The sequence below is a fragment of the Micromonospora sp. NPDC050795 genome, from assembly GCF_044456785.1.
GTDB lineage: Bacteria > Actinomycetota > Actinomycetes > Mycobacteriales > Micromonosporaceae > Micromonospora.
Genome location: NZ_JBITGE010000001.1, coordinates 161,405 through 201,903 on the forward strand (window position 1 = coordinate 161,405; position 40,499 = coordinate 201,903).

At 71.2% G+C, this 40,499-nt stretch carries 36 protein-coding genes and 2 pseudogenes (1 of these 38 cut by a window edge); 20 read left to right on the top strand and 18 right to left on the bottom strand.

The genetic code is table 11. The annotated features are described in order from the left end of the window. The 4 genes from ACIBEF_RS00935 to ACIBEF_RS00950 all read right to left on the bottom strand — a co-directional run. A protein-coding gene (locus ACIBEF_RS00935) for an RNA polymerase sigma factor RpoD/SigA (protein ID WP_091405669.1) crosses the window boundary here: on the bottom strand, positions 1 to 171 show its start. The gene continues 819 nt to the left of window position 1, outside the view; the window shows 171 of its 990 coding nt (coding positions 1-171); the start codon lies at positions 169 to 171; the stop codon falls past the left edge of the window. 377 nt (positions 172 to 548) lie between these two features. Continuing rightward, entirely contained in the window at positions 549 to 1,490 is a 942-nt protein-coding gene (murQ, locus tag ACIBEF_RS00940) for an N-acetylmuramic acid 6-phosphate etherase (RefSeq protein ID WP_396790036.1), read from the bottom strand. Beyond that, positions 1,487 to 2,401, bottom strand: coding sequence for a MurR/RpiR family transcriptional regulator (locus ACIBEF_RS00945; protein WP_355008959.1), 915 nt, complete (start codon positions 2,399 to 2,401; stop codon positions 1,487 to 1,489). The genes murQ and ACIBEF_RS00945 overlap by 4 nt, the downstream gene beginning before the upstream one ends. 75 nt (positions 2,402 to 2,476) lie before the next feature. Continuing rightward, the gene (locus tag ACIBEF_RS00950) at positions 2,477 to 3,493 is read right to left on the bottom strand and encodes an NAD-dependent epimerase/dehydratase family protein (RefSeq protein WP_396790039.1); all 1,017 of its coding nucleotides are present in this window, start codon (positions 3,491 to 3,493) and stop codon (positions 2,477 to 2,479) included. A gap of 158 nt (positions 3,494 to 3,651) precedes the next feature. Between ACIBEF_RS00950 and ACIBEF_RS00955 the strand changes: the two genes are divergently transcribed. Beyond that, positions 3,652 to 4,344: an SDR family NAD(P)-dependent oxidoreductase gene (locus ACIBEF_RS00955; RefSeq protein ID WP_396790040.1), complete on the top strand. Its 693-nt coding sequence runs from the start codon at positions 3,652 to 3,654 to the stop codon at positions 4,342 to 4,344. Here ACIBEF_RS00955 and ACIBEF_RS00960 read toward each other — a convergent pair. After that, entirely contained in the window at positions 4,329 to 4,997 is a 669-nt protein-coding gene (locus ACIBEF_RS00960; protein ID WP_396790420.1) for a dTMP kinase, read from the bottom strand. The genes ACIBEF_RS00955 and ACIBEF_RS00960 overlap by 16 nt on opposite strands. A gap of 182 nt (positions 4,998 to 5,179) precedes the next feature. On the opposite strand from ACIBEF_RS00960, the gene ACIBEF_RS00965 reads away from it, so the two are divergent. The 5 genes and pseudogenes from ACIBEF_RS00965 (at position 5,180) to ACIBEF_RS00985 (ending at position 7,649) form a co-directional block, all read left to right on the top strand. Next, positions 5,180 to 5,764: a nucleotidyltransferase gene (locus tag ACIBEF_RS00965; protein ID WP_396790042.1), complete on the top strand. Its 585-nt coding sequence runs from the start codon at positions 5,180 to 5,182 to the stop codon at positions 5,762 to 5,764. Next, the gene (locus ACIBEF_RS00970) at positions 5,761 to 6,036 is read left to right on the top strand and encodes a hypothetical protein (RefSeq protein ID WP_355008963.1); all 276 of its coding nucleotides are present in this window, start codon (positions 5,761 to 5,763) and stop codon (positions 6,034 to 6,036) included. Before ACIBEF_RS00965 ends, ACIBEF_RS00970 begins: the two co-directional genes overlap by 4 nt. 10 nt (positions 6,037 to 6,046) lie before the next feature. Then, positions 6,047 to 6,823 (top strand): metallophosphoesterase, encoded by a 777-nt coding sequence (locus ACIBEF_RS00975; protein ID WP_396790044.1) that lies wholly within the window; start codon positions 6,047 to 6,049, stop codon positions 6,821 to 6,823. Further along, positions 6,814 to 6,957 (top strand): GPGG-motif small membrane protein, encoded by a 144-nt coding sequence (locus ACIBEF_RS00980; protein ID WP_165947907.1) that lies wholly within the window; start codon positions 6,814 to 6,816, stop codon positions 6,955 to 6,957. The genes ACIBEF_RS00975 and ACIBEF_RS00980 overlap by 10 nt, the downstream gene beginning before the upstream one ends. Before the next feature lie 196 nt (positions 6,958 to 7,153). Then, positions 7,154 to 7,649 (top strand): annotated as a pseudogene (locus ACIBEF_RS00985) (TspO/MBR family protein). A 52-nt stretch (positions 7,650 to 7,701) separates the two neighbouring features. Here the strand turns inward: ACIBEF_RS00985 and ACIBEF_RS00990 are convergent. After that, positions 7,702 to 8,475: a peptidoglycan DD-metalloendopeptidase family protein gene (locus ACIBEF_RS00990; protein ID WP_357234316.1), complete on the bottom strand. Its 774-nt coding sequence runs from the start codon at positions 8,473 to 8,475 to the stop codon at positions 7,702 to 7,704. Between the two features lie 250 nt (positions 8,476 to 8,725). Between ACIBEF_RS00990 and ACIBEF_RS00995 the strand changes: the two genes are divergently transcribed. From ACIBEF_RS00995 to ACIBEF_RS01015, 5 genes are all read left to right on the top strand, one after another. Then, positions 8,726 to 10,072, top strand: coding sequence for an ABC transporter substrate-binding protein (locus ACIBEF_RS00995; protein ID WP_396790046.1), 1,347 nt, complete (start codon positions 8,726 to 8,728; stop codon positions 10,070 to 10,072). A 70-nt stretch (positions 10,073 to 10,142) separates the two neighbouring features. Further along, complete coding sequence (locus ACIBEF_RS01000) at positions 10,143 to 11,189, top strand: carbohydrate ABC transporter permease (protein WP_396790048.1); 1,047 nt, start codon at positions 10,143 to 10,145, stop codon at positions 11,187 to 11,189. 1 nt (position 11,190) lies between these two features. Further along, positions 11,191 to 12,159 (top strand): carbohydrate ABC transporter permease, encoded by a 969-nt coding sequence (locus ACIBEF_RS01005; protein WP_396790050.1) that lies wholly within the window; start codon positions 11,191 to 11,193, stop codon positions 12,157 to 12,159. A gap of 69 nt (positions 12,160 to 12,228) precedes the next feature. Next, positions 12,229 to 13,275 (top strand): LacI family DNA-binding transcriptional regulator, encoded by a 1,047-nt coding sequence (locus ACIBEF_RS01010; RefSeq protein WP_396790052.1) that lies wholly within the window; start codon positions 12,229 to 12,231, stop codon positions 13,273 to 13,275. Positions 13,276 to 13,305: 30 nt separating this feature from the next. Next, a complete protein-coding gene (locus tag ACIBEF_RS01015; protein ID WP_396790421.1) occupies positions 13,306 to 14,979 on the top strand; it encodes a glycoside hydrolase family 13 protein in 1,674 nt (557 codons plus the stop codon). 115 nt (positions 14,980 to 15,094) lie between these two features. Here ACIBEF_RS01015 and ACIBEF_RS01020 read toward each other — a convergent pair whose 3' ends face one another. The 3 genes from ACIBEF_RS01020 to xylA all read right to left on the bottom strand — a co-directional run bounded on the left by ACIBEF_RS01020 (position 15,095) and on the right by xylA (position 19,248). Next, on the bottom strand, positions 15,095 to 16,528 hold the full coding sequence (locus tag ACIBEF_RS01020; protein WP_396790053.1) for an MFS transporter: 1,434 nt from the start codon (positions 16,526 to 16,528) through the stop codon (positions 15,095 to 15,097). A gap of 95 nt (positions 16,529 to 16,623) precedes the next feature. Beyond that, positions 16,624 to 18,051, bottom strand: coding sequence for a xylulokinase (gene xylB, locus ACIBEF_RS01025; RefSeq protein WP_396790055.1), 1,428 nt, complete (start codon positions 18,049 to 18,051; stop codon positions 16,624 to 16,626). A gap of 9 nt (positions 18,052 to 18,060) precedes the next feature. Further along, a complete protein-coding gene (gene xylA / locus ACIBEF_RS01030; RefSeq protein ID WP_366608097.1) occupies positions 18,061 to 19,248 on the bottom strand; it encodes a xylose isomerase in 1,188 nt (395 codons plus the stop codon). A gap of 78 nt (positions 19,249 to 19,326) precedes the next feature. Between xylA and ACIBEF_RS01035 the strand changes: the two genes are divergently transcribed. Both ACIBEF_RS01035 and ACIBEF_RS01040 read left to right on the top strand, forming a co-directional pair. Further along, the gene (locus tag ACIBEF_RS01035) at positions 19,327 to 20,565 is read left to right on the top strand and encodes an ROK family protein (protein ID WP_396790058.1); all 1,239 of its coding nucleotides are present in this window, start codon (positions 19,327 to 19,329) and stop codon (positions 20,563 to 20,565) included. A gap of 126 nt (positions 20,566 to 20,691) precedes the next feature. Then, complete coding sequence (locus tag ACIBEF_RS01040) at positions 20,692 to 22,296, top strand: SpoIIE family protein phosphatase (protein WP_396790060.1); 1,605 nt, start codon at positions 20,692 to 20,694, stop codon at positions 22,294 to 22,296. Positions 22,297 to 22,324: 28 nt separating this feature from the next. On the opposite strand, the gene ACIBEF_RS01045 is transcribed toward ACIBEF_RS01040, so the two are convergent. Then, entirely contained in the window at positions 22,325 to 22,951 is a 627-nt protein-coding gene (locus ACIBEF_RS01045) for a MarR family winged helix-turn-helix transcriptional regulator (RefSeq protein ID WP_396790062.1), read from the bottom strand. Between the two features lie 97 nt (positions 22,952 to 23,048). Here ACIBEF_RS01045 and ACIBEF_RS01050 point away from each other — a divergent pair, with 97 nt between their 5' ends. Continuing rightward, positions 23,049 to 24,179, top strand: a complete 1,131-nt coding sequence (locus ACIBEF_RS01050) for a PP2C family protein-serine/threonine phosphatase (RefSeq protein ID WP_396790064.1) — start codon at positions 23,049 to 23,051, stop codon at positions 24,177 to 24,179. A gap of 7 nt (positions 24,180 to 24,186) precedes the next feature. Here ACIBEF_RS01050 and ACIBEF_RS01055 read toward each other — a convergent pair whose 3' ends face one another. The 7 genes from ACIBEF_RS01055 to ACIBEF_RS01085 form a co-directional block, all read right to left on the bottom strand. Beyond that, positions 24,187 to 25,668 carry a sugar transferase gene (locus tag ACIBEF_RS01055; RefSeq protein WP_396790066.1) on the bottom strand — a complete coding sequence of 494 codons (1,482 nt, stop codon included), beginning with the start codon at positions 25,666 to 25,668 and terminating at the stop codon, positions 24,187 to 24,189. Between the two features lie 216 nt (positions 25,669 to 25,884). Beyond that, a complete protein-coding gene (locus ACIBEF_RS01060; protein ID WP_396790068.1) occupies positions 25,885 to 27,642 on the bottom strand; it encodes a substrate-binding domain-containing protein in 1,758 nt (585 codons plus the stop codon). A 158-nt stretch (positions 27,643 to 27,800) separates the two neighbouring features. Continuing rightward, entirely contained in the window at positions 27,801 to 28,838 is a 1,038-nt protein-coding gene (locus tag ACIBEF_RS01065; protein ID WP_396790070.1) for a lactonase family protein, read from the bottom strand. Positions 28,839 to 28,925: 87 nt separating this feature from the next. Next, a complete protein-coding gene (locus ACIBEF_RS01070; protein WP_396790072.1) occupies positions 28,926 to 29,528 on the bottom strand; it encodes a GTP-binding protein in 603 nt (200 codons plus the stop codon). Further along, positions 29,509 to 29,898 (bottom strand): DUF742 domain-containing protein, encoded by a 390-nt coding sequence (locus ACIBEF_RS01075; RefSeq protein WP_396790074.1) that lies wholly within the window; start codon positions 29,896 to 29,898, stop codon positions 29,509 to 29,511. The genes ACIBEF_RS01070 and ACIBEF_RS01075 overlap by 20 nt, the downstream gene beginning before the upstream one ends. After that, entirely contained in the window at positions 29,888 to 30,310 is a 423-nt protein-coding gene (locus ACIBEF_RS01080; protein ID WP_396790076.1) for a roadblock/LC7 domain-containing protein, read from the bottom strand. The genes ACIBEF_RS01075 and ACIBEF_RS01080 overlap by 11 nt, the downstream gene beginning before the upstream one ends. Then, on the bottom strand, positions 30,310 to 32,685 hold the full coding sequence (locus ACIBEF_RS01085; RefSeq protein ID WP_396790078.1) for a nitrate- and nitrite sensing domain-containing protein: 2,376 nt from the start codon (positions 32,683 to 32,685) through the stop codon (positions 30,310 to 30,312). The genes ACIBEF_RS01080 and ACIBEF_RS01085 overlap by 1 nt, the downstream gene beginning before the upstream one ends. Positions 32,686 to 32,971: 286 nt before the next feature. Here ACIBEF_RS01085 and ACIBEF_RS01090 point away from each other — a divergent pair, with 286 nt between their 5' ends. The 5 genes from ACIBEF_RS01090 to ACIBEF_RS01110 all read left to right on the top strand — a co-directional run bounded on the left by ACIBEF_RS01090 (position 32,972) and on the right by ACIBEF_RS01110 (position 37,321). Then, positions 32,972 to 33,565, top strand: a complete 594-nt coding sequence (locus tag ACIBEF_RS01090) for a hypothetical protein (RefSeq protein ID WP_396790080.1) — start codon at positions 32,972 to 32,974, stop codon at positions 33,563 to 33,565. 11 nt (positions 33,566 to 33,576) lie between these two features. Next, positions 33,577 to 34,656 carry a hypothetical protein gene (locus ACIBEF_RS01095; RefSeq protein WP_396790082.1) on the top strand — a complete coding sequence of 360 codons (1,080 nt, stop codon included), beginning with the start codon at positions 33,577 to 33,579 and terminating at the stop codon, positions 34,654 to 34,656. Between the two features lie 188 nt (positions 34,657 to 34,844). Further along, entirely contained in the window at positions 34,845 to 36,503 is a 1,659-nt protein-coding gene (locus ACIBEF_RS01100) for a sodium:solute symporter family protein (protein WP_396790084.1), read from the top strand. Between the two features lie 16 nt (positions 36,504 to 36,519). Continuing rightward, a complete protein-coding gene (locus ACIBEF_RS01105; RefSeq protein ID WP_238670491.1) occupies positions 36,520 to 36,828 on the top strand; it encodes a hypothetical protein in 309 nt (102 codons plus the stop codon). Between the two features lie 106 nt (positions 36,829 to 36,934). Next, positions 36,935 to 37,321: a hypothetical protein gene (locus tag ACIBEF_RS01110; protein ID WP_396790086.1), complete on the top strand. Its 387-nt coding sequence runs from the start codon at positions 36,935 to 36,937 to the stop codon at positions 37,319 to 37,321. A gap of 123 nt (positions 37,322 to 37,444) precedes the next feature. On the opposite strand, the gene ACIBEF_RS01115 is transcribed toward ACIBEF_RS01110, so the two are convergent. Then, positions 37,445 to 39,235, bottom strand: a complete 1,791-nt coding sequence (locus ACIBEF_RS01115) for a glycoside hydrolase family 6 protein (RefSeq protein WP_396790088.1) — start codon at positions 39,233 to 39,235, stop codon at positions 37,445 to 37,447. 597 nt (positions 39,236 to 39,832) lie between these two features. Between ACIBEF_RS01115 and ACIBEF_RS01120 the strand changes: the two are divergent. Continuing rightward, a pseudogene (locus ACIBEF_RS01120) lies at positions 39,833 to 40,499 on the top strand (hypothetical protein); the annotation flags it as partial.

Sequence of the window (40,499 nt, forward strand, 5' to 3'; positions counted from 1 at the left end):
GGAGAGATCGACCTCCTTGGCGGCGTCCAGCAGTGGCGTCCGGGAGATCTCGTGCAGGTAGACGCCGACCAGGTCGCGCTCCTCGGCAACCTCGTCGGTTCGCATGCCGATGTTCTTGTCCACGTTGCCCACGGTCCCCTCGCTCGCGCCGGTTGCCCGGTTCCTTGCCATTCCCCACACCTGTCAGCCCCTGGTAACTTCTGCTGTGCCCATCGGTGCTGACACCTACACAACAGATGAGACGTGTCGGGGATTCCTGGTCGTGAGTCGAAAGTGTCACGAATGCCTGAGTAGTAGCTGAGAGCACGGTCCATGTTTGCTGTCAGCACCCGTCGGGTGGCTCGCCACTGGGCACCACGTACGGGTTACCGCACCATGGCAACACCGCCCGTCGCGGGGGCACAGCGACCCGGATCACCACCATGATGCGATCCTGGTCACTGCCAGATACGCGCCGGTGAGCCGGTCGGTTCATTCACGGGGGTGTTATTACCCCCCGGCCAGATGAACAATCCGAGGGCCGATTCGCTTCCCGGGGGACGGGGGCGCTACGAGGCGAGCAGGGCGAGGGCGCCGCGCACCTGATCGGCCGAGCGGGCCAGCGCGGCCCGGGCAGCGTCGATCTCGGCACCCGAGACAAGGGCGACGAGCGCCGTCTTCAGGTCCCCGTCGGCGTCGGTGAGGGCCTGCTGGGAAAGCTCCTCCGAGCAACCGGTGGCCTCGACCAGAATCGAGATCATTCGTCCGCGAAGTTTCGCGTTGGTGGCCACCATATCGATCATGAAGTTCGAGTAGACCCGGCCCAGACGCACCATGACGGCGGTCGAGAACGTGTTGAGCACCAGTTTCTGCGCTGTGCCCGCCTTCATCCGGGTCGACCCGGTGACCACCTCGGGTCCGGTGTCCACCCCGATGAACACGTCGACCGACCGGGCGGCCTCCGCCTCCGGATTGGCGCAGAGCAGCACCGTCGAGGCGCCCTTGGCGCGGGCCGCGGACAGCGCCCCGAGGACGTACGGGGTGCGTCCGCTGGCCGCCAGACCGACCACCAGGTCCCCGGCCCGTACACAACTGGCCGATTCGACCGCGCCGCCCCGGTCGTCGTCCTCGGCGTCCTCGACGGCCCGCCACATGGCGTCCGGGCCTCCCGCGAGGTGTGCGCAGAACCAGTGTCGGGGCGAGTTGAAGGTGGGGGCCAGTTCGGCCGCGTCGAGCACGCCCAGCCGGCCGGAGGTGCCGGCCCCGAAGTAGTGCACCCGGTGACCGCCGCGTAGCGCCGCGACAGCCAGGTCGACGGTGGTGGCGATCTCGTCGAGCACCGCGGCGACCGCCGCGGGTACCCGTCGGTCCGCCTCGTTGATCACGGTGAGCACGTCCCGGGTCGACATCAGGTCGAGGTCGACGCTGTGCGGGTTACGTCGTTCGGTGGGGGCACCCACCCGGACCGTGGGGCGAGCGGGCCGTGCGGGCATCTCCGCACCGGCCGTCATGCCCGCCTCCGGTTGGCACCCACCCGGTGCGACTGGACCGCCTCGGCGGTCGCCTCCAGGGCCTTGCGTGCCCGGGCGCGGTTGCGGGCCGCCACTCCGACGAAGAGGCAGTCGACCACTGTGAGCTGGGCCAGCCGGCTGGCCGTCGCGCCGGAGCGGTAGGTGGTCTCCCGGGCCGCCGTGGTCAACACGAAGTCCGCCACGTCGGTGATCGGCGAGCGCGGGAAGTTGGTCAGCGCCACGGTCACGGCACCGCGGGTACGGGCCTGCTCCAGCACCTCGATCACGTCGGAGGTGGTGCCGGTGTGCGAGATGCCGATCGCCACGTCTCCCCGGCCCAGGAGGGCGGCCGAGGTCAGCGCGGTGTGCACGTCCGGGAAGTAGAAGGCGATCCGGCCGATGCGGTGCAGCTTCTGCTGGAAGTCCGAGGCGACGAACCCGCTGGCGCCGGCCCCGTAGATGTCGATCCGAGCGGCACCGCTGATCGCCTCGACCACCTGCTCGCAGACGGCGGGGTCGAGTTGCTCGGCGGTCTCCTCGACGGCGCGGGCGTCGTTGAACGCGATGGTGGCGATGATCTGGGCGAGGTCGGCGCCGGGCGGGATGTCACCGCCGACGACGCGGGCGTCCGGTGGCTCGATCCGGCGGGCGGCCTCGGCGGCGAGGCGGATGCGCAGTTGGGGGTAACCGTCCATGCCCACCGAGCGGCAGAACCGGATGACCGTCGCCTCGGAAGTCTCGGCTGCGGTGGCGAGGTCGGTGATTGTCCGTCGGGCGGCGGCCGCCGGGTCGGAGACGACCAGCCGGGCGACCCGCTGCTCGGCGGGCGACAGCGATGGCAACAGCCCGCTGATGTGGACGATCAGCCCACCGGGCTCGTGACTCGCAGAAATCTTCGGACTCTTCGCCACGGGTGAAACTTACTTTCACCAAGCGTGAGCGTCAACTATGACTGTCCGACGTGGGGGAAACTTCGATCGCCGGGATCACCGGTCCCGCACAGCCTGCCACTTTCCCAGGATCGCCGCCTCATCCGCCGGGTCGAGTCCACCCTGCCGGACGGCCGCCGGGTGTGCGGCCATCCACGACGCCGTCGCCCGAACGGTATCGACCAGCGGACGGACGGTCAGACCGGCGTCCAGGGCCGGTCGGACGTCCCGGTCCATCAGGCCGGCGGTCTCCGGCAGTCGCACCCAGAGCGGCAGCGCCCGCTCCCCCGACCACTCGCGCACGTCGTGGGACAGCAGGAACTCCTGGTCGACCCAGGTGAGGGCCGGATCGGCGACGCCCAGCCCGGCGGCCACCCCGGCCAACAGGTCGGCCCGGGACATCGCCGGACCGGAGCCGTCGTACGTGCCGCCGAGGCCGGTGCCGGCGGCGTGCAGCAACCAACGCGCCAGATCGGCGACGTCCACGAACTGCACCCGATCGGTCGGGCGCCCGGGGGCCAGCACCTCGCCACCGGCCGACAGCCGCCGCACCCAGTACGGGAAACGGTCGCTCGGATCCTCCGCGCCGACGATCAGCCCCGCCCGGCAGATGAACGAGCGGTCCACGCCCACCCGCTCCCGGACCAGCTCCTCGATGCTCACCTTGCACTCGCCGTACCAGCGGTGGTCCGGGCCGACCGGACCGTCCACGTCCGGCGGGGCGGGCGCCAGGATCGGCGCGCCCGCAGCGGTCTGGCCCGGCGTGGTGTGATCCGCGTACACCGAGATCGTCGACACGAACGACCAGTGGTCGACGTGGTCGGCGAGCGCGGCGAGCGCGTGCCGGGCGTGGCTGATCTGGCGGGTCACGTCGACCACGACGTCGAAGCCCCCGGCGGCGAGCGGGACGAGCGACTCGGGATCATCCCGGTCGGCCGCCACGAACCGCGCCCCGGCCGGCACCGCGCCGGACACGCCCCGGGCCGCGCAGGTCACCTCGTGACCCTGTTCGACGGCGAGCTGCGCCGTGGCCCGACCGAGGAATTGGGTGCCACCGAGAATGAGGATCCGCATCCGCCGATCCTGCGCCCCCGAGGTCCGAACAACCCAACCAATCTGCCGACGGCAGACCGCGATCATGAAGTTGTCGCCCCTCGGATCGGCGTGTCACGGCAACAACTTCATGATCGACGGAGGCGCTCGAAGGGCGGGGGGGCACTAGCGTGGGGCTTATGGGAGAGCGCAGCGTGTTGGTGACCGGGGGTTCCGGCGGGCTCGGCGGGGCGGTCGTCACCGCGTTCGTCGAGGCGGGCTGGCGGGTGGTCGTACCCGAGCGGAAGGCCCGGCCCGGGTCGGAGCCGGCGGTGGCCGGGCTGGTCCGCGTGGTCGCGGACCTGGGCGAGCCGGCGGGCGCGGCGCAGGCGGTCGAGGCCGCGGCCGGCGACCCGGCGGCGCCGCTGCGCGCGGTGGTCAACCTCGTCGGTGGGTACGCCAGCGGCGGGTTGGTCCACGAGACCCCGGTCGAGGAGTTCGAGCGGATGCTCACCGTCAACCTGCGGCCGACCTATCTGGTCACCCAGGCCGCGCTCCCGCACCTGGTGGCGTCCGGCGGCGGCGCGGTGGTCTGCGTCTCGGCCCGCGCGGCGGTCACCCCGTTCCGGGGCGCGGCCGGCTACTCGACGGCCAAGGCGGCGGTGCTGGCCTTCGCCAACGCGGTAGCGGTGGAGTACCGCTCGCAGAACGTCCGTTGCAACACGCTGCTGCCCAGCGTCATCGACACCCCGGCGAACCGGGCCGCCCAGCCCGACGCCGACCATTCCCGCTGGGTCACCCCGGCCGAGATCGCGCCGGTGATCCGGTTCCTCGCGTCGGCGGACTCCGCCCCGACCAGCGGCGCCACGGTGCCGGTCTACGGGCGGGCCTGAGCCACCACCGGGCCGAGGTCCTCTCCGCCCCGGGCGGACGGCGGTAGCCAGGTCTCCAGGTGCGCCTGAATCTGCTCGGTCACCTCCTCGGCCGTGCGGCCCGCGTCCACCAGCACGAAGCTGGGGTACTCGGGCAGTGCCCGGTAGGCGGTGTCGGCGGCCGTCAACCACCCCATCGTCTCGTGGTCGGTGCCGCGTTCCTCGATACGCCGGTACGCCTCCGCCGGGTCGACGGCGAGCAGGAAGGTCACCTGCGGCGTCGGGAACAGCCGGTAGCCGGCCCGGGCGAGCCGCTCCCAGCGCTGCCCGCCGTGCGCCCGGATGCTCGCGTACTGGCAGGCCGAGTAGCGGTCCATCACCGCCGTCCGGCCGGTGAGCAGACAGCTGATCAGGGCGATGGCGATGGCCAGCCAGCGCAGTACCGACTCCACGGCCAGCACGCCGTCGCGACCGACGAGCCGCTGCGCGTCCGGCCGGCCGAGGCGTTGGGCGATCCGACCGAGCCAGCGGCGGCCACTGGCGTTGCGGCGGTAGGTGGCGGGGCGCCCGGCGGCGTTCAGCGCGTCGGCCAGCCGGTGTGCCTGCGTGGTCTTACCCGAACCGTCGATTCCGATCAGGGCGACGGTGCGCAATCGGGCCTTGCGTCGTCGCATCCCCGATGATCTGGCCACTCTCCACAGGTTATCCGACCCACGCACGTGGTCCGCGAGGTTTGTGGTGCTTCATCCCTGTTGACGCCCGACCGAGACACCAGCAGGTGTGGACGACCGGAGTGCCGGGTACCGGAGTTCGAAATCCAACCGCCGGTCCACCAACACGACGACGGAGGAACCAGATGGCTGAGCGCGGAGACGAGAGTCTGGTGCACACCCTCAAGAAGGTCGCCGCCGTGCTCAAGCAGTCCGAGATTCCGTTCGCCCTGGGCGGCAGCTTCGCGGTCTACGCCCACGGGGGGCACTCCAGCGATCACGACGTCGACTTCCTGATCCGGGAGGCCGACGTGGAAGAGGCACTGGAGGCCCTGGTGGCCGCCGGTTTCGTCGCGGAGCGTCCGCCGGAGGACTGGCTGGTGAAGGTCTTCGACGACGGCCGGATGGTGGACCTGATCCACCGGCCGATCGAGACTCCGGTCACCGAGGAGACGTTCGCCGACACCGTCGTCCGACCGGTGGACGCGATTCGCATGCCGGTGCTGTCCGCGACCCAGCTGATGGTGCACAAACTGCTCAGCTTCTCCCAGCACTACTGCGACTTCGCCCGCGGCCTGCCGCTGGCCCGCTCACTGCGGGAGCAGATCGACTGGGAACGGGTACGCAAGGAGACGCAGCACTCGCCGTACGCCGAGGCGTTCCTGGTGCTGCTGGACCGGCTGGAGGTGGTGTCGGTCGCCGGCACCCAACCAGGAGAGGGGACATCGTGACCCACCATCGCGACATCGACACCGGGCCACCCGACGAGTACGTCGAGGCGGAGATCCAACGGCTGCTCGTCGAGGACCCCGCCGTCGCCGAACAGGGGATCACAGTGGTTCGACGGGAACGCGCCCTCGTGCTCTACGGCGAGGTGGAGAGTCCGCACCGACGGGACGAGATCCTACGTCGGGTGTCCGAGCGCTTCCCGGACGTGCCGGTCACCAGCGACATCGGGGTGATCCGCGCCCAAGCGCCCACGGAGATCGAGCAACTGCCCTGAGGGAGGTTCCATGGTGATCCGGATTGCCGCTGTGGGCGACGTGCATCTGGACGAGGACGTGGTCGGCCGGTTCCGACCGGCGCTGGAGGAGCTGCCGGAGTGCGCTGATGTGCTGCTGTTGGCCGGGGACCTGACCCGGCACGGCACCGAGGCCGAGGCGCGCTGCGTGGCAGAGGAGTTCGGCGGCCTGGCCGTACCGGTGGTGACCGTGCTGGGCAACCACGACCACCAGTGTGACCAGGTGCCACAGGTGGTCAAGGTGCTGGAGGACGCGGGCATCACGGTGCTGGAGGGCAACGGCGTCGTGCTGGACTGCGCGGGTGGCCGGCTCGGCATCGCCGGCGTCAAGGGCTTCGGCGGCGGGTTCGCCGGGCGGTGCGCCAGTGACTTCGGCGAGCCGGAGATGAAGTCCTTCGTGCGGACCACCACCGAGAGCGCGGACCGTCTCGGTGCGGCGCTGCGCTCGCTGGACTGCGACATGCTGGTCGCGCTCACCCACTACTCGCCGGTGCCGGACACGCTGGCCGGCGAGCCGTTGGAGATCTACCCCTTCCTGGGGTCGTACCAGCTGGGACAGGCGATCGACTCGGCGCCCACGGCGCTGGCCGTGCACGGGCACGCGCACGCCGGCACCGAGCGCGGCACGACCCCCGGCGGGGTACGCGTCCGCAACGTCGCGCACCCGGTGATCAAGCAGGCGTACAGCGTCTTTCATGTCGGGGATCAACTCGACACCGACCAGGTTTCCCCGATCGGCCAGTCGGGTAGTCAGAGGTCATGGAGCTGATTCTCTGGATTCTCGCAGTCGTACTCGTGGTCGCCGGCATCCTCGCGCTGTTCCGCCGGCAGATCCTGTGGGGCGTCGTCCTCATCGTTGTCGGGCTGTTGGTCGGCCCGGGTGGTGTCAGCATCTTCAATTAGCGCTCATACCTTCGAACACCGGGACCCGTCGGGGTCGCCGCGACCGGAGCTTCGTCCTCCCGACAGAAGCACCGGCCGCGGCGATCCCGGCGCTTTTTTGTGGCTGCCGACCCGGTGAACCGCCCTTCGGCTCGCCGGTTTGCCGACCCCGAGGGCTCGGCGGTTTAAGCCGACCCCGGGGGGAAATATCTCGACCATGGAGATGTCTCAGGACGCGCCGGCGGCCTCCGGGCGGCGGGCCTGGTGGGCCCCTCGCCGGTTTCGCGGCGGCGGTCATCGTCGCGGCCGCGATCGGCGGCCTGGGCGTGCAGGGCACCACCGAGGAGTACGCGAACCTGCGGCAGCCCGGCTGGGCCCCGCCCTCGTGGCTCTTCGGCCCGGTCTGGTCACTGCTCTACGCGCTGATCGCGGTGGCCGGCTGGCTGGTGTGGCGCCGGGTCGGCTTCTCCCCCGCCCTCTGGGCGTGGACCGCCCAACTGGTGCTCAACGCGATCTGGACCCCGCTGTTCTTCGGCGCCGGGCGGTACGGTCTCGCGTTCGCCGAGATCGTGCTGATGTGGCTGGCGATCGGCCTGACCGTGGCGCTGTTCGCCCGGGTGTCCCGGGTGGCGACGGCGCTGCTGCTGCCGTACTGGGCCTGGGTCACCTTCGCCGCCGCGTTGAACCTGGCGATCTGGCAACTCAACAACTGACCGCACGGTCCCCGGCGGCGCGCGCCCGCCGGGGACCGTGACAGTCACCGGGTCAGCAGCGGGGCACGCCCGGGATGTAGCCGTCGGAGCCGGTGTACACGTACGCGTCGGCGATGTAGCGGCCGGAGCCGATCCGGTCCCAGATCGAGCTGGTGCCGTACGTGCCGGTGACCGTGGTGCCACTGGTCTGGCAGGCGATCGTCACCCGGGTGCCGTCGGCGACGGTGCCCACCGAGGCGTACCCGGTGCCGGGGCCGGAGCGGACGGTCAGTGGCGTGCCGCTGGTGTCGACGGTGCCGTTGCCGCTGCCCGAGGAGCACCCGTTGTTACTGGTGTAGCTCTTGGTGCCCCAGTACAGCGCGAGGGTGCCGTTGAAGCGGACCTGGATGTCGGCGCCGTTGAGGCGCTGCTCGTAGTGCAGGTGGGGGCCGGTCGATCCGCCGGTGCTGCCGACCCAGCCGAGCACCTTGCCGTACCCGACCGTCTGCCCGACGGAGACGTTGAAGCCGCTGAGGTGGGCGTAGTACGTGCTGTAACCGCCCCCGTGGTTGATTCGGACGTACTTGCCGTAGCTGGTGCCGCCGAGGTCGGTCACCCGGTCGACGGTGCCGGGGGCGCTCGCCACCACCGGGTCGCCCTGGTCGTCGGTGCGGTTGAAGTCGACGGCGTACGCCGGGCTGTGGTCCGACCGGGTCTGCCCGGACCAGGACTGCCCGCACGGGAACGGCACCCTGAAGGTCGGCGCGGCCAGGGCCGGGGTCGCCGGCACCAGCGCTCCCCCGACGAGGAGACCCGTCACCAACAGGCTGATCCACCGCTTTCGCATACAGCTCCTCCTATGTCGAAAACCTTCGATCCGGTCGGGCTAGCCTGACAGATATCGTCAATCTTCGAAAGAGTCCTCAGCCTGTCCCGGAAACGCGCCCACCAGGCAGCCCGCAGGTTTCCGGATTGTTACTCGCTCGTGTCTGACAGGGGGTGGACCGGGCCGGATGCAAGCGCTTACATGTGTGCACGCCCAATCGGACCGGCGACGGGTCACCAGCACGACCGCGCCGGCTAGGAAGGAGGACGGCATGGCGGTCTTTACCAGACCACGCCAGGCCTTCGTGATCGCCGGTGTAGTCGGGCTGGCGCTCAGCGCCACCGCCTGCGGTACCGGCGACGACAAGAAGAGCAGCAAAGCGGGTTCCGCGGAGTGCGCCGCATACGACAAGTACCAGGGTCACGACGGCAAGAAGGTCTCCATCTACGCGTCCATCCGTGACGCCGAGGCCGACCTGCTGGAGCGGTCGTGGTCGCAGTTCACCGAGTGCACCGGCATCGAGATCGACTACGAGGGCAGCGGCGAGTTCGAGGCGCAGCTCCCCGTCCGGGTCGACGGTGGCAACGCCCCCGACATCGCCTTCGTGCCGCAGCCGGGCCTGGTGAAGCGTTTCGCGGACGCCGGCAAGCTGAAGTCCCTCGGCGCCGACACCAAGGCCCTCGCCGAGCAGAACATGCCGGCCGACTGGCTGAAGTACGGCACCGTGAACGGGACGCTCTACGGCGTGCCGCTCGGCGCCAACGTGAAGTCCTTCGTCTGGTACTCGCCGAAGACGTTCAAGGAGAAGGGCTGGGAGGTTCCGACCACCTGGGACCAGCTCATCGCTCTGAGCGACAAGATCGCCGCCAGCGGCACCAAGCCGTGGTGTGCGGGCGTCGAGTCCGGTGACGCCACCGGCTGGCCGGCCACCGACTGGATCGAGGACGTGGTCCTGCGTACGCAGGGTCCCGAGGTCTACGACCAGTGGACCACCCACGCCATCCCGTTCAACGACCCGAAGATCGTCGACGCGGTCGACCGCGCCGGCAGCATCCTCAAGAACGAGAAGTACGTCAACGGTGGCTTCGGCGGCGTCAAGAGCATCACCACCACCGCCTTCCAGGAGGCGGGCCTGCCGGTGACCACCGGCAAGTGCGCGATGCACCGACAGGCGTCGTTCTACGCCAACCAGTTCCCCGAGGGCACCAAGGTGGCCGAGGACGGCGACGCGTTCGCCTTCTACTTCCCGGCCATCGACCCGGCCAAGGGCAAGCCGGTGCTGGGCGCGGGCGAGTTCGTCGTCGGCTACGCCGACCGTCCCGAGGTCCAGGCCGTGCAGACCTACCTCGTCTCGGCGGAGTACGTGAACAGCCGCGCGAAGCTCGGCAACTGGGTCACGGCGAACAACAAGCTGGACATCGCCAACGTCGCCAGCCCGATCGACAAGCTGTCCGTCCAGATCCTCCAGGACAAGACGGGCACCTTCCGCTTCGACGGATCCGACCTGATGCCGGCAGCAGTCGGCGCGGGAACGTTCTGGAAGGGCATGGTCGACTGGCTGAACGGCAAGGCGACCGCCCCGGTGCTCCAGGGCATCGAGAGCAGCTGGCCTAAGTGATCCCGGCGGTGGCCCGGTCCGCTGTCGCGGGCCGGGCCACCGGCCGAGGTGGACCCGGAAGGGAGGGTTGATGACGTTCGACTTCGCCGATCAGCAGCCGAAGTTCCTCATGCTGATGTACGGGCTGGTCGCCTTCGTGGTGGTCGTGGGCGGTCTACTCGTGTTGCTCGACGTGGTGCCGGCCTGGTTCGCCCGTCGGCGGGAGGCCCAGCTCGTCGCCGCCTCAGTGGGCGGGGGCCCGCTGCCCCGCCGACGCAAGCAGCGGGAAGGGCTCTTTGCCTTCTTCTTCCTGCTGCCGACTCTGCTGCTGCTCGTCGTCGGCCTGGTCGTGCCGGCCATTCGCACCACGCTGCTCTCCCTGATGGATGGAAGCAGCACCAACTGGGTGGGCCTGCGCAACTACGGCTGGATGTTCTCCGACGACTCGATCGTCCGGGTCCTGATCAACACTCTGGTCTGGGTGCTCCTGGTCCCGCTGGTGGCGACCGGCTTCGGCCTGATCTACGCCGTACTCGTGGACAAGGCCCGGTTCGAGGCGGTGGCGAAGTCGCTGATCTTCCTGCCGATGGCCATCTCCTTCGTCGGCGCCAGCATCATCTGGAAGTTCGTCTACGCCTACCGGGGTGAGGGCGACCAGATCGGTCTGCTCAACCAGATCGTGGTCAGCCTCGGCGGTGAACCGAAGCAGTGGCTCCTCGAATCACCCCTGAACACGCTGCTGCTGATCGTCATCATGGTCTGGATCCAGGCCGGTTTCGCCATGGTGGTGCTCTCCGCCGCGATCAAGGCGATCCCCGGCGACATCGTCGAGGCCGCCCGGCTCGACGGCGTCAGCCCGTGGCAGATGTTCTGGCAGATCACCATGCCGAGCATCCGGCCGGCGCTCATCGTCGTGGTGGTGACGCTCACCATCGCCACGCTCAAGGTCTTCGACATCGTCCGGACCTCGACCAACGGCAACTACGACACGAGCGTGATCGCCAGCGAGATGTACAACCAGGCGTTCCGGTACGGCCAGAACGGGCAGGGTTCCGCGCTCGCGGTCTTCCTCTTCATCCTGGTCATCCCGGTCGTGATCTACCAGATCCGCAACCTCCGTCAGCAGCGGGAGGGCTGAGATGACCACCGCAACGCCCACCGTCGCCGCCGGCGCCCAGAAGACCGACGACACCCCGAGCACCACGGCCGGCCGGGTTCGCAAGCGGCTGAACAGCCGTACCGCGACGCTCGTCTCGATCGCCATCGCGGTGGTCTGGACGATCCCGACCTTCGGCCTGCTCGTCTCCTCCCTCCGGCCGGAGGACGAGATCAAGACCACCGGCTGGTGGACGGCCTTCACCAACCCCCAGTTCACGTTCGAGAACTACGAGCAGGTTCTGTTCGGGCGGTCGGCGTCCTCGGGGCAGCTCGCCGGTTCCTTCATCAACTCGCTGGCGATCACCATCCCGTCGGTGCTCTTCCCGCTCGCCTTCGCCTGCCTCGCCGCGTACGCGCTGGCGTGGATCAACTTCCGCGGTCGGGACTGGGTCTACATCGCGATCTTCGCGTTGCAGATCGTGCCGCTGCAGATGGCCCTGGTGCCACTGCTGAAGTTCTTCTCCACCGGCGTCACCCTCGGCGGCGTCACGCTGATGCCGGCCTGGGACCTGGTCGACGAACAGAAGTTCGCCCAGGTGTGGTTCGCGCACACCTGCTTCGCGCTCCCGTTCGCCGTCTTCCTGCTGCACAACTTCATCTCGCAACTGCCGGGGGACCTGATGGAGGCGGCCCGCGTCGACGGCGCCACCCACCCGAAGATCTTCCGCACCATCGTGCTGCCACTGATCACCCCGGCGCTGGCGGCGTTCGGCATCTTCCAGTTCCTCTGGGTCTGGAACGACCTGCTGGTGGCACTGATCTTCGCCGGTGGCGGCAACGAGACCGCCCCGCTCACCGTCCGGCTCGCCGAGATGGCAGGCACCCGGGGCAACGAGTGGCAGCGCCTGACCGCCGGTGCGTTCGTCAGCATCGTCGTACCCCTCATCGTGTTCCTGTCCCTGCAGCGCTTCTTCGTGCGAGGTCTGCTCGCCGGCAGCGTCAAGGGCTGACCCGCGCGCCCGCCGCCGCCTGGCCCCTCGGGCGGCGGCGGGCGCTCCGGGCACCGAGCGGGGGAAACCGTGACGAGGATCGATGATGTGGCCCGGCTGGCCGGAGTCTCCACGGCCACCGTCTCGCGGGCGCTGCGCGGACTACCGACGGTCTCGGCCGCCACCCGGCGCCGGGTGCTCGCCGCCGCCGAGCAACTCGACTACGAGGTCTCGCCGAGCGCGTCCCGGCTCGCCGGGGGCCGGACCGGCACGGTGGCGGTGGTGGTCCCCCGGATCACCCGCTGGTTCTTCAGCACCGTCGTCGAGGCGGTCGAGGAGTACCTCCACCAGTCCGGCTACGACCTGCTGCTCTACAACCTGGGCGGCCGGGAGCAGGTGCGCCAGCGGGTCCTGCGGACGGCCAACCTGCACAAGCGGGTGGACGCCATGATGCTCGTCGCCACACCCCTGCGTCCGGCCGACCTGACCGCGCTGGCCACGCTGGAACTGCCCGGCGTCACCATCAGCTCGGGCAGCAGGGTGCCCAACTGGCCGTGCGTACGGATCGACGACGTGGCGGCCGCGCGGGTCGCGACCAAGCATCTGATCGACCTCGGCCATCACCGGATCGCCCACATCTCCGGCGACCCGGACGACGAGTTGGCCTTCACCACCCACCTCGACCGACGCCGGGGTTACCAGGCGGCGCTGCGCTGCGCCGGCCTGCGACCCGACCCCACCCTGGACATCGAGTCCACCTTCACCATCGACGGTGGCAACCGGGCCACCGCCGAGTTGCTGGCCCGCGGCGAGCCACCGACCGCGATCGTCGCCGCCTGCGACGAGATGGCGATGGGCGCGATGACCGCCCTGCGCGACGTCGGGCTGCGGGTGCCGCAGGACGTCAGCGTGGTCGGCATCGACGACCACGACCTGGCCGGTGTGCTCGGGCTCAGCACCGTCGCCCAGCCCGCCGCCGAGCAGGGCCGGCTGGCCGCCCAGATGCTGCTCGACCCGCTCGGGGCCCGGCCTCCGGGGCCCATCGTCAGTCAACGGGGTGCCGGTTGCGACACTCCGGTGGTCCTGCCCATCCGGTTGGTGGTCCGGGACTCGACAGCACCGCCCCGGGCACACTGAAGTCCACACACCGCAACACGGGAGACGACCCTGAACACCGACTCGACGCAGCAGACCCCCTCCGGTCCCCCGGCCACCGGCTGGTGGACCGAGGCCGCCATCTACCAGATCTACCCCCGCTCGTTCGCCGACTCGGACGGGGACGGCATCGGTGACCTGCCCGGCATCACCGCCCGCCTCGACCACCTGGTCGAGCTGGGCGTGGACGCGGTGTGGCTCTCCCCCTTCTACCCCTCGCCGCAGGCCGACGCCGGCTACGACGTGGCCGACTACCGCGACATCGACCCGCTGTTCGGCACCCTCGCCGACGCGGACAAGCTGATCGCCGAGGCCCAGGCCCGCAACCTGCGGGTGATCGTCGACCTGGTTCCGAACCACACCTCGTCGGCGCACCGCTGGTTCCAGGCCGCGCTGCCGGCCGCGCCCGGCAGCGCGGAACGGTCGCGGTACGTCTTCCGGGACGGCCGTGGTCCGGCCGGCGACCAGCCGCCGAACGACTGGCAGAGCGTCTTCGGTGGTCCGGCCTGGACCCGGACGGTCGACGCCGACGGACAGCCCGGCCAGTGGTACCTACACCTGTTCGACACCGGGCAGCCGGACCTCAACTGGGACAACCCGGAGGTGCACGCGGAGTTCCTGGACGTGCTGCGCTTCTGGTTGGACCGCGGGGTGGACGGCTTCCGGGTCGACGTGGCGCACGGCCTCATCAAGCAGGCCGACCTGGCCGACTGGCAGGAGCCGCAGGAGATCCTCTCCGGCAACGAGATCGACAAGCCTCGCCCGCCGATGTGGGACCAGGACGGCGTGCACGAGATCTACCGGCAGTGGCGGCAGGTGTTGGACAGCTACCCCGGCGAGCGGGTGCTGGTGGCCGAGGCCTGGGTGGAACCGGCCGAGCGGCTGGCCCGCTACGTCCGCCCGGACGAGATGCACCAGGCGTTCAACTTCGAGTACCTGCTCGCCGCGTGGAGCGCACCGGCCCAGTACGCGGTGATCACCCGTTCGTTGGAGGCGACCGACTCGGTCGGCGCACCGACCACCTGGGTGCTGTCCAACCACGACGTGGTGCGGCACGCCTCCCGGCTCGGCCTGCCGATCGGCACCGTACGCCCCAACGGCATCGGCATCGGCGACCCGCAGCCGGACGCCGCACTCGGTCTGCGCCGGGCCCGGGCGGCCACCCTGCTGATGCTGGCGCTGCCCGGCTCGGCGTACCTCTACCAGGGTGAGGAGCTGGGGCTGCCCGAGCACACCACCCTGCCCGACGAGGCCCGGCAGGACCCGACCTGGGCACGCAGCGGGCACACCCAGCGCGGCCGGGACGGCTGCCGGGTGCCGATCCCGTGGGAGGCAGACGCCCCGTCGTACGGCTTCGGGCCGACCGACGCGAGCTGGTTGCCGCAGCCCGCGCTCTGGGCGGAGTACGCGCTGGACCGCCAGCGCGACGTGCCCGGTTCGACGTACGAGCTGTACCGCACGGCGTTGCGGTTGCGCCGTGCCCACGGGCTGGGTCGCGGCACCCTGGAGTGGTTGTCCTCGGGCGACGAGGTGCTGAGCTTCCGCAACGGTGACCTGACCGTGCTGACCAACTTCGGTGCCGCCCCGGTGCCGGTGCCGGCCAACGCCGAGGTGCTCGCCGCCAGCGCGCCCCTGGACGACGACGGTGCGCTCCCGGCCGACGTCACCGTCTGGCTGCGGGCCTGATCCACACGCCGTGAGGGGCCAGGATCCGCGCACCATCAGGGATGTTGGCCCCTCACGCTCGCCCGAGGCAGTACCTTCCCTGATGGTGCGCGGATCAGGAAGAACAGGGCGGCGGTCAGAGGCGGTCGGCCCGGGCGTGCAGCAGGTCGTGCACGTTGTCGATGTCCGCCGGTGAGGTTCGCGAGGCGAGCCAGTACATGATCCCCGTCGGGATGAAGAAGAGCTGGAACGCGGCCAGCCCGACGGCGAAGTTCAGCGGTGGTGGGAACGCCACTCGCAGCGCCTGGAACGCCACCCCGACCAGCCCGTTCCCGGCGGCGCGACCGACCCCGTTCACCAGGTTGCCCAGGCTGTAGACAGTGCCCCGGTGCTCCGGTGGGTTGACGTCGGCGATCAACGCGAACCAGTTCGGCGAGTTGGCCGACGTCAACGCGAGCGCCACGACGGCGGTGAGCAGGCTCAGCCCGACCGACGGCTCGGTGAACACACTGGCCAGTACCGCACCCACCACCGCGCCGCCGCTCGCGCCGTCCGGCACGTCGATGGTCACCGGCACGAAGAACAACACCAGGTAGAACGGCAGCGCGGCGAGGATGCCGATCGAGGCGACGAGTGCCCGCCCTCGCGGGGTACGCCGTTGCACGGCGTCACCGATCAACCCGCCCACGATGGACAGCACCCCACCGAGCTGGAACAGGGTGGCGAAGACGCTGCCCACCACCACAGCTGTCGACGTGGAGTAGCCCTGGGCCTCGGCCCGTTCGGCGAACAGCACCGGCAGCCAGACCAACGAGCCGAAGGCGGCCTGCGCGGTCAGACCCTGCAGGATCAGCCACCGGTTGGTCCGCCGGGCCAGGATGCGCGGCACGTCGGCGCGGCTGATCCGGTAGTCGTACTCGGCGCCGGCGTCCAACCTGCCGGCCAGTTCCGGCTCGCTCTGGCCACGCCGGACGTCGTACGTGAACAGGTAGGCCACCGTGGCGACGAGGCCGACGCCGGTCAACAGCAGGAACGGCCGACGCCAGTCGGCAGCCCCGAGCAGCCCGCCGAGGAGAGTGCCCGCGAGGGTGCCGACCCCCTGGGAGAGACCCCAGAAGCTCATCACCAGCCCGCGTCGGGTCGGCGAGATCAGGTCGGTCACCACGGAGAAGCCCACCGACCCGACCGCGCCGAGACCGACCGCCGCGACCAGTTGCGCGGCCAGGAACGTCAGGTAGCCGCCGGCGAGGGCGCTGCCGCCGGTGCCCGCCGCCCAGAGCAGGGTGCCCACCATGAGCAGCGGTTTGCGGTTGGTGTGGTCACCGACGTACGCCCAGCCGACCGCCGCGACCGCGCTGACCAGGAAGCTGACCGCGGTGACCACGCCGAGCAGCCGACCGGACACGTCGAACGCGTCGGAGATCGGGCCGTACAGCGGGGATACCAGCCCGATCGCCACGTTGTCCAGCGAGGCGAGCAGCACGAACACCGCCACGCTGTACAACCGGTGCGCCCGCCCACCACCCCGACCGTGCGGGCGCAGGCCGGGCCCGCCACTGGTCACCGTCATGACCGGCAGCCAACCAGACCGCGTGCAGGAGGTCGTCACGCGGGTGGGTGCCGGTCGACGGTGACCGGCACCCACCCGCGCGTCGATCCCGACGGTCAGCGCCGGTCGAGCACCAACCCCCGCGCCGCGGCGTACTGGTCGCGCACCGCGGGGACGGCCGCCGCCGCGTACTCCTCGGTGCCCTCGACCGCCCAGACCGGCGGCTCGTCGCCGCCCAGGGCGACCCAGGCGGCCTGCCGGGCGGCACCGTCAGCGACGTACTCCCCGGCCGGTGGGACGACGACCGGGCAGCCGAAGACCTGTGGGGCGATCTGCCGCACCGCGGCCGACCGGGCACCGCCGCCGATCAGGATGACCCGGCGAGCGGTAGCGCCCTGCGCGGTCAGCGCGTCCAACCCGTCGGCGAGCGCGCAGAGCATGCCCTCCACGGCGGCCCGCGCCAGGTGCGCGGGGGTCGACGTACGCAGGGTCAGGCCGTGCACCGCACCGGTGGCGAGCGGTCGGTTCGGCGTCCGCTCACCCTCCAGGTACGGCACCATGACCAGCCCGTCCGCCCCGGCCGGCGCGGAGAGCGCCAGCTCGGCCAGCTCGTCCAGGTTGACGCCGAGCATCGCCGCGGCGGCGTCCAGCACCCGGGCCGCGTTGAGCGTGGCGACCAGCGGCAGGAAGCGACCGGACGCGTCGGCGAAGCCCGCCACCGCACCGCTCTCGTCAGCGGCGGGCACGTCGGCGACGCTGAACACGGTGCCGGAGGTGCCGATCGAGACGATCACGTCACCGGGCCCGGCGCCGACACCGAGCGCGGCGGCGGCGTTGTCCCCGGTGCCCGCACCGAGCAGGGCCCCGCCCGGCCCACCCAGTACGTCGGACAGCTTTCCCGCCGAATCCGCCGGACCGAGCACCTCGGGCAGCACCAACCGCCGGCCGAAGCCCCGCTCCAGCAGGTCCAGCCGGTACTGCCCGGTGGCCGGCGACCAGTAGCTGGTGCCGCTGGCATCACCCCGGTCGGTACGCAGCGCGTCCAGCCCCGGTGCTCCGGCCAGCCGCCAGGTCAGCCAGTCGTGCGGCAGGCAGACGGCCGCCACCCGGGCTGCCCGCTCCGGCTCGTGCGTGGCCAGCCAGCGCAGCTTGGTGAGGGTGAAGCTGGCCACCGGAACGCTGCCGGTGGCCTCGGCCCAGAACCGACTCCCGGCCGAGCCGCCGCCGGCCTCCTCGATGAGGTCGGCGGCGGCGTCGGCGGACCGGGTGTCGTTCCACAGCAGCGCCGGGCGGACCACCCGGCCGTCCTCGTCGAGACACACCATGCCGTGCTGCTGGCCGGCGACGGAGATCGCCGCCACGTCGGCCAACCCGCCGGCCTGGTCGGCGGCGCTACGCAGTGCCTGCCACCAGGCTTCCGGGTCGACCTCCGTGCCGTCCGGGTGCGGTGCCCGGCCCTGCCGGAGCAGGGCGCCGGTTTCCGCGTCCCGGATCACCACCTTGCAGGACTGGGTGGACGAGTCGACGCCCGCGACCAACGGCATGGCGGGGCCTCAGCGGGCGCCGAGCAGGTGCTCGACGGCGAGCTGGTTGAGCCGCACGAAGGCGAAGCCCCGAGCGGCCACCGCGTCGACGTCGACGTCCTCGAACGCGGACCGGTCGGCCAGGAACTCCTCGTAGCCCTCGCCGTCGCCGAGCGTCGGCGTGCTCAGCTCGCCGACCTTGCTGGCGGCGAGCGCCTCGACCACCTCGGGGTCGGCGCGGAACGCCGCCGCCCGCTCCTTGAGCAGCAGGTAGGTGCTCATGTTGGCCGCCGCGGAGGCCCACACGCCGTCCATGTCCTCGGTGCGGGACGGCTTGTAGTCGAAGTGCCGGGGGCCGTCGTAGGCCGGACCGCCGTTGGGGCCGCCGTTCTCCAGGAGGTCCACCAGGGCGAACGCGTTCATCAGGTCACCGTGGCCGAAGACCAGGTCCTGGTCGTACTTGATGCCGCGCTGGCCGTTGAGGTCCAGGTGGAACAGCTTGCCCTGCCAGAGCGCCTGGGCGATGCCGTGGGCGTAGTTGAGCCCGGCCATCTGCTCGTGCCCGACCTCCGGGTTGAGGCCGACCAGCTCGGGGTGCTCCAACTGCGAGATGAAGCCGAGCGCGTGCCCGATGGTCGGCAGCAGGATGTCGCCGCGCGGCTCGTTGGGCTTGGGCTCCAGGGCGAACCGCAGGTTGTAGCCCTTGTCGATGGAGTACTGGGTGAGCAGGTTGACGGCCTCGCGGTAGCGGTCCAGGGCGGCCTGGACGTCCTTGGCGAGGTCGTACTCGGAGCCCTCGCGGCCACCCCACATGACGAACGTGCTGGCACCCAGCTCGGCGGCCAGGTCGACCTGACGCAGCACCTTGCGCAGCGCGTACCGGCGGACGTCGCGGTCGTTGCTGGTGAAGCCGCCGTCCTTGAAGATCGGGTGGGTGAACAGGTTGGTGGTGACCATCGGCACCACCAGGCCGGTCTCGTCGAGGGCCTTGCGGAACCGGGCGATGTGCTGGTCCCGGGTGGCAGCGTCGACGCCGAACGGGATCAGGTCGTCGTCGTGGAAGGTGATGCCGTACGCGCCCAGCTCGGCGAGCCGGTGCACTGCCTCGACCGCGTCGAGTTCGGGACGGGTGGCGTCACCGAACGGGTCGCGGGCCTGCCAGCCCACGGTCCAGAGCCCGAAGGAGAACTTGTCGGCGGGGGTGGGACGGGGTGCCATGAGCAACCTCCGGGGTGGTGTTGTCCGCTATTTGTTCAGCGATTGAATTATTTGCCCACCCTATGGCACTGTCAAGGGGTGAGCCTCACCCACGCCCCGGCCGGCGCTGTCCGTCAGGGCAGCCTGCGCGAGCTCAACCTCGCCCTGGTCCTCGGCCGGATCGCCACGGCCGACCGACCTCCCTCCCGGGCCGACCTGGCGACCGCTACCGGCCTGACCAGAGCCACCGTGTCCGCGGTGGTCGAAGACCTGCTCGCCGGCCGGCTGGTCAGTGAGTCCGACCCCGCACCCCGCTCGGGAGCCGGCCGCCCGGCGCGCGGACTGGTCCTGGCCGATCAGGGGCCGGCCGGGCTCGGGCTGGAGGTCAACGTGGACTACCTGGCGGTCTGCGTGGTGGACCTCGCCGGCCAGGTCCGGCACCGCACCGTGCACCGGGCCGACCTGCGCCCGGTGGCCCCCGCCGACGCCCTGGCCCGCCTTGTCGAGATGGCCGGGGCAGCCCGCGAGGACGCCGCCCGGCGCGGCCTCACCCTGGTCGGGGCCGCCCTGGCGGTGCCCGGCCTGGTGGACGACGCCGGGCTCGTCCGGCTCGCGCCGAACCTCGGCTGGCATGACGTGCCGGTGCCGGCGCTCCTCGCCGAGCACCCTCCGCTGATCGAGCAGGTGCCCGGTATCCCCGCACTGGTGGTGGACAACGAGGCCAACCTCGCGGCGCTCGGCGAACTGCACTCGCAGCCCACCGGCACGTCCAGCTTCCTGCACATCTCCGGCGAGGTGGGCATCGGTGCCGGCATCGTGCTGGACGGCGCGCTGTTTCGCGGCGTACGCGGGTGGAGCGGCGAGATCGGGCACCTCCCCGTGCACCCCGAGGGCCGTCCGTGCCGCTGCGGCGGGCAGGGCTGCCTGGAGCAGTACGCCGGTCAGGAGGCGATCGTGACCGCCGCCGGGCTCGCCCGGGCGGAGCTTCCCGCAGACACCGCGACGGCCCGGTTGGCCGAGTTGGCCGAGGCCGGCGACGCCGACGCGCTGCGGGCGCTGCGCGACGCCGGAACGGCACTCGGCGTCGCGGTGGCCGGCGTCGTCAATCTGCTCGACCTGGACACCGTGGTGCTCGGTGGCGGTTACGCGGCGCTCGCGCCCTGGCTGTGCCCCCCGGTCCTCGCCGAGATCGGTGCCCGGGTGCTCACCGCGGCCTGGTCGCCGGTCACGGTCCGTCCGTCGACGCTCGGCGCGGAGGCCGCCGCGGTAGGCGCCGCCGGCTCGGTGGCCCGCCGGATCGTCGCCCAGCCCGCCGGCTGGTTGGCCCGCGCCGGCTGATCGCCACCCGCGCCGTGCATCGCTGTCGGGGGGAATCGGTACCCTTGCTGTCAGGCAAACGATCCCCGGTGAGGAGTCGAGAAGCAGCATGCGCACACGTCGTCAGACGCGAGCCGGCGTCCGGCGGTGACCACGACCCAGCGACCCGGCGGCACCCCGTTGCCGGCCGACGAGCGGTTGGCCCGGGAGTTGCTCGACGGGCTCGCCGAGGCCGTGCTGACGACGGACGAGGCCGGTCGGGTCACCCTGGTCAACGCCATGGCTGCCGAGTTGATCCCGGAGATCGACGCCGGCACCGAGCTGGCCGGGTGCTCGGTGGCGGCACTGGCCCGGGCTGTCGCCGGCGGCGCTGACCACTTCGACGCCGACCACCACGGCCGGCGACTGCGCGGCGTCCGACGGCAACTCGCCGGCTCCCGGTGGGCGTGGTACGTCCGCGACGTCACCGAGGAGCACGCCCGCGCCGACGCCCTGCTCACCGAACGATCCCGCACCGCGTTCCTCGCCCAGGCCGGCAGTCGGCTGGCGCTGGCCCTGCACCGCGACCAGGTCCTCCTGGCCACCACCACGCTCGCCGTTCCCTACCTCGCCGACGTCGCCGTCGCACTGCCCCGACCGACAGCGCCGGCCGAGCCGCACCCCCGATGGATCCGGTACGCCGACGGCGAGCCCGCCCCGATCACCGGGCTGGCCAGCCCCGCGCTGACCGGCTCCGTGCCCGGGCTGGCCGAAGTGCTGGCCGGCGACCGGGCCGAACCAGGCCCTTGGCCGGACGCCCCGATCACCGACCTGGCCGACCTGCTGCCGCCCGGGTTCGGCCCCCCGGGCATGGTGCTGGTCAGCCCGCTTCTCAGCGCCAGCGGGTCGGCTGGTGCGCTACTACTCATCCGCCGGACCGGGCGGCCCGACTTCGACCGGCGCGACGTGGAGCTGGCCCGGGAGTTCGCCACCCGCGCGGGTGCCGCGCTGGCCACCGCCGACCTGCACGGCGAGCAGGCTCACCTGGCCCGGGTGCTGCACACCAGTCTGCTCCCGCCCGAGCTGCCCGTCGTGCCCGGCGTGAGCCTGGCCGGCGGCTACCGGGCAGCGGGCGACACCCTCCGCATCGGCGGCGACTTCTACGAGGTGTTTCCGCACCCGCGCGGCGCCCTGTTCGCGCTCGGCGACGTGTGCGGCAAGGGTGTGGGCGCGGCGGTGCTGACCGGCCGGGTCCGCCAGTCGTTGCAGACGCTGAGGCTGGTGGAGCACCGCCCGCTGGAGCTGATCCACCTGCTCAACCAGGCGCTGTTCGACGCGCCGGACGCGGCACGACGCAACCAGTTCACCACCCTGTTGCTCGGTTCCCTGGACCGGGGGCCGACCGGGCTCGATCTTCGCGTCGCCGGCGGGGGTCACCCGGCGCCACTGCTGGTCACCGCCGACGGCACCGTCACCCCGGTCCCGGTCGGTGGCATGCCGGTGGGGGCGCTGACGGCCGCACGGTTCGCCGAGAGCCGGGTGCACCTCGATCCGGGCGATCTGCTGCTCGCGTACACCGATGGGGTGACCGAGGCGTGCAACCCGCGCGACGCGGCGATGTTCGGCGAGGCCCGGCTGCGGGCCGCGCTCGTGGCGGCGGCCGGGCAACCGCCGGCGGCGCTGATCGACCGGGTGCTCCGCGCTGTCGACGACTGGGCGGGCGGGCAGGCCCACGACGACATCGCGATGCTGGCCGTAGGCGTCCCAGCATGACCGACGGGTGGCCGCCCGGCCGGCTCGATCAGGCGGTACGCGCCACCGGCGGGCCGTCGGCCGGCCACTCCCTGGTGCTGCCGACCGATCGTTCCGGACCGCCCGACGAACCCGTCCACCCCGTTCGGGTCTGCCGACCCGAATCGCCCGACCAGTCCCCCGACCGCCCACCGGGCCGGTCCGGGCCGTCCGGCCAGTCCCCCTGGCCCGGCGGCTCATCCGACGCCGGCGCGTGCTGCGCCTGCTGGCGGCGGGCGGTCTCGTCGAACTCCCGCATTCCGCGCAGCAGCGCGTCGCGGCCCTCCCGGCTCATCCCGGCAAGCACGGCGGCGAGTTGGCCCTGGCGGTCGGCCCGCAGCTCGGCGAGCAGCCGACGAGCCTCCGGGGTGAGGTGCAGCGAGATCTCCCGTCGGTCGAAGCGGCCCGGCTCACGCTCCAGCATGCCGGCGGCGACCAGCCGGTCGCAGAGACGGCTGGCGGAGCTGAGCAGCATGTCGAGTCGGGTGGCGAGCCGACGCAGGTTGATACCGTCGTCCTGCTCCACCACCATCACCGCCCGCAACTGGGCGCCGGACACGCGGTTGGCGGTCCCCTCCCGGGCAGACTCCCAGATGCCCAGCAGGGCAGCGGCCGTCGCATCCAGCGCGGCAGCCATACTCGCCTCAGGGTCCGTCGGACGGTTCAGTTCTGCCATGGTGGCCCGAGAGTACTCCGAACCTCCTGGTGGTCGAGCTTTCAGTGAAGGACTGACGATGAACGAACCGGTCAACCGGGCACGACGTGCCCTGAACGAGACACCAGCTGACCGGCTCGTCGGTGGCATCGGGGACGTGCTCGCCCAGCCGTACGGGATCACCGACGTCGAGCTCTATCAGGTCGACTACCGACTCGCGGAGCTGCTGCCACTGACCGAGGGTGACTCGATCACGAGCCCCGGGCATCCGGCCTGGCGCGCCTTCGACCACCAGTCGCCGATAGTTTCCGACGGCACCGCCTGGTTCCCGGTCACCATGCGTGGCGAGCGTCGGGGGGTGCTGCGCCTGTCGCCCGTTCCGGACGACCGGGAGTTCTTCGCCGACCTGGCCGACATCGCCACCGCGCTCGCCCACGAGGTGGCGGCGGTCTCCGCCGGCACCGACGTCTATCGGGCGGCCCGGCGCACCCAACGCCTCACCCTGGCCGCCGAGATGCAGTGGGACCTGCTCCCCGGCCGCAGCCGCATCCGGCCCTCGTTCAGCCTGGCCGGGCAGTTGGAGCCGGCGTACGCGGTGCGCGGCGACAGCTTCGACTGGTCCGACGACGGGGAACGGGTCTGGTTGTCCACCATCAACGGCACCGGTGAAGGGGTGGCCGCGTCCCTGCTCACCTCGCTGGCCACCCACGCGTTGCGCAACGCGCGTCGGGCCGGGCTGAGCCTGGCCGACCAGGCCGCCCTCGCCGACCAGGCCATCTACGACCTGTACCGGGGCGAGCAGCACCTCTCCGCGTTGCTGATGGAGCTGGACCTAAGTTCCGGGATGATGACAGTGGTGGACGCCGGCTCACCCCGGCTGGTCCTGCTCCGCGACGGGGACGTCACCGAGCAGCCGCTGGAGGCGCAGTTCCCGCTGGGCATGTTCGAGGCGACCGACTACCACGAGCAGAAGTTCCCGCTGCAGCGCGGCGACCGGCTCTTCGTGGTCAGCGACGGGGTGGTGGAGGCCGCCGGTCAGCACATGCGCTACGGCGAGACGGCGCTGGACCGGTTCCTGCGGCGGACCGGGCCGATGGCCCCCCTGGACGCCGTCCGGTCGCTGATCGGTGATCTGCGCGCGTTCGTGTCGGGTGACCTGGTCGACGACGCGGTGGTCGTCTGCCTGGACTGGACCGGCCCGCAGCCGTGACCGGTGGTCAGTACGCGCCGCGGCCGTTCAGCACCGCGCCGAAGGTCTTCCAGAGGATGGTGAGGTCGGCGGCGAGGGACCAGTTCTCCACGTAGTAGAGGTCCAGCCGGATGCCGTCCTCCCAGCTCAGGTCGGAGCGGCCACTGACCTGCCACAGGCCCGTCATGCCGGGCTTGACCAGCAGCCGTCGGGCCACGTCACCGTCGTAACGGGCCACCTCCGAGGGCAGCGGCGGGCGCGGCCCGACCAGGCTCATCTGCCCCAGCAGCACGTTGACCAACTGCGGCAGCTCGTCCAGTGACCATTTGCGCAGCAGCCGGCCGACGCGGGTCACCCGGGGGTCCTGGCGCATCTTGAACATCAGGCCGTCGGTCTCGTTGCGCGCGGTCAGCTCCGCGAGCAGCGCGTCCGCGTTCACCACCATGGTGCGGAACTTGAAGACGCCGAACTCCTGCCCGCCGCGACCGACCCGGACCTGCCGGAACAGCACCGGGCCCCGGCTGTCCAGTTTGATGGCCAGCGCGATGAACGCGATCAGCGGCAGCAGCACCGCCAGCGCCAACGACGAGACGGACCGGTCGACGAAACCCTTCACCAGCTTGCGCACCCCGCGGAACTCGGGCGCCTCGACGTGGATCAGCGGCAGGCCGGCGACCGGGCGGGTGTGGATGCGCGGGCCGGCGACGTCGGTCAGCGCGGGTGCCACGACCAGGTCGACGCCGGTCCCCTCCAACTGCCAGCCGAGGCGGCGCAGCCGGGCCGCGGTCAGCTCACCGGAGGCGGTCACCGCGACCGTGTCCGCGCCGATCGCGGTGGCGGCCTCCGGGATGCCCCGGAAGGACCCCACCACCGGCACGTCACCCAGCCGCTGCGCCACCGGCGCGAGCAGCGCGTCCGGGATGCAGGCGCCCACCACCTGGTAGCCGGCGTACGGCTCGCGGCGCAGCGTGTGGACCAACTCCAACACGTGAGCGGTATCGCCGACCACCAGCACCTTGCGGGACCAGCCGGCACCCAGCGAGCGGGCCCGGTGCAGCCGCTTACGGGCGGCGAACCGCGCCACCTCCAGCCCGACGGTGCCCACCGCGAAGGAGATGCCCAGGAAACCCCGGGAGACGCCGACATCGGCGATGTAGCCGATGATGGCGATCGCCCCGGCCAGGCGCAGGCTGGCTGAGCTGACCCGCCGGTACTCGTCCGCCCCGTAGCCGATCACCCGGTCGTCGTAGCAGCCGAGCGCCTTGAGCGAGATCAGCCAGGCCAGCACCAACCCGGGGGCGACCAGCACGTACGGGATCTCCGAGCCGGTCGGCTCGTCGTCACCGAAACGGGCGACGTACCCGATCAGCAGCGCGATGATGAGGATGGTGGTGTCCAGCACCACCAGAACCCGGACGTAGGACCGTTCGTCAGCGCGCGCCACCGACCCGGCGCGTCGATCGTCCGGCTCCGCCGACGTGGCGGGGGTCAACAGTGTCGCCACGCTCACCGGCCCTCCCACTCTGTACAGGATGGCCCCGGCCGACGGGTCGGTCCGGAGGCGGACCGACTATGCCGGAACAGTCGACATCCTGCCTTGACAACTATGACTGCCGATTGCTTCCGACGTATTGCCGTCACTTTTCTTCAACAACCTGGTGACCGAAAAGGGGCCTGCCACACCGAATCGACGGTACGGCAGGCCCCTTGACGTCTGAGCGTCGGATCAGCGCGGCGCTGGCGGACGCCGTGCGATGGCGCTGAGGAAGATGCTGCCGATCTCGCTCGGGTCCTTCGTGACGAAGACGTCGCCACCGGTCACCTTGGTGATCGACTCCAGCTCCGCCTTGCTGACGCCCTCGCCGATACCGATCATGATGACCTGGACCGGCCGCTCCGGGTCGGCGATCTGCTTGAGCTTGCTGAGCAACTGCTGCTGGTTGAGGCCGTTGTCGTCCTCGTTCTTGCCGTCGGTGAACAGCACGATCGAATTGACCCGGCCCGGCTGCCAGTTCTCCTGCACCGCCTGGTACGCGGCCAGCATGGTGTCGTAGAGGCCGGTGTCACCGCTGGAAGGCTTGACGGTGGCGAGCGCGCCCTCCAACTGGGCCCGCTGACCGGAGAGCGGCCCGATCGGGACCAGCTCCCGGTAGTCCCGGTTGCCGACGAGCTTGGTGGAGAAGGTCCACAGGCCGATCGACCAGGAGTCGTCGAAGAGGCCGAGGCCGCGACGGGCCGCGTCGACGGTGACCTCTTCCCGGCTGCGGTTGTTGGCGCTGGGCACCGGGTCCTTCATCGAGCCGGACACGTCGATGACGGCGAGCATCCGACCGGACTGGGTGGCGATCGACCAGCTGGAGACGACCCGCTGGATGGCGGCCGGGTCGAGGCCACCCGCCGCGGTGCCGCCGTTCGCCGGTGCGGTCGGCGCGCCGCCGGACGGGCTCGGAGCACCCTGCGGCGCCTTGAAACCATCGCCCCAGTTGCCGTCCGGCGCGCGCAGCGACTGCGCGGCGAGCCGGTTACGGAAGGTCGGGCTGGTGAGCAGCTCGTACAGCACCTTGGCCGCCGACGCCTTGCTCGGCTCGATGCCGGGCAGCACCGCGTACGGGTAGTCCAGCGGCATCGGCGCCGGCTCCATGTAGAGCGCGGCCAGCGGCACCGGCGGCTTCTTGCTGTTGTACGCGATCACGTCTTCTTCGGACAGAGCCGCCGCGCCGAGACCGCTCGCGATGGACGTCGCGTCGTTGGCCGTGGGGAAGCGGGCCAGCAGGTCGTTGCGGAGCGAGGAACGCCCTGTGGCCAGTGCCCGCAGCGCCCCGACGGTGTTGCGCTGGGCGTCGCCGCCGGCGCCGTTCGCCGCAGCGGTCAGCGAGAGCAGACCGGACAGACCCGCGGCGTCGCGGGTCGGCTCGACGATCCCGGTCCGCAGCGGAGAGCTGCTGTTGTTGACCTGCTTGAGTAGGTCGGTCCAGTTGAACTTCTTGTCCGGCCAGCCCAGTCGGGTGGCGATCGGCTCGGGCATCGCGACGACGATCGGGCTGCGCGCGATGGACTGGCCGTTGGTCGGAGCGAACGCCGTCGCGTCCTTCTTCAGCCGCAGCAGCCAGGTCGAGGAGTCGGGCACCCAGACGTCCGGGCTGACGGCGGTGCCACTGGCCTGCCCCACACCGGCCAGCAGGGCCCCGTGCTTGGCCGCCACCACGGCCGCCACGTCGACCGGGTCGGACGCGGACACGTCGACGCGGATGCAGGTCGGGCCCACCGCCGCGCCGTCCTTGACCCACTGGGACGCGGCAGCGTCAACCGCTGGCGCGAGTTCGGAGGCGACCGCCACGGCTAGTCGGATCTCTCCCGAGCAGCTGGGCTGGATCAACTCCTGGTAGCCGAACCACGCGCCCGTCGTCACGACGAGCACCCCCGCCGTTGCGGCGGCGGCGGCTAGGTGGAGTTTCGAACGCATGCGATGGCGGCCTGCTGACACGGTGACCATCTTGCGTACTAGGTGCCGTCTCTGCCACATCCGTTCGGACTAAAGTTACGGAGGAGAAACAGTTAACCACTTTTTTGCAACACAGAGTGACGAGGCAGCCTCGCGGCGTTGCCAAACCAGTGCCAGCCTCACGTCTATTGAGCGAGCGTTCAGGCCAGAACGCAGGTCGGGCTCGGCACCGGCACCGGCTCGCCGGCCGCCTCCAGGACGCCGGTGTCGGCGTCGCGACGGAACACCCGCACCATGTCCGCCCGCTCGTCGGCGACGTAGAGGTGCTCCCCGATGAGGGCGAAGTGCCGGGGCCACTCACCGCCGGTGTCCACTTCGGCCACCAACTCGGGCAACTCCCCGGCCACCGCGAAGACCGCCAGCGTCCCCACCCCACGGTTAGCGACGTACAGGAACCGGCCGTCCGGGGCGACCGCGACCTCCGACGGCTGGACGTGACCCGCGCGCCCGCTCGCCTCGACCCGCCCGCGCTGGTGCAACGCGCCGTCGTCGGTCAGCTCATAGGCGGTGACCGAGGCGTCCAGCTCACCGACGACGTAGCAGCGTCGTCCGTCCGGGTGCCGGGCCAGGTGCCGGGGGCCGGTGCCGGGCTTCGTACGCACCCGGGGCGCACGCGGCACCAGTCGCCCGGTCGCCTCGTCCAGGTCGTACCGGTAGACCGAGTCGGTGCCGAGATCCACGCCGAAGATCGGCCCCTGGCCCGCACCGGGCGAGACCATGTGGGCGTGGGCGTGGTCCTGGCGCTCCGGGTCGGGGCCGTGCCCCTCGTGCACCACCAGGTCGGTGCGCTCGCCGGGCACGCCCTGCGGGTCGAGCGGGAAGACCGCGATGCTGCCGCTGCCGTAGTTGGCCGCCAGCAGGTGACCGCCACCGGGCAGCACCGCCAGGTGGCAGGGCTCCGCACCGCCGGTCGACCGACTGCCGAGCGGGTCCAACGCGCCGTCCGCACCGACCCGCCAGGCGCTGATCTCGCCGTCCGTCAGCTCGTTGACCGCGTAGAGCACCGGCTTGGTGGGGTGCCGCACCAGGAAGGAGGGGGACGGGGTGACCGCCACCGTGCCGAGCGGTGTCAGCGCCCCGGTGCTCGGGTCGCGACGCGCGGCGACGATGCCGCTGCCCCGCCCGCCGCTCTGCGCGGTGTAACCCCCGATGTGGACGACCTCACCCTGACTGCTCACGCCCAACTCCTCCGCCGGCAACCTTCGTTGATCCAACCAGAGGCTGCCCGCGTTGCCCGCCCGTTAACCGGCTTTTCGGCCCGGATCTCAGGCCGCCGGCACCGGCTCACCGCGCTGTCGGGCGACGTGCTCCACCAGAGAGATCAGAACCATCTTCCCGGACTGCCGGTCCCGGGCGTCGCAGAGCACCATCGGTACGTCCGGGTCCAGGTCGAGCGCCCGGCGTACGGTCTCCAGGTTGAACCGGCGGGAGTCGTCGAAACAGTTCACGCCCACAACGAACGGGATTCCCCGCTGCTCGAAGTAGTCGATGGAGGGGAAGCAGTCGGCCAACCGCCGGGTGTCGGCGAGCACCACGGCGCCGAGCGCGCCGAAGGCCAGCTCGTCCCAGAGGAACCAGAACCGGTCCTGGCCCGGCGTGCCGAACAGGTAGACCTGGAGGTCCTCGTTGATGGTGATGCGGCCGAAGTCCATCGCCACAGTGGTGGTGGACTTGCCCTCCACGCCGGAGAGGTCGTCGGTGCCGATCCCGGCACCGGTGAGCACCTCCTCGGTCTGCAACGGACGGACCTCGCTCAGGGCGCTCACCAAGGTCGTCTTGCCAGCTCCGAAGCCCCCCGCGATGAGGATCTTCAGTGCCAGCGGGATGGTGGTGCTGGTGCCCACCCGGTCATAGCGCACGGAGTCCACTGACCACCGCCTTGAGGATGTCGTCGTCGGGAAGGATGCCGGCGGCCGGCGGCTCGTGCACCGCGACCAGGCCCTCGGCGAGGAGATCACCGAGCAGTACCCGGACCACGCCGACCGCGAGGTCCAGCTCGGCTGCCAGTTCGGCCACCGACACCGGTCGGTGGGCCAACGTGACCAGCCGTCGATGCTCCGGCAGCAGATGCGAATGGCTTGTCGCGTCGACGTCCGAAGCGGCCAACACGAACGCGACCAGGTTGAATCCGTCGACGGCGGGGCGTACGCGGCCTCCGGTGAGGGTGTACGGGCGCATCACCGGGCCGGCTTCACCGTCCAGCCACTCGTGCTGCGGCCCGGGCGGTTCAGTCCTCATCTCCGGCACCCGCCGCCGATCGGGCCGGCGCGGCGAGGCTCTCCCCCACGCGGATCACCAGCATCGCCATCTCGTACGCGACCAGCCCGATGTCCGCGTCGGCGTCGCTCACCACGGCCAGGCAGGCACCCTGCCCGGCGGCGGTGACGAAGAGGTACGCCTCCTCCATCTCCACCACTGTCTGCCGGACCGGGCCGCCGTCCACGTGCCGGCTGGCGCCTCGGGCGAGGCTGGAGAAGCCGGCGGCGAGCGCACAGAGGTGCTCGGCGTCGGAGCGATCCAGCTCGGCCGAGCAGCCGAGCAGCAGGCCGTCGGCGGAGAGCACCACCGCCTCCCGGGCGGCGGGTACCCGTTGCACCAGTTCGTCGAGCAACCAGTCCAGGCCGGCGCTCTGCTTCGTCGAATGCCGCACTAGGCGTCCCTCTCAGTCGCGGTCGGGGGTTCGGGGGTCGTCGGCGGGTCGGTGGGGGCCGCCTGGACCGCCGGGCCGGTCGGCGCTGGCGGGCCGGTCGGCGCGGGCGGGGTGATGGCGGTGGCGCGTCCGCGCGCCGTGCCGGCCTGGAGTGCCGCCATTACCTGGCGGACCTCCTCCGGCGAGCGGGGCGACGGCGTGTCGGTGACGGTCGAGCGGGGCTGGGCGGCGGGGGTACGACGTCGCACCCGGCGGGGCAGACCATCCAGCTCGTCGTCCGGCTCGTCAGGGGTGGCCGACCCCTCGACGCGCCCGTCGGCGGGGGCGATGGTCGAGGTCGGCGCTCCGCTGGGCGGGGCCGTGCTGGCGGACGGGGCCGTCGGCGGTCGGGTACGGGGGCGGGTCACGGCGCCCCGGCGCGCCGTCCGGGCCAGCCGCCGGCTCGGGTCGGCCGACGCGGTGTCGAGCGTGGCGGGGTCGGGGCCGGCCGGCGGCTCGGTGGTGACGAGGTCGCCGGGGACCAGCACGACGGCGGTCACGCCACCCTCCCCGGATGGGCGCAATCGCACCCGTACGCCGTGCCGGGCCGCCAGCCGGGCCACCACGAACAGGCCGAGTCGGGCGCTCTGCGCCGGGTCGAACTCGGGCGAGCTGGCCAGTCGGGTGTTGGCGGTCTCCAGCGCCGCGGCGGACATGCCCAGCCCCTGGTCGGTGATCTCCAGGGCGTACCCGTTGGCCACCTGCTCGCCGGTGACGGTGACCCGGGTGTCCGGCGGGGAGAAGGCGGTGGCGTTCTCGAACAGCTCGGCGAGCAGGTGGATGACGTCGCCGACCGCCCGCCCCAGTACGCCGGCCGGCTGCACGGCCTTGACGTCCACCCGTTCGTACGCCTCGACCTCGGAGATCGCGCCACGGATCACGTCGACCATCGCGACCGGGTGCCGCCAACCCCGACCGGGCGCGGAGCCGGCGAGGATGACCAGATCCTCCGCGTGCCGGCGCAGCCGGGTGGCCAGGTGGTCGACCTGGAACAGCTCGGCCAACTCGTCCGGGTCCTCGCTACGCCGCTCCATCCGGTCCAGCAGGTGCAACTGACGGTGCACCAGGCTCTGGCTGCGTCGGGCGATGTTGAGGAAGACCTCGTTGAGCCCGCGACGCAGGGTGACCTCGTCCACCGCGGCCTGGACGGCGGTGCGCTGCACCTCGGTGAAGGCGCGCCCGACCTCGCCGATCTCGTCGTGGCCGTACTCCAGCGGCGGTGCCTCCCGGGCGACGTCGACCTGCTCGCCACGGCGCAGCCGGGCCACCACGTCGGGCAGCCGGTGCTCGGCCAGCTCCAGGGCCGCGGTGCGGACGCCGCTGAGCCGGCGGACCAGGGTGCGGCCGACCCGCAGCGCCACCAGCACCGAGACGACGACTGCGACGAGCCCGAGTACGCCGGCGGCGGCCAGCCGCACCAGGATGCGGACCGCCATCGGCACCGAACGGTCGGCGAGAGCGTCGGCCTCGGACAGTTCGAAGTCCCGCAACTGCTGCTGTACCGCGTCCTGGCTGGCCTGCCAGGCCGCGGCGTCGACAGTCGGCCGGCCGGACCGGTTGGGCACGACCAGCGCGTCCTGCATGTTGCGCAGCCGGGTGAACGCCTCGCTCTCGGTCAACCGTTGGTACGCGACCCGACTGCTCTCGGGCAGGTCCGCCACTGCGCTCTCGGTGAGCCACCGTTGGTTGCCGATGGCCTGGACGAGCTGCGTGTGCTCCCCCTCGGCGAACCGTCCGGCGGTCAGCGCGCCGGCCAGCAGCGCGTCGCTCTGGCCGAGCAGTTCCCGGGAGCGACCGAGCGCGGTGAGCGCCAGCGCCTGCCGGTTGATGTCCGGGTCGGTGAGGGTCGCCATGCCGGCGAACGCCTGGAAGGCCGCGGCGACCATGCCGCTGTGGAGGCCGATCGCACCGGCCCGGTCCACCTTGCGCTCGTCGATGAACCTCCGCCCGTCGGGTAGCGCCGCCAGGGAGTTGACCAGCTGGTCGACCCGGGTTTCCAGCGAGTCGTCGGCGGCGTCGCGCAGCGGCTCCCCGTCCACCCGGCGGCGCAGCTCGGCGACCGCCCGGTCGGTGCGCCCGCGCTGCTCGGCGAGGGCGGGCAACTCGGTATCGCCGGCGAGCTGCACCACCGAGAGTCGGCGTTCCCGTTGCAGCTCGGTGACCACCGTCTCGCCGGGACGACCCAGGTCGTACAACAGGGTGCGGGCGGAGAGCAGGTTCAGGGCGGGACCGAAGGTCAGCGTGGTCGCGAAGATCCACAGCGCCAGGAGCGCGGTCACCGGCGCGACGACCAGTGCGGTCAGCTTCGAGCGGATCGGCCAGTCGCGGGTTTTCATCAGACCTCGCCCGTACAGGGTGGCAGGAGGGTGCCGGCACCGCCGGGCACCGCGCCTGCCGGCTGCGCGCCCGGCCGCGTCGCCGGGCACCGGCGCGGGCGCCTTGGGCAGGATACGTAATCGGAGGCTGTTTCACTACCGCCCGTGTCGTCACCGCCCAAGCGCCGCGTCCGGGCTGAAACAGGCCTCGGCCGGTGAGTGGTTGCGCCCCTCGTCAGGAAAGTGTCTCGGATCGGGATTGGCGATCACTGCGCGGAGGGAATAGCAGATGACGAAGGAGGAGCCCATGTCGCCCACGCAGATAGTCGTCATCGTGCTCGTCGTGCTGGTGATCGTCGCGGTGCTGGCCGTGGCCGCCCGTTCGCTCAACAACCGCCGGGCCCTGCGCAACCGGTTCGGGCCGGAGTACGACCGGGTGGTGGCGGAACAGGACAGCCGGTCCGCCGCCGAGCGCGAACTGCGCGACCGGGAACGCCGGCATGCCGAGCTCACGCTCACCCCACTGACCCCGGAGTCCCGGGCCCGCTACGCCGCGGCCTGGGAGGAACTTCAGATCCGCTTCATCGACACCCCCGGCGAGACGGTGGGCGACGCAGACGTTCTGGTCACCCGGCTCATCGAGGAGCGGGGCTACCCGACCGGTGACTTCTCCGACCAGATCGCCCACCTCTCCGTCGAGCACGCCCGCACCCTGACCAACTACCGGGACGCGCACGAGATCCACCTGCGCAACTCCCGGGGCGAGGCCAGCACCGAGGAGCTGCGGCAGGCGGTCGTGCACTACCGCGCACTCTTCGCCGATCTGCTGGGCGAGGAGCCGGTCGGCCACCGCACGCCCGAACAGCGCCACCACCCGGACCACGACGCCACGAGCCGCTGAGGAGGCCACCGATGCGCCAGGAAGAGCAGCAGGTGAGCAACGACCACCCGGAGGCCGTCCGCTCCGCGCCCGTGCCGGTACCCCCGGCCGGCGACCGGGGCGACCGCTCCGACGTCCCGGAGGACGCCCTCGACGACCGGGGCACCTTCGACGACCAGACCGCCGCCCACGAGCGGGCCGACGACACCGACCGGGACGCCGCGTACGACCCGGCCGACGACGAGCTGACCGACGACGCCGACCCGCGTCACCGGCGCGATGACCGGTCCACCGACGAGGGCGGTTTCCACGAGCCGGGGCCGCTGCCGACGACGTTCGGCGCCACCACGGTGGCCGACGCGGTGGCCGCCTCCGCGCTGGCCAGCCCGCACCCGCAGGACCAGCCGGACCCGAGGGCCGAGCGGACCGCCCAGCCGGGCGACGGCGCCGAGGACGGTGAGCGGGAGGGCCTGCGCGCCGACCCCACCGCCGAGCTGCACCGCCGCGACGCGTACGTCGACGACAGTGCGGACGTCGACGACCGCACGGATGTCGACGACAGCGCGGACGTCGACGACCGCACCGACCTGGACGACCGCGCCGACGCGGACACGTCCGCGCGCACCGTCGTCGCGCCGGGGAGCACTGACGGCGACCCTGAGCGGCGCGGCGACCTGACCGGCGACCGGGACGCCGCGACGGCGGGCGCGGCCGGCTACGGCAGCGCGACACCGGAGATGGTCGACCCGGACGCGGACGGCGAACCGGCCCCCGGTGACGACGCCAGCCCCACGCTGGAGTCCGCCGGAACATCCCGACCCGCCGGGTCGACAGTCGCGGCCGAGCCGGTCACGCTTCTCGACACGGACACCGCGCAGGGCTTCCGGGACCGCTGGCGGGACGTGCAGCTGCGTTTCGTCGACGACCCGCAGGCGGCTGCCGGCGAGGCGCAGTCGCTGGTGGAGGAGGCCATTCAGGCCCTCTCCTCGGCGCTGGCCGCGCAGAAGAACACGCTGGGCGGGTGGCAGGACGCCGGCTCGGCCGACACCGAGCAACTGCGGATGGCGGTCCGCAACTACCGGGACTTCCTGGACCGCGTTCTCGGTCGCTGAGTCCACCGGACCGACACTGGCGCCCCGGCCGAAAACGGCCGGGGCGCCCTTCTGCGTACCGATCCAGCCAGGCCGCTCGAAGAGGTCAGACACACCCGGGCGCATCCTCCGGGAGTGAAACCGCTCGGACCGGGTAATAGGGCGCGCGCGAACCAACCAGCGCGGACGTCGGGACGAGGGGTGACGGGATGGGCGGCGACGGTCTCCGGCTCAACATGAACGGCCTGGACTACCTGATCCTGGCGCTGTACTTCGTCACCGTTCTCGGGGTCGGCTTCGCCGCGCGCCGGGCCATCCGGACCAGCGTCGACTTCTTCCTCTCCGGCCGCTCCCTGCCGGCCTGGGTGACCGGTCTCGCCTTCGTCTCGGCGAACCTGGGCGCGTTGGAGATCATCGGAATGGCCGCCAACGGGGCCCAGTACGGCGTCATGACGGTCCACTACTACTGGATCGGCGCGGTCCCGGCGATGGTCTTCCTGGGCATCGTGATGATGCCCTTCTACTACGGCTCCAAGGTCCGCAGCGTGCCGGAGTACCTGCGGCTGCGCTTCAACCGCCCCACCCACCTGCTCAACGCGATCAGCTTCGCCGTCGCCCAGGTGTTGATCGCCGGCGTGAACCTGTACGCGCTGGCGCTCGTCATGCAGGCGCTGCTCGGCTGGCCGCTCTGGACGGCGATCGTGGTCGGCGCGGCGATCGTGCTGGCGTACATCACCATCGGCGGCCTGTCCGGGGCGATCTACAACGAGGTGCTCCAGTTCTTCGTCATCCTGGCCGGCCTCATCCCGGTCACCGTGATCGGCCTGGTCAAGGTCGGCGGGTGGAACGGCCTGATGGACGCGGTCGGCGACACCAAGCTCGGCGAGGCCGGCCTGCACGCGTGGCAGGACACCGGCAGCACGGCCAACCCGCTGGGCGCGCACTGGATCGGCATCGTCTTCGGCCTCGGCTTCGTGCTGTCCTTCGGCTACTGGACGACGAACTTCGCCGAGGTGCAGCGGGCCCTCTCGGCCAAGAACATGAGCGCCGCCCGGCGTACGCCGATCATCGCCGCGTACCCGAAGCTGTTCATCCCCCTGGTCACGGTCATCCCCGGCCTGGTGGCCCTGGTCACGGTGAAGGGCCTCGGCGCGGAGAGCGGCGACCTGCAGTACAACAACGCCATCCCGCTGCTGATGCGCGACCTGCTCCCCAACGGCGTGCTCGGGGTCGCGGTCACCGGCCTGCTCGCCTCGTTCATGGCCGGCATGGCGGCCAACGTGAGCGGCTTCAACACCGTCTTCACCTACGACATCTGGCAGGCGTACATCCGCCGTGACCGGTCGGACGAGTACTACCTGCGCGTCGGCCGGTGGGCGACGGTCGCCGCCGTGGTGATCGGGATCGGCACCGCGTTCATCGCGGCCGGGTTCAGCAACATCATGAACTACATCCAGGCGCTCTTCTCCGTCTTCAACGCGCCGCTGTTCGCCACCTTCATCATCGGCATGTTCTGGAAGCGGATGACCGCGCTGGCCGGCTTCTGGTCGCTGCTGCTGGGCACCCTGGTGTCGCTGAGCCTCTACCTGCTCTACAAGGCCGGGGTGATCGATTTCAACTCCGACCTGGAGGAGAGCTTCTGGGGCGCCGGTCTGGCGTTCGTCACGGCGGTGGTGGTCGCCGCGATCGTCACCCCGCTCACCTCACCCAAGCGGGACGAGGAGTTGCGCGGGTTGGTGTACGGCATGGGCGGCGTCGACCTGAAGGGCGACGTGCTCGCAGGGGACGCCGCCTGGTACCGCTCCCCGGTGCTGCTCGGTCTGATCGCGGTCGCGCTGGCCGCCCTCTTCTACATCCCGGTCTTCTGAGGAAAGGGGTCGGCAGATGAGCAACGACGGCCAGCCGGCACAGGACCCACTGATCGACGAGGCACAGGCCGAGCAGCGGCGCTCGGCCGCGGCCCGGTTGTTCGACATCCGCCGGGTGATCGGTGGCCTCTTCGTCGCGTACGGGGTCATCGTCACGCTGATCGGCATCTTCGACAGCCGGGCCGAGATCGACAAGGCCGAAGGCGTACGGATCAACCTGTGGGCCGGGCTGGCGATGCTCGTGTTCGGTCTGCTCATGCTGCTCTGGCAGTGGTGGCGCCCAGCGGAGGCGCCGGCGCCGAACGAGCAGCAGCCCGACGCCTGACCCAACCGCGCCGCCCCGGCCCGACCGCCGGGCGGTGCGGCATGAGCGCGGCACGAAGGGGTACGCGGGGGAATCAGGCACCGTGTCGGACCCAGGAGGCAGCACCATGACCGATCGCGATCGCCAACCGCCGCTGGAGGACAGCCCCGAGGTGGCCTCGGCGGTGGACGATGACGCCACCGTGCCGCAACTGCGGACCGGAGGCGGCCCGGACCGGGACACCCCGGGCTTCGCCGAACCCCGCAGTCGACCGGGCGACCTCGCACCCGACACCGACGAACTGATCGGCGACCCGTACGCCGCCGGCACCGGGGCGACCGGGACGGGCACCGGCGCCGGCGGGGACAACATCCGCACCGGGGGCGAGCAGCCCTGGGAGCCGGAGGACCTGGTGATGGCCCGCGGGCAGGATCTGACACCGGAGAACCTGGAGAAGGCCCGCCGTGACCTGGCCGAGCAGGGCCAGGCGGCGATCGAACGCACGGTGCCCTGATCGGGCCGACAAAGGGGGGTCCCCGGCCCGACCTGTGACGGTCGAGCCGGGGACCCGGGGGGAACCTGCTGCCAACAGTGCCTCACCAACCACTGGCAGCGGGTTGGTGCGTGAGCTACCCGATCAGAGCGCCGGGTAGGCGTTGCGCATGAGCTCCTGGAACTGGGCGGAGAACCAGGCACCGGAGATCGTCGCGTTGCCCAGAGCCCCCGACGGGTTGTTGCCGTTGCGGGCGTTGCCGCCGTACGTCGGGTCACACATCCGGTCGAAGCCCTTGCCCTCGTTGTTCGGGATCTCGCTGCTGGAGCCGTCCGACTCGCCCGGCGGCTTCACCCAGACGTAGGCGTCGATGCCCGTCGCCGGGTTCGCCCGGGGCCGCTCACCGAGACCGGCACCGGCCTGGTTGCACCAGTTGCCGAGGTGCGCCCGGCGGTCGATGCGGCCACCGTTGACGTACGTGTCGACGCTCGTCATCGCGCCCGGCCCGGTGGGTCGGGCGGAGCCGCCCCAACCGTTGCGGGAGGTGTCGATGAGCATGCCGATGTTCGAGTTGAAGCCCAACGAGACCAGCTTGGTCCGGAAGGCCTGGGCGAACGACAGCTCGTCGACGTAGTAGTTCCAGTCGACCCACTTGGACTGCCGCACCGTCTGGCCGTTCACGTTGTCGGTGACCTTGAAGTACGGCTCCTGGAGCGCCGAGTAGTTCGCGGTGTTGGTGATGAATCCGTGCACGTTGTTGACCGTGCTGCCGGAGGCGACCGCGGCGGTCTTCAGGATTTCGGCGCTCGGGTTGAAGTTGCTGTCCCAACCGAGCCAGCCGTGGTGGCCGGAGTCGATGTAGTTGTAGACGTTGCCGATCGCGCCCAGCTTGGCCAGGGCGTAGCCGACGCCGTTGACGTAGGCGCCGTTTGCCTTGACCGTGTCGCACATGACCGTGCCGCCAGGCTGCCCGGAGGTGTTGGTCACCAGGTTCGGCAGCGAGTCGATCTCGATGATGTTGATGATCCGCAGGCTGCTGTACTTCGACTGACCCTGGATCGCGGCGATCGGGTCGATGTACTGGGCCTTGTACTTCGGCAGCTCGTCCGGTCCCAGCTCACCGTTGGAGGCGAGCGCCGAGCAGTCCCGGCCGGGCAGGTTGTAGATCACGAACTGGATGTAGCCGGCACCCTGGCGCAGCGCCTCGTCCAGGTGCTCCTTCACCCCGAAGGCACCGTTGGAGCTGCTGTTCGGCGTGCCGTTGATCGCGGCGATCCGGTCCAGCCAGACGGCGGTGGGGTTGTTGGAGACCCGGCTTCCGCCGGCCTCGGCGTCCGCCTTGGCCTTCCACTCCGGGTTCACGTAACCGCGGACCCCGACGTACGGGTTGTCGACCTTCGTGCCGGGCGGCGGGGTGGTGGGCGGCGGGTCGGTGGGCGGAGGGGTGGTGGGCGGCGGGTCCGTCGGCGGGGGCGTGGTCGGTGGGGGCGTCGTCGGCGGGGTGGTGCCACCGTTGCAGGCCACGCCGTTGAGGGTGAACGAGGTCGGCTTCGGGTTGCTGCCGCTCCACGCGCCGTTGAAGCCGATGCTCGTCGACGCGCCGGTGGCCAGGGTGCCGTTGTAGGACATGCTCCGGGCGGTGACCTGGCTGCCGGACTGGGTGTACGTGGCCGACCAGCCCTGCTGCACCCGCTGGCTGGAGTTGGGGAAGGTCCAGCCGAGCGTCCAGCCGTTCAGCGGGTCGCCGATGTTCTTGATGGTGATGTTCGCGGTGAAGCCGCCCTGCCAGTCGTTACTCGTGTACGCGATGTCGCACTGCGTCGCGGCCTGCGCCGCGGTAACCGGAATCGTTACGAGCCCACCGGCGACCAGGGCACCCGCGCCGGCGAGCGCGAGGGCCCGGCGTGGGCCGGTAAACCTTCTCCACACATTCATGCCACTGATCTCCTTGGGCGAGACCGGGCCCACGTACGGCCCGGCGGGACGGCCCGATGGGCGTCCTGCACGGACGGCCGTCGGCGCCACGGGATTCTTTGGGGGCGCCCGACCCGGACGGGCGATGGTGGTGGTGGTGCCCGACCGATGCGTCGGCCGGTCGATCGGCGGCGGGTGCGTCGCCCGGTGAAACCGGGTGCCCTCGACTCCCTGCCTGCACGGTGTGGCTCTCAGAACCGCGTTCGCCGATTCTTGCATGGGAGCGCTTCCATGGCAATGGCTCGATGTGTTGACGGAACCGCTCCGGACGATACCCCCGAGCACGCCGGAGCGGCACGCGCCGCCCGGAGCCGCAGCTACGGGATGGCGGGGCAGGCCAGGAACGGGCGGCGCGCAACAGCACGGCACACCCACGGACCCCCGGGACGGCTGACACAGCACTCAGCACGGCGAAAGCCGCGTACCACCCCTTCACCTCTTACATGGATCAAAGGTAAAACGCGAATCTTTCACTTCATAAGTCATGAAACAGTCTAACGTCGGTCTTAGCTCGGTTGTCGCCGGGCTCAGGACAACAGGGATGGAGTGACGCAGGTCATGGCTAAGAAGATGCTCGGGAAGGTCGTTGCGGGCGCCGCGCTCGGCGGCGCGTCGCTCCTGGTGTTCGCACCGGGGATCGCGTTCGCCGACGGCCACGACGACGGCAAGGTCTACGCCAAGCCGCATGTCGTCAAGGCTGGCGACGAGGTCAAGCTCCTCGAGATCTGCCCGGATCGGCAGGAGCACGCGTACGTGTGGTCCAAGGTCACCGGCAAGGTCAAGCTCAAGCCGGCGGACGAAGACCGGGGCGAGGACCGCGAGTGGCGTGAGGAGGAGGACTCCTCCGACCACGACAAGGGCAAGGACGACAAGGGCAAGGACCACGAAGGCAAGGACGACAAGGGCAAGGACGAGCACGGCAAGGACGACAAGGGCAAGGACGAGAACGGCAAGGGTGGCCAGGGTGGCGGCGCTGCCGCCGACGCCTACGGCGACGAGGGCAGCAAGGACTGGAAGGGCGAGGAGCACGGCCAGGACGCCGAAGAAGGCCGTGACAAGAAGGACTGGGACTCCAAGGACGAAGACAAGAAGGACTGGGAGTCCAAGGACGAGCACGGCTCGGACAACGGCTCGGACAAGGGCTGGGAGAACAAGGACGAGCACGGCTCCGACTACGGCTCGGACAAGGGCTGGGAGAACAAGGACGAGCACGGCTCCGACTACG

What these genes read in the sequence shown, in the direction of transcription:
- murQ (WP_396790036.1), bottom strand. Translation starts at nt 1,490, where the DNA reads ATGACGGCCGGTGCGGAGATGCCCGCACGGCCCGCTCGCCCCACGGTC.
- ACIBEF_RS00950 (WP_396790039.1), bottom strand. Translation starts at nt 3,493, where the DNA reads ATGCGGATCCTCATTCTCGGTGGCACCCAATTCCTCGGTCGGGCCACG.
- ACIBEF_RS00955 (WP_396790040.1), top strand. Translation starts at nt 3,652, where the DNA reads ATGGGAGAGCGCAGCGTGTTGGTGACCGGGGGTTCCGGCGGGCTCGGC.
- ACIBEF_RS00960 (WP_396790420.1), bottom strand. Translation starts at nt 4,997, where the DNA reads ATGCGACGACGCAAGGCCCGATTGCGCACCGTCGCCCTGATCGGAATC.
- ACIBEF_RS00965 (WP_396790042.1), top strand. Translation starts at nt 5,180, where the DNA reads ATGGCTGAGCGCGGAGACGAGAGTCTGGTGCACACCCTCAAGAAGGTC.
- ACIBEF_RS00975 (WP_396790044.1), top strand. Translation starts at nt 6,047, where the DNA reads ATGGTGATCCGGATTGCCGCTGTGGGCGACGTGCATCTGGACGAGGAC.
- ACIBEF_RS00980 (WP_165947907.1), top strand. Translation starts at nt 6,814, where the DNA reads ATGGAGCTGATTCTCTGGATTCTCGCAGTCGTACTCGTGGTCGCCGGC.
- ACIBEF_RS00990 (WP_357234316.1), bottom strand. Translation starts at nt 8,475, where the DNA reads ATGCGAAAGCGGTGGATCAGCCTGTTGGTGACGGGTCTCCTCGTCGGG.
- ACIBEF_RS00995 (WP_396790046.1), top strand. Translation starts at nt 8,726, where the DNA reads ATGGCGGTCTTTACCAGACCACGCCAGGCCTTCGTGATCGCCGGTGTA.
- ACIBEF_RS01000 (WP_396790048.1), top strand. Translation starts at nt 10,143, where the DNA reads ATGACGTTCGACTTCGCCGATCAGCAGCCGAAGTTCCTCATGCTGATG.
- ACIBEF_RS01005 (WP_396790050.1), top strand. Translation starts at nt 11,191, where the DNA reads ATGACCACCGCAACGCCCACCGTCGCCGCCGGCGCCCAGAAGACCGAC.
- ACIBEF_RS01020 (WP_396790053.1), bottom strand. Translation starts at nt 16,528, where the DNA reads ATGACGGTGACCAGTGGCGGGCCCGGCCTGCGCCCGCACGGTCGGGGT.
- xylB (WP_396790055.1), bottom strand. Translation starts at nt 18,051, where the DNA reads ATGCCGTTGGTCGCGGGCGTCGACTCGTCCACCCAGTCCTGCAAGGTG.
- xylA (WP_366608097.1), bottom strand. Translation starts at nt 19,248, where the DNA reads ATGGCACCCCGTCCCACCCCCGCCGACAAGTTCTCCTTCGGGCTCTGG.
- ACIBEF_RS01045 (WP_396790062.1), bottom strand. Translation starts at nt 22,951, where the DNA reads ATGGCTGCCGCGCTGGATGCGACGGCCGCTGCCCTGCTGGGCATCTGG.
- ACIBEF_RS01050 (WP_396790064.1), top strand. Translation starts at nt 23,049, where the DNA reads ATGAACGAACCGGTCAACCGGGCACGACGTGCCCTGAACGAGACACCA.
- ACIBEF_RS01075 (WP_396790074.1), bottom strand. Translation starts at nt 29,898, where the DNA reads ATGAGGACTGAACCGCCCGGGCCGCAGCACGAGTGGCTGGACGGTGAA.
- ACIBEF_RS01085 (WP_396790078.1), bottom strand. Translation starts at nt 32,685, where the DNA reads ATGAAAACCCGCGACTGGCCGATCCGCTCGAAGCTGACCGCACTGGTC.
- ACIBEF_RS01090 (WP_396790080.1), top strand. Translation starts at nt 32,972, where the DNA reads ATGTCGCCCACGCAGATAGTCGTCATCGTGCTCGTCGTGCTGGTGATC.
- ACIBEF_RS01095 (WP_396790082.1), top strand. Translation starts at nt 33,577, where the DNA reads ATGCGCCAGGAAGAGCAGCAGGTGAGCAACGACCACCCGGAGGCCGTC.
- ACIBEF_RS01100 (WP_396790084.1), top strand. Translation starts at nt 34,845, where the DNA reads ATGGGCGGCGACGGTCTCCGGCTCAACATGAACGGCCTGGACTACCTG.
- ACIBEF_RS01105 (WP_238670491.1), top strand. Translation starts at nt 36,520, where the DNA reads ATGAGCAACGACGGCCAGCCGGCACAGGACCCACTGATCGACGAGGCA.
- ACIBEF_RS01110 (WP_396790086.1), top strand. Translation starts at nt 36,935, where the DNA reads ATGACCGATCGCGATCGCCAACCGCCGCTGGAGGACAGCCCCGAGGTG.
- ACIBEF_RS01115 (WP_396790088.1), bottom strand. Translation starts at nt 39,235, where the DNA reads ATGAATGTGTGGAGAAGGTTTACCGGCCCACGCCGGGCCCTCGCGCTC.